Here is a 56,919-nt window from a genome sequence, read left to right as displayed (position 1 = left end):
GGAGTGCCGGCGTCGGCTCATATCCGGTGGGCTACGCTGTGCGGCTATGAATGCCGGGGCGGCCTTGCGCCACACACGGATCGGTGACCCGGGCCTCTTCTGAGCGCCGTACGGGCCGGTTTGGGCCCGCTGTTTGATCGAGGCTCTTGCGCTGCTGCGCGGGCTCCGCCTCCCTCGTGTTGATCACAGGCTCTGCACATCAACCACGACGGGAGCATTCATGCCCACCAAGACGCTGCGGATACCCACCACGGACGGCCAGGCCGACGCCTTCGCTGCCTTCCCCGACCACGACGAACGGTACCCAGGGGTACTGATGTACGCGGACGGCTTCGGCATCCGGCCCGTGCTGCGGGAGATGGCCCGCGAACTGGCCGGGCACGGCTACTACGTGCTCGTCCCCAACTCCTTCTACCGGCACGGCCCGGCCCCGGTGATCGAACTTCCCGAGCACATCGGAGAAGAGGCCCGGCCCGGGGTCTTTGCCCAGCTGATGCCCTTGATCGAGGCGCACACCGTCGAACGTGTCCTGAGCGACGCCGACGCCTACCTCGGGTTCCTCACCACTCAGCCCGAGGTCGGCGCCGGACCGGTCGCGGTGACCGGCTACTGCATAGGCGGCCTCTACGCGATGCGCACCGCCGCGGTCCACCCCGACCAGGTGGCGGCCGTCGCCGCGTTCCACGCCCCCGTGGGTGTCGATGGGGCCGGTCTCTTTTCCAAGCTCACCGCCCAGGTTCACCTCGGCCACGCCGAAGGCGACATGACATCCGAGGCCCTCGGCGAGCTCAACCAGGCCCTGGATGCGGCAGGTGTCGGCTACACCTCAGAGATCTACCCCGGCACCATCCACGGCTTCACCATGTCCGACACCGACGCTTTCAGCGCCTCCGGGCTGAAGCGCCACTGGGATCACCTGCTCCCCCTTCTGGACCGCACCCTGGCCAACAGCTGAGGCTCCAGCCCGGAAACCAAGCCTGAGACAGCCGCGACCAGCACACGGCATGGCGGGCCACACCGATGTCTCCATGTCCGTGGCCCGCCTCTACCGCGAACGAGACCTCCGCAAAAGCCAGAGCTGCAGTGCGACAGGACAGCGACTCAGCGGGCGTAAGCGCGCTGACGCAGTGCCGACTGCGAATCCTCGGCACAGCGGATACCGGATGCCGAAGTGCCGACGGTCACCCGCCCCCGGTCGGGACCGGGCCGGTGGCCGACTGTCCCCAGGCGCTCGGGTGCGACGACTTCCCTGGGCGGCCTCGCGTGCGTGTTCCGTGTGCTGTTTCCCGGGCGGCTGGGTGGGGCACCGGTCCGCGGGAACGTCTGCGCCGATCGGCTCCGGGAGCATCGGCGCAGGTCACGAGGGGTGTCCAGAGGAAAATCGCCACCCTGGTCACAGTGACCGCGCCGGCGGAACCGTTTCGCCGGGTGCCCGTGTCCTCCTTCGCGGGAGGTGGTTCCACACGGCGGAGCCGCCTGTGAAGGGGGATGCCATGGGAGAGATACGCGAGGGGGCACGGTTAGCGGCTTGGGGCGTCGCCGGAGTCGTCGGGCTGGCGGTGCTGTACCTGATCGGGGCGTTCGCCTTCGGCGGCGCGGCGTGGATCACCGCCCCGTTCCGCGGTGAGGTGAGTCAGCGTGAGAACACCGTCGGTTCGGGCGAGTTCCGGCAGACCACCTACGAGGAGTTCTTCGACCTGTGCGAGGCCGTGCAGAACGCCGAAGGGACGATCCAGGCGCTCCAGGAGGAGCGGAAGACCGCTTCGGAGACCCGCACGGCGCAGATCGACCAGTCGATCACCGCGCTGAAGGCCACCCGGATCGAGTCGGTCAACGACTACAACTCGAAGGCCGCCCAGGAGCACCGCGCGCCCTTCCGCGACAAGGATCTGCCGTACCGGCTGGATGCCGGCGCCAAGCGCACGACGTGCACCAACTGATCCCCGTCTCACCCGGGAAGAGGGCAGCACAGCATGAAGAAGTTCGCACGCATGGCCCTGGCCGCCGTCGTCGCGCTCGTCGTGGGCCTGGCCCTGACGTCCTGCACCAGCGACACCAGCCAGGACAAGGAGAACAAGGTCAAGCAGGACAACTACGACCACCTCGTGGCCCAGCAGCCGGCGGGCCGCATGGAGTACTCGCCGACCCGCGAAGCGATCAACCAGTGGATCAAGACCTGGGGGAAGCGGGGCAAACTCTCGTACGTCTACATCCAGAACGCCAAGGGCGAGTACGGGTACTTCATCATGAAGGGCCTGCCGGTGCCGCGCTGCAAGATGCTCACCCCGACGGAGAAGGTGGAGTCCTCCTCGGAAGGCGTCGCGGTCCTCGCGCAGCCCGGCATGGACGGCACGTACACGTCGGGTTCCACCTGCAACGCCTACTACGGTTTCGACGCCACGACGGGCGCGTACATGGAGTTCACGGTCGGCACGAACCAGTCGTTCTTCCTGTTCGACCAGCCCATGACGATGCCGGAGTACGCCAGCGCCAAGCAGTTGGGGCCGAGTTCGGTGAAGGACGTCGAGAAGCGGCCCTGAGCGGTCGGGCGCCGGTGATCACGCGGGTGCGGCCGGGCCGCCGCCCGATGCGGGCGGCGGCCGCTCTCGCCGGAAGACCTTTCAGCTGGAGGTGGGGAAGGTGAAGCCGGCGGTGACCTGCTGGGCGGGCTGGGGCCAGCGGGTGGTGACGACCTTCGGGCGGGTGTAGAAGCGGATGCCCTCGGGGCCGTGGATGGGGGAGTCGCCGATGAGGGAGTCCTTCCAGCCGCCGAAGGAGTAGTACGACATGGGGACCGGCACCGGCACGTTGATGCCGATCATGCCGACCTTGATCCGGCGCTGGAAGCGGCGGGCGGCTTCGCCGGAGGCGGTGAACAGGGCGGTGCCGTTGCCGTAGGGGTTGGCGTTGATCACGTCGATGGCCTGGTCGAGGGTGTCGACGCGGACGACGGCGAGGACCGGGCCGAAGAGTTCCTCCTGGTAGGCCGCCATCTCGGTGGTGACGTGGTCGAGGAGGGACGGGCCCGTGAAGAAGCCCTCGGCGTACGCGGGGTCGTCGATCTTCAGGCCGCGGCCGTCGACGACGACGGTGGCGCCCTGGGCGGCGGCCGTGCCGACGGCGTTCTCGACCCGCTCCTGCGCGGCCTTGGTGACGAGCGGGCCCATGTCGGTGCCGGCGGCGTTGCCGGGGCCGACCTGCACCTCGTTGGCCTTGCGCTCCAGGACCGCGACCAGCGCGTCCGCCGCGTCACCCACGGCGACGGCCACCGACACGGCCATGCAGCGTTCGCCGGCGGAGCCGTAGGCGCCGGCGGTGATGTGGTCGGCGGCGAACTCCAGGTCGGCGTCGGGGAGGACCACGGCGTGGTTCTTGGCGCCGCCGAGGGCCTGGACCCGCTTGCCGTGTGAAGTCGCCTGCTCGTGCACGTACTTGGCGATCGGCGTGGAGCCGACGAAGGAGACGGCCTCGATGCCCGGGTGGGTGAGAAGGGCGTCGACGGCGTCCTTGCCGCCGTGCACGACGTTGAACACGCCGTCCGGCAGACCGGCCTTCTTGTAGAGCTCGGCCACGAAGTTGGCTGCGGAGGGGTCGCGCTCGGACGGCTTGAGGATGAACGTGTTGCCGGTGGCGATCGCGACCGGGTGCATCCACAGGGGGACCATCGCCGGGAAGTTGAAGGGGGTGATGCCGGCGACGACACCCAGCGGCTGGCGGAAGTTGTGGACGTCGATGCCGCGGGAGACCTGGTCGGAGAAGGAGCCCTTGAGGACGTCGCCGAGACCGCAGACGTACTCGACGACCTCGCGGCCGCGGGTGATCTCGCCGCGGGCGTCGTCGACGGTCTTGCCGTGCTCGGCGGAGATGATCCGGCCGAGCTCCTCCTCGTGCTCGACGAGCAGCTGGCGGAAGGCGAACATCACTTGGACGCGCTGGGTGAGGGAGGACTCGGACCAGGTCTCGAAGGCGGCGGCCGCGGCCTGCACGGCGGCGTCCACCTCCGCGGCGCCGCCGAGGACGACCCGGGCCTGCTCCGCGCCGGTGGCCGGGTTGAACACCGGTGCGGTGCTGCTGCCCGGGAGCGGCGAGCCGTTGATCCAGTGGGGGATTGTGGTCACGGGAGGCACGTCCTTACAGGTAGTGGCGCTGGGCCTGCTTGTGGGCGGCGTAGGTCTCGTACGCCGTGCGGGTGGAGTCGAGGGCGGAGGTCTGGCTGACGGGGACGTCCCACCAGCCGTGGCCGGGCGGGTTGGGGCCGTACAGGTCGGTCTCGACATGGACGACGGTGGTGCGGGTGGCGGCCTTCGCCTTCTCCATCGCGGAGCGGAACTCCTCGACGGAGGCGGCGTGCAGGACGTCCGCGCCGAGCGAGGAGGCGTTCGCGGCGAGGTCGACGGGGAGGACGTCGCCGTCGAGATGTCCCGAACCGCCGTTGCGGTAGCGGTACTTGGTGCCGAAGCGCTGTGAACCGAGCGCCTGGGACAGGGCGCCGATGGAGGCGAAGCCGTGGTTCTGGACGAGCACGATGACGACCTTCAGGCCCTCGGAGACCATGGTGACGATCTCCTGAGCCATCATCAGATACGAGCCGTCGCCGACGAGTACGACCACCTCGCGCGACGGGTCGGCCATCTTGGCGCCGACGCCCGCGGCCACCTCGTAGCCCATGCAGGAGTAGGCGTACTCCACGTGGTAGGCCTTCGGGTCGCGGGCCCGCCACAGCTGCTGGAGGTCGCCCGGCATGGAGCCGGCCGCGTTGATGACCACGGCACGGTCGTCCAGGACCTCGTTGAGCGCGCCGAGGATCTCGGTCTGGGCGGGCAGCGGGCCGTGACCGGGACGGAACGCCTCGTCATCGATCTCCCGGTTGCGGGCGACGAGTTCACGGGTGCGGCGGCGGTAGGCGGGTGAGACCTCCCAGCCGTCGAGGGCTCCGGCGAGGGCCTGGATGCCCAGTCGGGCATCGGCCACCAGCGGCTCCGCCGAGTGCTTGACGGCGTCCAGGCGGGCCACGTTGAGGTTGACGAAGGCGACGTCCGGGTTGCCGAAGACGGTGTGGCTGGCGGTGGTGAAGTCGGAGTAGCGGGTGCCGATACCGAGCACCACGTCGGCCCCCTTCGCCAGCTCGTTGGCCGCGTACGAACCCGTCGAGCCGATCCCGCCCACCGCGTACGGGTGGTCCCACGCCACCGCGCCCTTGCCGGCGTGGGTGTCGGCGACCGGGATGCCGGTGGCCTCGGCGAAGGCGCGCAGCGCGGTCTCGGCACCGGAGTAGACGGCACCGCCACCGGCGACGATCAGCGGCCTCTGCGCGCTTCGCAGCAGGCGTGCGGCTCGCTCGACGGCGGCGGGTTCCGGCACCGGGCGCCCCACGTGCCACACCCGCCGCCGGAAGAACTCGACCGGCCAGTCGTACGCCTCGGCCTGCACGTCCTGCGGCAGGGCCAGCGTCACCGCGCCGGTCTCGACCGGGTCGGTCAGCACCCGCATCGCCGCGAGGGCGGCCGGAATCAGCTGTTCGGGGCGGGAGACGCGGTCGAAGTACTTCGACACGGCGCGGAAGGCGTCGTTGACGGTGACGTCGCCGCCGCGGGTGTCCTCCAGCTGCTGGAGGACGGGGTCGGCGGCGCGGGTGGCGAACATGTCGGAGGGCAGGAGGAGGACGGGCAGACGGTTGGTGGTGGCCAGGGCCGCGCCGGTGATCATGTTCGTGGAGCCGGGGCCGGTGGAGGCGGTGCAGGCGAAGGCGGCCAGCCGGTCGCGCATCTTCGCGTAGGCGACGGAGGCGTGGACCATGCCCTGTTCGTTCCGCGCCAGGTAGTACGGCAGATCCGCCTCGCCCGTCGTCGCGGCCTGCAGCAGCGCCTGGCCGATGCCGGCGACGTTGCCGTGGCCGAAGATGCCCCACACACCGGGGATCAGGCGCTGCTCCTGGCCGTCGCGCTCGCTGTACTGGTGGGCGAGGAAGCGGACCAGGGCCTGTGCGGTGGTCAGTCGTACGGTCTTCATCGGTTCTCTCCGAAGGGCAGCCGGTCGTCCACGTCCTGGGCGTCCCAGGTGGCGCGGACCCAGCCGTGGGCGGGGTCGTCGCAGATCAGCCAGGCGCGGTCCTGACCGGGACCGGCCATGACGTTGAGGTAGTACAGGTCGTAGCCGGGCGCGGCGATCGAGGGGCCGTGCCAGCCGTGCGGGACCAGCACGGTGTCGCCGGAGCGGACCTCGGCGAGCACGTCGACCGGGCGGTCCTCGGTGCCGTACACCCGCTGCATGCCGAAGCCGGACTCGCCGCCCGAGACCTCGAAGTAGTAGATCTCCTCCAGCTCCGACTCCTCGCCGGGCCGGGCTTCGTCGTGCTTGTGCGGCGGGTAGGAGGACCAGTTGCCGCCGGGGGTGAGGACCTCGCAGACCAGCAGCTGCTCGGCGTCGAAGGTGCCCGGCAGGCAGTAGTTGTTGACCTGCCGCGAGCAGGCCCCGGCGCCGCGCAGCTCGACGGGGACGTCCTCCTTGCGCCCGTACCGAGCCGAGTGACCTCCCTGCTCGGTACGGGCGGAGGGCAGCGCGAATCGGCCTCCCGCCGCGCTGCGGATCACGGCCGCCGACTCACGGGGGAGGTAGGCGAAGTCGGTGGCCGAGGTGAACACGCCCGTCCGGCCGGCGAGTTCGAAGGTGCTGCCGTCCGTGGTGACGGTGCACGAGCCCGTCAGCGGCAGCACCAGGAACTCGGAGTCCCCGGTGGACAGGGCGTGTGTCTCGCCCGGCCGCAGGGTCAGGATCCTGAGGCCGGAGTATCCCCAGCCCGCCGACTCGGGCGTGACCAGGAGGTCGTAGGGGCCGTCGGCCGAAGTACCGGCCGGGAGATGGTACTTGCCGCTCACAGCAGGCTCACCGCCTTGTCGACGGCGCCGGCGACGTCGCCGCCCGCCGGGTAGAGCAGGGAGCGGCCGACGACCAGACCCTGCGCGGTGGGCTGCCTGAGGGCCCGGCCCCAGGAGGCGAAGGCGGCCGCGGGGTCGGTGACCTCGCCGCCCAGCAGCAGCGCGGGCAGGGTGGAGGCGGCGAGCACGCGCTCCATGTCCTGGACCACCGGCAGCTTCAGCCAGGTGTAGGCGCTGCGCCGGCCGAGACCCGACGCGATGGTGACCGACTTGATCACGGCGTCGGTGGAGAGGTCGTTGCGGATCCTGCCGTCCCGCCACTCGGACATGAACGGCTCGACCATGGCGATGAGCTGCCGGTCGTTGAGTTCGTCGACCGCGCGGGCGGTGTCCTGGAGAGCCGACGGGGTGGCGGGGTCGGAGAGGGCGATACGGGTGAGCATCTTGCCGCCGTCGAAGCCCATCGCGGCGATCGTCTCGGCGTCGTAGCCGGTGAACCGGTCGTCGATCTCGAAGACCGATCCGGCCAGTCCGGCGCGGTTCATGGAGCCGAAGACGCTCTTGCCGTCGAGGACGCCGAGCAGCAGGAGGTCTTCGAGGATGTCGGCGGTGGCGAGGACACCGGTCACGCCGGGGCGTTCCAGGGCGGTGCAGAGGCGGTCGAGGAGTTCGAAGCGGTCCGCCATGGCATGGGGGTCCGCGCCGACGCCGTTGGCGCCACGGGCGGGGTGGTCGGCGGCGATGATCATCGCCTTGCCGTGCTCGCCGAGGAGCGAGGTCGCCTTCACCCGGCGAGCCGCCGCGGTGGCGACGGCCTCGGGTTCGTGCACCCGGGCGGCCACGATCCGGCTCACGTTGTCGGACAGCACGTCGTCACACCTCTCGCTCGGAGTCGTCGGTCGTCCCGCGCAGCTTCGCCTCGACCTCGGCCTGGGTCGGCATGGCGTCCGAGCAGGACAGACGGCCCGCCACCAGGGCGCCGGCCGCGTTGGCGAAGGCCACCGTGCGCGGGGTGTCCCAGCCGGACAGCAGGCCGTGGCACAGGGCGCCGCCGAAGGCGTCACCGGCACCGAGCCCGTTGACCACGTCCACGGGCACGGGCGGGATCTCGGTGACCGAGCCGTCCCGGTCCATGGCCAGGACCCCCTTGGGGCCCTGCTTGACGACGGCCAGTTCCACCCCGGCCGCGAGCAGCGCCTCGGCCGCCGCGTGCGGGTCGCGTTCGCCGGTGGCGACCTCGCACTCGTCGAGGTTGCCGACCGCGACGGTGGTGTGCCGCAGGGCCTCCGTGTAGAAGGACCGGGCCGCGGCCGGGTCGGTCCAGAACATCGGCCGCCAGTCGAGATCGAAGACGGTGATCCCGGCTTTGGCCCGGTGCTGAAGGGCGGCCAGGGTCGCCGAGCGGCTCGGCTCCTCGCTGAGCCCGGTCCCGGTCATCCAGAACACGGCCGCCTCGCGCACCGCGTCCAGGTCCAGCTCTTCGGGCCGGATGTCCAGGTCGGGAGCCTTGGGGAGGCGGTAGAAGTACAGCGGGAAGTCGTCCGGGGGAAAGATCTCGCAGAACGTCACCGGTGTCGGCGCGATCTCCGACGTACCGACGAAGCGGGGGTCGACGTGGAAGCCGGACAGGGCCGTGCGGACGAAGTCGCCGAAGGGGTCCCGGCCGGTCTTCGTGATCACGGCCGCGCTGCGGCCGTACCGGGCCGCCGCGACCGCGACGTTGGTCGGGCTGCCGCCCAGGTACTTGCCGAACGAGGTGACCTCCGCCAGCCCCACTCCCGTCTGGAGCGGATACACGTCCACTCCGACCCGGCCCATGGTCAGCACGTCGTACGGCATCACGCTGGTTCCCTTCGCTCCGGACACCCCGGCCCTTCGAGCCAGTACGATGCCGTCCGTCAAATGTCATGTCAATAGGATGTCGTTATGACGTTCCCGACGTGCGGGTCATGTCCAGACGGCCGTGTACTCGCCGATCCGCTCCCGCATGAACAGGGAGGGCTCCGGCCGTGTCGCAGGGTCGGCACGGTCGCCGGTTCCTGTCGCCGAGGGGAGTGCCGGGCCCGTCGTCCGGCCGGGCCTGGCGGGCGCGCATCACGGTCGGGCAGGCGTGGCGCAGGTCGTGGTGGAGGACCGCAGGCCGGCGGCGCTCGCGCAGCGGGCGGGTGTTGTCGTGGGCGAGGTCGTGGGCGGAGAAGACCGCGCACCGTCTTTCACGGCGCGGGTGACGGGTGGCGGGAGCAGGTCACCGCGGCCCGGCCCGCGGGCAGGCCGGCTGGCCAGGTCGACGAGATCGCCGGCTTCGTCGTCTTCCTGCTGTCCGACCGCGGCGGGGCGGTGACCGGCTCGGTCATCGACTGGGTCCGGACCTTCTTCGGCGGCCCGGACCGAGCCGCCCTTCCGTCGCCAACCGCCCTGTGGCGCAAGGCGGGCACGGAAATGGGCCGGGGCGGATCGCCCCGGCCCTGGCCGGACGGCGGTCTCTGCGCGGCCGGCGGCTACGCGGCGTTCCGCAGTGCCGAACGCAGATGTTCGGCGCTGGCCCAGACGTCCTCGACCGGGCCCTTGTCCTGGGGTTCTTCGGTGAGGATGGTGTCCTGTTCCAGGACGTACCAGCCGTCGTAGCCGCGGGCGGTGAGGTGGGTGACGATCGCCTGGACGTCGACGTCGCCGGCGCCCAGCGGGCGGTACATGCCGGCGCGGACGGCGTCGGTGTAGGTGAGGCGGCCGGACTGGACCTTGGCGGCGAGGGAGGCGTCCACGTCCTTCATGTGGGTGTGGGCGATCCGCTCGGGGGCCTGCCGGGTCAGTTCGGCGGGGTCGGTGCCGCCGATGAGGAGGTGGCCGGTGTCGAGGCAGAGAGAGATCGACGAGTGCTCCAGGACCCGGCGGACCTCGTCGCCGTTCTCGATCATCGTGCCGACGTGCGGGTGCAGGACGGCGCGCACTCCGCGTTCGGCGGCCAGTGCGGTGAGCCGGTCGAGGTTGGAGAGGAGCAGTTTCCAGCCGTCGGCGTCGAGTTCGGGGCGGGAGTCGTAGCCGTCCTGGCCGGTGACGGCGGACAGGACGAGGACCTCGGCCTTGGAGGCGTCGTAGCCCGCCAGGAGCTGTTCGGCCTCGGGCAGCGGGTCGTGGCCGGGCGCGTGCAGCAGCAGCGGGGTGAAGCCGCCGACGGCGTGCAGGTCGTGGTCGGCGAGGACGCGGGCCATCGCCTCCGGGGCGGCGGGCAGGAAGCCGTCGGGGCCGAACTCGGTGGCGGCCAGGCCGACCTCGCGCATCTCCTTCAGTACCCGCTCGGGCGTCAACTGGTAGCCCCAGCCGGGCACTTCGCACACGCCCCAGGAGATGGGCGCGCCGGCGATCCGGTTCAGCTGTGGGGTGGTCATGCCGTGGCCTTTCGGTGGTTCCAGTGGGAGTGGGCGACCGCGGCCGTCGGGCGGCGGGTGAGAACGGCATCCGGGTGGAACGGGCGGCCCCGGCCGCGGTACGGCGCCGCGCCGCGGCTCCGGTGAGCGCCACCGTGCCCGCCGTCGAACCGCAGGACCGTCGAACGGGGACGTGACCTCGCGGGACCGCCCGGCTCCCGGGCCGTCTGCCACCGACCGCCGATCAGCAACTCCACGGGCGTCATCGCCCTCTCCGTTCGGGAAACCGTCAGAACGCGGCCGTGGCGGACGCGCCGATCGGTCTCGCACGGCCAACGGCCAGGCCGTTCGCGTGCTCGCAACGCTAGGTTCGCGGGGGGATTTGGTGAAGCCCTCGAATCCATCAATTTCCCGTCATCCGGACCATCATTTTCCCGTGCGTCCGGGCCTTCTATCTCCAACCTGCGTTGTTCCTAGAATGGTCGGGTGAACGACATCGACGCGATCGCGGCGTTGCAGGATCCGGTGCGCCGCCGGCTGTACGAGTACGTGGCGGCGCAGGGCCGCGAGGTCGGCCGCAACGAGGCCGCGGAGGCGACCGGGGTGGCGCGCACGCTCGCCGCGCACCACCTGGACAGGCTGGCCGAGGCCGGGCTGCTCGACGCCGGCAGCCGCCGCCTGACCGGGCGCTCGGGGCCGGGTGCGGGCCGGCCCGCCAAGGTGTACACGCGGTCGCGGGACGAGCGGAGCGTGTCACTGCCCGCCCGTGACTACCGCACTGCCGCCGAACTGCTCGCCGAAGTCGCCGAGCAGGCCGGGCTGGACGCCGGGCTCTGCGCGGCCGCGCGCCGCCGCGGCGAGGCCCTGCGCGGCTCGGCGGCGCCCTGCGGCGGTCTCGGCGAGGCCATGGAGATGCTCGCGGCCCGCGGTTACGAACCGCACCTGGAAGCCGCCGAAGCCGCCGAAGCCGCCGAAGCCGCCGAGGGGGCGACCGGGGCCGCCGCGCCCGTCGTCCGGATGCGCAACTGCCCCTTCCATGCCGTCGCCGAACGCTTCCCGCCGCTGGTCTGCGGCATGAACCTCGCGCTGCTGGAGGGGCTGCTCGGCACCGGCGGTCCCGTGCGGGCCCGGATGGACGCCCGGCCGGGCGAGTGCTGCGTGGTGCTGGAGTCTTCTAAAAACAACGAAGATTGACATAGAAGAACGGGCGTGCTGGTATGGGGTCATGACCGCATCCGGGTACGACGCCCACCTCGTCCAGTTAAATGTCGCCACACTCCGTTTCCCCCTCGACGACCCGCGCATGGCGCCGTTCGTCGAGATGCTCGACACGGTCAACGCCGCTGCCGACGACGCGCCCGGCTTCGTGTGGCGGCTCGTGGAGGAGGGGGCGGACGACGCCACCGCCCTGCGTCCGGCGGGCGAGGACGTCATCGTCAACCTGTCGGTGTGGGAGACCCAGGAGGCGCTGTGGGGCTTCACCTACCGCAGTGAGCACCTGGACGTGATGCGGCGGCGGCGCGAATGGTTCGAGCGGCACATCGAGGCGCATCTGGTGCTCTGGTGGGTCCCCGCCGGTCATCTCCCGACCACCGGCGAGGCCCTGGAACGGCTCGCGGACCTGCGCGCGCACGGACCGTCGGCACGCGCGTTCACCTTCGCCTCCTTCTACTCCGCCGACGAGGCCTCCGCCGACGGGGCCGCCCTCGGAGCGCACCCCGTCGGCCGTCACGGGTCATGACGCCTGGGCGGTCTCCGGCCGGCCGTCGGCGGGCAGGTGTGCCTGGGCGCCCGCGTCCGCGCCCGTGCCCGTGAGATCGGTGCGGCTGGTCTCGCCGAGCAGGGCCAGGCACACCACCGTCAGCAGGCAGAACCCGGCGATGATCGCCGAGATGAGCAGCGTCGCCCCGGAACCGGTGTCGGCCTGTACCTCGGTGAAGATCAGCGGGGCGAAGCCGGCCCCCAGCCCCGCGATCTGGTAGCCGAGGGAAGCGCCGGTGTAGCGGCTCCGGGTGGAGAAGAGCTCCGTGTACAGCGCGGCGAGCGGGCCGTACATCATCGGGTGGACCAGCGACTGCCCGAGCACCAGCGCCAGTACGAGCAGCCCGGTGCTGCCGGTGTCGACCAGCGGGAACAGCGCGAAGGCGTAGGCGCCCACGGCCACCGCGCCCGCCATGACCACCGGACGCCGGCCCCGCCGGTCGGACAGCGCCGACCAGCCGATGATGCCGGCCACCGCCAGCGTGGAGGACACCGTCAGGCTGTTGAGCACCGTCTGCCGGGGGAATCCGCCCTGCACCGCGTAGGAGATGAGGTACGTGGTCACCGTGCCCTGGAAGACGAACGCGGACAGGCCGACCCCGATGCCCAGCAGCAGCACCCGGGGGTGATGGCGCAGCACGTCCCACAGGGGGAGCGGCCGGCGTGGTGCCGACGCCCGCGTCTTCTGCTCCCGCTCCGCCCGGGCGAACACCGGTGTCTCGGTCACCCGCACCCGGATGAACAGGCCTATGGCCAGCAGCACCACGCTGAGCAGGAAGGGGATGCGCCAGCCCCAGGAGAGGAAGGCGTCCTCGCCGACCGCGGCGGACGTCGCCGACATGGCCACCGTGGAGACCGCCATGCCGAAGGGGGCCCCGGCGTTGGTGAAGCTCGCCCACAGCCCGCGCCGTCCGGTCGCGTGCTCGGCGGACAGGAGCACGGCACCGCCCCACTCGCCGCCCACCGCCACGCCCTGGACGATGCGCAGGAGCAGCAGGCAGACCGGCGCCAGTGTGCCGGCCTGGCCGTAGGTGGGCAGGACGCCGATGAGGAAGCTGGCGACACCCATGAGGGACATCGTCACCACGAGCATGCGCTTGCGGCCGAGCCGGTCCCCGAAGTGCCCGAAGACGATTCCGCCCAGTGGCCTGGCCAGGTAGCCGGTGGCGAAGGTGGTGAAGCTGGCGAGGGTGGCGGCCGTGGGGCCGAGGTCGGAGAAGAAGACGTGCGGGAAGACCACCGCCGCGGCGGTGGAGTACAGCAGGAAGTCGTAGTACTCGATGACGCTGCCCAGGAAGCTGGAGGTCACCGCCCGGCGCAGTTGCCCGGGTGCGTGTGTCGTCTGGTGGGGAGAAGCGGCCTGCATGTCGTGAGCTCCCTTGCCGGCGCTGAGGCGGATCAGCCCGAAGCGGATGTGACATCGGTGGCGGGTGACGGGAGTGCCCGTCGTGCGCGGGGGCTCGCAGCGCGGAGCGGCGAGGGACTGGTGTCGGCCTCCTGACGGCCGACCCCGGAATGTGGGGCATCTTTTTTGCCCGCGTCGAGATTCTGACCAACATAGGTCGGCTCGTCTACCCTCCGGGCACGACGTTCGAAGACGACGGCGAACGGACCGCACCCGCCCCGGCCGCCGGGGCCGCTCCGTTCCGGGCGTCGCCGGGGGAGCCCCGGGCGTCGCCGGAGGAGCCCCGAGCGTCGCCGGAGGAGCCCCGGGCGGGGAAGCGGCCGTCGGCGGTGAGATGGCGCCGGTGATCCGGGCGTGCCGGTTCCGGTATCGGTGGAACCGTGTTCCGTCAGGGCTGGGCCGCGGCGTTCAGGGCGTGGTCCATGAAGCGGCGGGAGGCCGGGGGCAGGGTGCGGGAGGCCGGCCAGGCGATGCCGATGTCCCGGACGGCCTGCACATCGGTGAGTCCGAGATAGCGGACGGGGAGGTCCGGGTTGGTCTCCGGATCCGTGGTGGCGTCCGGCGCGGCCGGGATCAGGGAGACGCCGAGACCGGACGCGACCAGGCCGCGCAGGGTCTCCACCTCCTCGCCCTCGAAACCGACGAGCGGGCTGAACCCGGCCTGGCGGCACAGGGTCTCGGTGACGCTGCGCAGGCCGTAGCCGGGCTTGAGCACGATGAACTGCTCGTCCGCGACCTCGGCCAGCCGGACGCGCCGGCGCTGTGCGAGGCGGTGGCGGGCCGGGACGGCGAGCCAGAGGGGCTCGACCAGGAGCCGGCGCCAGGTGATCAGCGGGTGGCCGGGGTCCCTGCCGGTGATGATCAGGTCCGCGGTGGCGTCCAGGAGGTGCTGGGCGAGGCCGTTCTCGTCCGCCTGGTGCAGTTCGAACCGCACGGCGGCGAAGCGCTGCCGGAACCCGGTGACCAGCCTCGGCACGAGCCAGGTGCCCAGGGTGTGCAGGAAGGCCAGCGAGACCACGCCCGCGTCGGGGTCGACGACCTCGGCGACGGCCCGCCGCCCCCGGTCGTAACTGTCGAGCACGGCGTCGACGTACTCCTTGAACACCCGCCCGGCCGGGGTGAGTCGCAGTACCCGGCCGACCCGCTGGAGGAGTTCCGCGCCGACCTCGCTCTCCAGCCGGTTCAGGGCCCGGGAGAGGGCGGGCTGGGTGATGTGGGCGGCGGCCGCGGCCTCCGTGACCGTCATGCCCTCGGCCACGGCCTGGAAGGAGCGGAGCACCTGGAGATCCATGCTCCCATTCTCGTACCGCATGGGACGGGCCGTATCAAGGCGCCGGGGACATGGACGACTCCCGGGGCGGTGGCCGCCCGCCCCGGGAGTCGCCCCGGGGGCGGCGAGCCGCCCGGCGTCCCGGCCGGTCAGACGGCCTTGACCGGCGGGTACACCGGCTGCCACATGGCGGCCCTGACCCGCTTCTCGACGGAGTCGTCGACGGTCGTGCCGGCCACCCCGTCGGCGGCCGCGGCACGGGCCACCGCCACCGCGACCGCCACCGAGGTCTCGCGCAGCTGGTCGGTGAGGGGCAGGATCGGCGCGCCGGGGCCGTCGGTGTCCGTCTGCCCGGCGACGGCGTGCGCGGCCGCGACCAGCATGCCGTCGGTGACCCGGGTGGCCCGGGCGACGATCGCGCCAAGGCCGAGGCCGGGGAAGACCAGCGCGTTGTTGGCCTGCCCGATCAGGTACCGGACCCCGTCCTGCTCGACCGGGCGGAACGGGCTGCCCGTGGCGATCAGGGCCCGGCCCTCGGTCCAGGCCAGCAGGTCCGCGGGGACCGCCTCGGCCAGGTCCGTCGGGTTGGACATCGGCAGGATGATCGGGCGCTCGGTGTGGGCGGCCATCGTGCGGACGATCTCCTCGGTGAAGGAGCCGCCCTGTCCGGAGGTGCCGATCAGGACCGTCGGCCGGACCCGCTCGACCACCTCGGCCAGCGCGATGCCGCCCACCTTCTCGTCCCGCCGCCAGTCGGCGACCTCGGCGGCCGGGCGGGCGTAGCGGACCTGGAAGTCGCGCAGGTCCTGCTGGTCCTCGGTGAGCAGGCCGTAGCGGTCGACGCCGAAGATGCGGGCGGTGGCCTCCTCGGCGGTCAGCCCGTCGGCGGCCATGGCGTCCCGCAGCTGGTCGGCGATGCCGATACCGGCGGTGCCCGCGCCGAAGATCACGACCCGGTGGTCGCGCAGCCGGATCCCGCTCGCCTTCACCCCGGAGAGCACGGCGGCGAGGTTGACGGCACCGGTGCCCTGGACGTCGTCGTTGAAGGTGAACTCGGTCGGGCGGTAACGCTCCAGGATGCGGCGGGCGTTGGCGGGCCCGAAGTCCTCCCAGTGCAGCAGGGCGGTCGGGAAGAGCCGGCGGGCGGTGGTGACGTAGGCGTCGATGAAGGCGTCGTACGTCTCCCGGTCCACGCGCGGGTGCCGGTTGCCGAGGTAGAGCGGGTTGTCGAGGAGTTCCTGCCGGTTGGTGCCGACGTCCAGCATCACCGCCAGGGTGCGGTTCGGGTCGATGCCCGCCGCGGCGGTGTAGACGGCGAGCTTGCCCACCGAGATGTCGATGCCGCCCACGCCCCAGTCGCCGATGCCGAGGATCGCCTCGCCGTCCGTGGCGACGATCAGGTCGACGTCGTCGGGGCCCAGACCGGAGGCCGTCAGCGCGCCCTCGATCTCCTCGGGGGCGTGCACCGACAGGTACACGCCGGCCGGGCGCCGGTACTCGTTGCTGTAGTGCTGGATCGCCTTGCCGACGGTGGGGGTGTAGACGATGGGCAGCATCTCGTCGAGGTGGTCGCAGAGCAGGCGGTAGAAGAGCACCTGGTTGCGGTCGTGCAGCGCGGTGAGGTTGACGTTCTTGGCCAGATCGGTCGGCTGCACCGCGTACTGCCGGTACGCCCGCTCGGCCTGCTGCTCCAGGGTCAGCACCGCCGGCGGCACCAGACCCACCAGACCCAGCGACCGCCGCTCCTCCGGGGTGAAGGCGGTGCCCCGGTTGAGGCGGGGCTGGGAGAGCACGGCACGGCCGCGGGCGGTGGTCTCGATGCGCCCCTCTTCGGCGTTCCACTGGGTCGTCATGATCGGCTCCTTGCCGTTTCCGTATCGCTTCCAGGATCGCGTCCGGGACGCTCCGGGTCGCTTCCGGGGGACTGGTGATGCCGGCAAGCCTCGGCCGTCTGACATGCATGCGTCCAATGCCTGGAACACGGGTGATCGATGAGCCTCGCGCATGGGTGGCGGATCACCTGGGTGTTTCACGGATTCCCGACGGCGGACCACGGCCCCTCTGTGGCGCGCATCGCAGTCGCCACCGGGTGGCGGGGCTCCTCGGTGGTCAGCCGCGGCGGGCGGTGGCGTAGGCGCGTTCGAGTTCCGCGACCGTGCTGAGGAAGTCGGCGCCCTTCAGCCGGTGCAGGGTCTCGGTGGCGAGGCGGTCGAGCGTGGTCCAGAGGTCGGCGAGCGGCTCGCGGAGCGCCTCGCCGTCGGCGGTGAGCGAGACGATGAAGGCCCGGCGGTCGTGCTCGGCGCGGGCCCGGGCGACCAGGCCGGCGTCCTCCATGCGGCGGATCGACCGCGAGACCGTGGAGTGGTCGAGTCCGACCGCCTGCTGCAACTCGGCCTGGGTCTGGCCGTCCCGGTCGAAGAGCCGCATCAGGATCAGTTCCTGGCCGGGGTGCAGGCCGAGCTTCAGGAGGAGTTCGGCGCCGTAACCGTGCAGTTCGCGGGAGAGCGCGAAGAGCGCGAAGCTGACCGGGGCGCGCCCGACGAGGCTGGGCCGGGGCATCACCGGGTCGGGCTTCGCGGCTGGCATGGCGCTCCTCTTCTGGCGGGCGACGGCGGGTGGTGGCGGGCGACGGTGGGCGGAAACTCGCCGCCCGGGTGCTTCCGGGGCTGGGAATACCTTAGTCGCAGCGGGTGTTGAAGGCCGGTTCTCCAGCGGACCCCCGGGGGTCTCCGCATGTCCGGGGCCGCACTGCGCCGGGAAACAAGTTGCTTGCTTAGGCAAGCTATTCGGGGCTACGGTAATCGCGTTGCGCCGGGCGGGAGCCGATGGGGCGGATCGCCCTGGCCTGCCCGGAACCGTTCCGAAAGGAATCGACATGTCATCCAGCTCCGCATCCGGAACCGACCGCCGTTCGTTCCTCGCCAGAGTCGCCGCGGCCACCGCAGTGCCGGCGGCCGCGGCCCTGGTCGCAGGGGGCACCGCGACGACGGCCTCGGCGGCCACCGTGCACGCCTCGGCCGCCGGATCCTCCGATGCCGGCCTGCCGGACTACGCGCCGGTGCCCGCGGGCTCCCTCGGCCCTGCGGTGAACAGCCAGGGCTACTACGTGGGCCGCGTCCAGCGCAATCTCTACTGGGTGACCGACGGCGACTACCAGGCCGCCTTCCTCACCACCCGGGACGGGGTCGTGCTGTTCGACGCCCCGCCGACCATCGGCCACAACCTGCAGCGCGCGGTGGACGAGATCGCCGCCGCCAACGGCACCAGCAACAAGGTCACCCACATCGTCCACTCGCACCACCACTCCGACCACGTCGGCGCGTCCGGGCTCTTCGGGCGCCATGTGGTCCGGATCGGGCACGAGGAGAACCGCCGGCTGCTGCTGCGCGACAACAACCCGAACAAGCCCGCTCCCGACATCACGTTCGCCGACCGCTACACCCTGCACGTCGGCGGCGAGCGGGTCGAACTCGCCTACCACGGCACCAACCACGCGCCGGACAACATCTACATCCGGTTCCCGCACCACGACACGCTGATGCTGGTCGACATCACCATCCCGGGCTGGGCCCCCTTCGGCGCGCTCAACTACAGCGAGGACATCCAGGGTTACCTCGCCGCCCCGGCCAAGGCGCTGTCGTACCCCTGGAAGCACCACATCGCCGGTCACATGGGGCGGCTCGGCACCCGGGCCGACGTCACCGTGCACCAGCAGTACATCGACGACCTGACCACGTCGATCAAGCAGGCCCTCGGGACCGTCGACTACGGCGTCTACGCGGCGAAGTACGGCAACAACATCTGGGCCGTCGTCAAGACCTGGCTCGACGAGGTCTGCCGGCAGGCGGCGGCCCCGGTCGCGGCCAAGTACACCGGCACGCTCGCCGCGGCCGACGTCTTCACCGAGAGCAGCGCCTTCTCGCTGGTGGAGTCCCTCCGGCTGGACCTGGGACTGGGCAGCGCCATCCACGACTGACAGGGTTTCGTGTCACTAGATTGTTGCTTACGCGAGCAATAAAGACGGCCGGTGCGGTACGTCGACGGCAGGGGCAGCCGCCGACGTACCGCACCGGCGCATGCGCCGCCCGCACCTTCCCCCGCCCCACCCTCACCATCGTCAGGAGCATTTGATGCCTGAAACCCCCACCACCCCCAGGGTCGCCGTCGTCGTGGGCGGGGCCGGGGCCATCGGCGGCGCCATCGTGCGCGAGCTGACCGGGCGCGGCCATGTCGTACGGGTCCTGGACCGCGCCGGCGACATCGTCTGCGACCTGGCCGACGCCGAGCACGTACGGGCGGGCGCGCGCCGCGTGCTGGCCGAGAACGGGCGGTGCGACGTGCTGGTGCACGCGGCCGCCGCCACCGACCTGATGGACGTGGAGACCGTCGACCTGGACGCCTGGCGCCGGGTCCAGGCCGTCAACGTCGAGTCCGCGGTGCTGCTCGCCCAGGCGTTCGTGCCGGGGATGCGGGAGCGCGGCTTCGGCCGGATCGTGCACATCGTCTCCGACACCTTCTGGAAGCCGCCGAGCCCGGACCTGCTGGCGTACGTGACCAGCAAGGGCGCGCTGATCGGCCTCACCCGGTCGCTCGCCGCCTCGCTCGGGCGGTACGGGATCGCGGTGACCGCAGTGGCGCCCGGGCTGACCCGGACCGCGTCCACCGCCTACCAGCCGGACGCCGCCTTCGAGGCCTCGCAGGCCGGGCAGGCGCTGCCCCGCGCGCTGACGCCCGAGGACGTGTCGGCGGCGGCCGGCTTCCTGGCGAGCGACGCCGCCGAGGCGCTGACCGGCCAGATCCTGACCGTGGATGGCGGCGGACTGTTCACGTGAGCCGTGGATCGCTTGACTTATGTGGCTAGCCAAGTAATTATGTGGCTAGCCACATTAATGCGTGGCCCACTCCGTATCACGATGGGAACGAACCATGAGCGAGACCCTTACCGCCGCCGACCTGGTGCGGCGCAGCCTCGACATCTTCCTCTCCAAGGACATGAAGGCCTGGGCGGACCAGTGCGACGAGAACGTCGTCGTCGAGTTCCCCTTCGCCCCCGAGGGCAGCCCCACCCGGCTGGAGGGCCGGGCGGCCGTCTACGAGTACCTGAAGGGCTACCCCGACCTCATCGACGTGCACCGGATCACGTCGGCGACCGTCCACGCCACCGAAGACCCCGATGTGGCCGTCGCCGACTGGAGCGTCACCGGCCGGGTGCTGGCCAACGGGAACCCGTACGACATGAGTTACGCGACGTTCGTGACGTTCAAGGACGGCAAGATCGTCAAGTACCGCGAGTACTGGAACCCGTTGGCGTTCATCAAGGCGCTGGGCGGCGAGAGCTTCTGAGCGTTCCGCTGGGGAGGGCCGCGTTGCGTCGTCGGCCGGGTGTGGCGCCGTCGTGGCTGGTCGCGCAGTTCCTCCCCCAGCCTTCGGCCGGGGGTACCCCCAGCGCCCCTTCGGGGCGCTGCCGCTAGGGCCTGTCTGACAATTCCCGTCGTCGCCCGGAGGGCGGCCTCGCGGCGTCAGGTGCGGCGAGAGTGCGTGCATGGCGTCGCGAGGCAGACAGGAATTGTCAGACAGGCCCTAGGCCGCCGGTCGGATCAGGCCCGACTCGTAGGCGAAGGTCACCGCCTGTACTCGGGCCCGGGCGCCGATTTTCGCGAGGACGTTGCTGACGTGGGTCTTCACGGTGGTCGGCGCGATGGACAGCCACTGCGCGATCTCGGCGTTGGTCCAGCCGGCGGCCACGGCGATCAGGACGTCGCGCTCGCGCTCGGTGAGGGTGCCGAGTCCCGAGGTACGGGGGAGGGGGCGGACGGTGTGCTGCTGGCGGACGGCGTCGATGAGCGCGCGGGTCAGACCGGGCGTGATGACGGCGTCGCCGGCGGCCACCACCCGGATGGCCGCGGTCAGTTCGGTCGGGTCGGCGTCGTCGAGCAGGAAGCCGCCGGCACCCGCCCGCAGGGCCGCCCAGGCGTCCGCCTCCTGCTCGGCCGCGGTCAGCACCAGGACCCGGGAGACGGCCGCCGCCTCGCCGGTGAAGCCGGGGGTGCGGGGCGGGGCGGGGCGGGCGATGCGCCGGATGGTGTCGATCGCGTCCGCCCGGGCGAGGTGGCTGTCCATCAGGACGACGTCGGGGCGGAGCGCGGCGCTCGCACGGATCGCCTCGTCCCCGTCCGCCGCCTCCCCGACGACCGTCAGGCCGGGCTCGGCCGCGAGGAGCATGCGCAGGGCGAGGCGCTGGAGGGATTGGTCGTTGACGACGAGTACGGAGACCATGCCTGTCTTCTCCATGCGAGGTCCGTTCCCTGAACGAAACAGTTTCGTTCACATGCTACGCCTGGAGTCGCCGCATCGGGAGAGGGGGGTCCGACTGCTCGGCGGCCGGTTCCGGGAGCGGCGGTCCGCCTACTTGGCGCGGACCAGTCCGGCGTCGTACGCCGTGATCACGGCCTGGATCCGGTCGCGCGCCCCGATCTTGGCGAGGACCCGGCCGACGTGCTTCTTGACGGTCGACTCGGTGAGGACGAGGCGCTCGGCGATCTCGGTGTTGTTCCAGCCCCGGCCGATGGCGACCAGGACCTCGCGCTCGCGGTCGGTCAGCGAGCGCAGCCGGGGGTCCTCGACGGCGGCCGCGGGCGCCAGCACCCGGTGGGCGTAGGCGTCCAGGAGGCGCCGGGTCAGCGAGGGGGCCACCACGGCGTCGCCGCTCGCCACCGCGTGGATGCCCGCGACCAGCTCCTCCGGACGGGTGTCCTTGAGCAGGAAGCCGCTGGCCCCGGCGCGCAGCCCGTCGTACGCGTACTCGTCGAGGTCGAAGGTGGTCACGATGAGGACGCGGGTGCGGCCGCCGGTGGCGACGATCCGCCGGGTCGCCTCCAGCCCGTCCATGCCGGGCATCCGGATGTCCATGAGGACGACGTCGGGCCGCAGTTCGGCGGCGAGCCGGACGGCCGCCGCGCCGTGTTCCGCCTCACCGACCGGCTCCAGACCGGGGGTGCCCTCCAGCAGCATCCGCACACCCATCCGCTGGAGCGGCTGGTCGTCGGCGATCAGTACGGTCGTCACAGCTGCTCTCCCGGAGCCGGCGCGGTGGGTGATGCGGTGGGTGGTGCGGGCGGGGCCGAGGGCACGTCGAGGACGACGTCGACCAGCCAGCCGGGACCGCCCCCGCACGGTCCGGCGACGACCGTGCCGCCGTACATCGCGGCCCGCTGCCGGATGCCGACCAGGCCGTGACCTGTCGTGTCGTCGGACGGTTCCGGCTCCGGTGCCGTGCCGGTGTCCGCGACCCGGACCCGCACCTCGCCCGGCGCGACGGCGACCGTCACCTCGGCGGACGCGCCGGGTCCCGCGTGCTTGAGGGTGTTGGTCAGCGACTCCTGGACGATCCGGTAGACGGTGAGCTGGACACCGTCGCCCAGCGCGTCGGGGTCGCCCACCGTCCGGTACGTCACCGGCAGCCCCGCCGCCCGGACCCGGGCCAGCAGCGGGTCCAGGTCCACGATGCCCGGCTGCGGCGCCAGCGGCCGCTCCTCGTCGGCGCCCTCGCGCAGCACGCCCAGGACCCGGCGCAGCTCGCTCATCGCCTGCCGGCCGGTGTCGCCGAGGATCCGCAGGGCCTCCGCGGACCGCTCGCCCCGGTTGCCGGCGAGGACCGCCGCGCCGTCGGCCACGCTGACCATCACGGAGAGGTTGTGGCCGACGATGTCGTGCATCTCCCTGGCGACCCGGGAACGCTCGGCGGCCGCGGTGAGCCGTACCCGCTGCTCCTGTTCGATCTCCAGCTGCCGGGCGCGGTCCTCCAGGGCCGCCAGATAGAGCCCCCGGATCCGGACGGTCAGGCCGACGGCGACCGCCGCGGTCAGCGAGCCCAGCAGGAAGAAGGTGCCGAGCAGCGGATGGTCGATCGGCGCCAGGACGTTGGCGCCCAGGGCCAGCGCGACGACGCTCAGCCCGACCGACCAGCCCAGCACGCGCAGGGAGCCGTTGCGGGCCAGGGTGTAGAGGGCGACGAGCGTGGCGGTGCCCGCCCGCAGCCAGAGCCCCGCCGACCACTCGACCAGGTTCACGGCGAGGATCGTGCAGTACACGACGGCCGGGGCCCGGCGGCGCCACCACAGCGGAAGGACCAGCGCGGCGACGAAGGCACACAGGACGCCGGTCGGCAGCGTGTCCGGGGCGGTCGTGTGCGCGAAGGGGGAGCTGTGGTCGACCATCAGCAGGTCGGGCAGGCTGACCAGCAGCATGAACAGCACCAGCGCGGTGTCGAGCAGCCACGGATGCCGCCGGTCCAGCTGCCGCCGGCGGCTGCGGTCGCGCAGCATCCGGCCCAGCAGCGGATGCGCCCAGGCGTGCGACCAGGCCGCGTCGGACCTGGGGGACGGCGCGCTCGCCGTCCCCCGGTCGGTGTCCCCGGCGGCTGCCGCGCGGTGCGGCGGACTCATGCCGGCCATTGTCCTCGGGTCCGGCGCCCTCCGGGCCGGGGGTGTCCGGTGCATCCGGCGCATCCGCTGCGTCCGCCCCGGCTCAGACGTCGGTCCTGGCCAGCCGGTACGCCGCCGCGGCCAGGGTCAGCGCCACCCAGCCGGCGAAGACGGCGATGCCCGCCCCGGGCGAGAGGGCGTCGGAGGACTGGTGCAGGGCGTACACCGCCTGGCCGGCGTTGCTCGGGAAGTAGGGGCTGAGGGTGTCGTACCAGGAGTCGGGCAGCAGCGAGGCCAGGCCGGGCAGGATCAGCAGGATGCCGACCAGGGAGGCGATGGCCCCGGCGGAGTTGCGCAGCAGCACGCCCAGGGCCACGCCGAAGACGGCGACCAGACCGAGGTAGAGGCCGGCTCCGGCCAGGCTGCGCAGCACCCCGTCGTCGCCGAGCGACAGGGAGATCTTCTCGCCGTCCAGACCGGGCGAGCCGAGACCGAACGCGGCCAGCGCACCGAGCGTGGTGAGGACCAGGGCGATCGGACCGAGCACGGCGGCCTTCGCCCACAGCACCGGGAGGCGCCGCGGGACGGCGGTGAGCGTGGAGCGGATCATGCCGGTGCTGTACTCGCCCGCCGACAGCAGCACCCCGAGCACGCCCACGGCCAGCGACGCGAAGGTCACACCGGTCAGGGCCAGGCTGACCGCGTCGCTCTCCCCGCTGCTCGCGCCGGGCGGGCCGCCCGCCGTGGCGCCCGCGCTGTAGGTGTAGCTGGCGATCGTCCCGAACAGCACCAGCAGGAACACGGCGACCGCGAGGGTGATCCAACTGGAGCGCAGCGACCAGAACTTGGCCCACTCCGAGCGCAGTACCCGGCGGCCGGTCACCTTGTACGGCGCCGGGCGGGCGAGGGCGATGCTGGTGACGGTCATCAGGCGGCCTTTCGTGCGGTGCCGGCCGGAGCGCTCTGGTACTCGACCACGTCCCGGGTGAGGTCCATGAACGCCGTCTCCAGGGAGACGGCCTGCGGGGTGAGTTCGTACACGGGTACGCCGTGCAGGGCGGCGACCGTCCCGATCTCCCGGGCGTCCCGGCCCGCGACCAGCAGCTCCTCGGCGGACGAGGAGGTGATCGTGACGTCGGGTCCGGCCAGCAGCGAGCGCAGCTTCGCGGGCTCGCCGGTGACGACCTTCACGCCACCGCCGCCCGCCTCCCGGGTGAAGTCCTCGACCGTGGTGTCCGCGAGCAGCCTGCCCCGACCGATGATCACCAGATGGTCGGCGATCAGCGCGGTCTCGCTCATCAGGTGCGAGGAGAGCATCACGGCCCGCCCCTCGTCGGCCAGTTGACGCAGCAGGTTGCGGACCCAGAGCACGCCCTCGGGGTCGAGGCCGTTGACCGGTTCGTCGAGCATCACGATCGCCGGGTCGCCCAGCAGCGCCGAGGCGATGCCGAGCCGCTGGCCCATGCCGAGCGAGAAGGCGCCGACCCGCTTGCCGGCCACGCTGGTCAGCCCGGCCAGCTCGATGACCTCGTCGACGCGGCTGCGCGGAATGCCGTGTGTGTACGCGAGCGCCAGGAGGTGGTTGGCCGCGCTGCGCCCCGGGTGGACGGACTTGGCCTCCAGGAGGCTGCCGATCTCGTGCAGGGGGGCGGGGTGCCCGGCGTAGGAACGGCCGTTGACGGTGACCGAGCCGTGGGTGGGGGCGTCCAGGCCGACGATCATCCGCATGGTCGTGGACTTGCCCGCGCCGTTGGGACCGAGGAAGCCGGTCACCTCACCGGGCTTCACGGTGAAACTCAGACGGTCGACGACGGTCTTGTCGCCGTAGCGCTTTGTCAGTTCGCGTGCTTCGATCATGGAGCTGGGCCTTCCTGCCTCGCACTCGGCCGCGGCCGGTCTCGTCGCGGTCTCCGTTGTCGAAGGTAGGAGCGGGCCGCCTCCGGACCCTGGGACCCCGGGGGAATCTTCGGCGGGCCGCTGGTACCGGGGTACCAGCGGCCGGTCATCCCCACGGGCGACGGGGAGACGGTGCGATGGGCAGACCGGCAATGGTGTGATCGTGAAGCCGGGCGCGGGCCGACCGGACTCTCACCCTCACTCCTGCGCGACCTGTTTGAGCGCGGCGAGGACGATCCGCTCGGCGACCGGGTTCGTGTCCACGCCCTTCGCGTCGGTCGCGTCGACCGAGTAGACGAGGGTCCGGCTCAGGTCCCGGGTCCCGGCGATGGCCGCGCTGTAGCCGTACCGGGAGCCCGACTTGACCCAGTACACCCGGCCCTCGTACGCGAAGCGCTGCAGCCCGGCGCTGTAGGTGGCCCCCTCGATGTTCGCCGGGACCGTGAACATCTCCTCCAGCTGCGGTCCCGGCGGCACGATCCGCCCCCGGAAGAGGGAGGTGAGCAGCCGTTCCAGGTCGGCGGTGGTGGAGATCATGTCCCCGGCGGCGAACCGGTCCGCCTGGTTCCACTCGGTGACGTCCAGGAACTCCGTCGTCCCGTCGGCCTTCGTCACCCTCTGGTAGCCGTGGTTGTGCGGGCCGCGGATGCGCGGGTCGGTGCCGGGGAAGTAGGTGTCCCGCATCCCGGCGGGGCGCAGCACCAGCCGCTCGGCCACCGAGGCGTACGACCGCCCGGTCACCTTCTCGATCAGCAGCCCGAGCACCGTGTAGTTGATGTTGAGGTAGTCCTGCCGGGTGCCCGGCGCGAACTCGGGGCCCTTCGCCACCGCCGACCGCACGACCTGCTGCGGGGTGAGCGTGTCGAAGCGGTGCGCGTACTGCGCCTCGAAGGAGTTGCCCCAGCCGTCGCCCTCCGGGATGCCGCTGGTGTGGTTCAGCAACTGCCGCACCGTGATGGGCCGGAAGGCCGGGGTGAACAGGTCCGGGAGGTACTGCTGGACCGGCCGGGCGAGGTCGATCCGCCCTTGCGCCGCCAGTCTCAGTACGGCCGCCGCGGTCACCACCTTCGTCGTGGAACCGGCGCGGAAGCGGGCGTCCGGGTCCGCCGCCCGGCCGCTCGCCAGGTCGTGCACGCCCGCGCTGCCGCGCCAGACGCCGTCGGTACCGCCCACCCGGACGAGCGCGGCGGTGGCGTCCGCGTCGGGCAGCCCGGCGATCGCGGCACGCAGTGCCTCGGCGTCCGGACCGGTGGCGTCCGGACCGGTGGCGGCCCGCGCGGCGGCGGGCGCCGGGGCGGCGGCGAGGGCGGGGGCGGCCAGCGGTCCGGCCGCGAGGGCCAGGACGAGGGAGGCGGCGAGGGCGGTACTCCGGGTGCGGACACGCATGCGTGAGCTCCTCAGGAGGTGATCGGTCAAGGGTCGCGGCCATCCTCCGGGGGTACCGCGCCGCCCGGATCGTCGGCGGGGAGGGCACGCGCCCCTGAGTTGTCACCCACCAACTGGCTCAAGAACTAGGGGAGTTACCAGGCAACACCCTTAGGGGGCACGGCTGCCCGGGAACTCGGCGGATGAAAAAGTGTTATCCCGGAACCCCGCACTCCGTCTCCGCACTGTGATCCCCGACATTGCCAAAGCCACCGCCCCGGCTGAGAAGGTGCGGTTATGAGGACGAACGTGCAGGTGTCGCGGCAGTGGCGGGCCACGGTCGCGGCCGCGCAGGAGGGCGACCGGCGTGCGCTGGACGAACTGGTCGCGGGCTGGCTGCCGTTGGTCTACAACGTGGTCGGCCGTGCCCTGAACGGCCACGCCGACGTCGACGACGTCGTCCAGGAGACCATGCTGCGGGCCGTCGACAACCTCGGCACCCTGCGCGACCCGGACAGCTTCCGGTCCTGGCTGGTGGCCATCGCCATGCGGCAGATCCGGGACCGGGCGCGCCGCAGACGGGACCGGAAACTGGACGAGGCGGTCCCGGACGGCGCCGCCGACTTCGCCGAACTCACCGTGCTGCGACTCCAGTTGGAGGGCCAGCGGCGGGAGGTCGCGGAGGCCGTGCGCTGGCTGGACGCCGAGGACCGGCAGCTGGTGTCGCTGTGGTGGCTGGAGGTGTCGGGCGAACTCACCCGGCGTGAACTGGCGGCGGCCGTCGGCATCAGCCGGCAGCATGCCGCCGTCCGCGTCCAGCGGATGAAGGAGCGGCTGGAGACCTCGCGCGGCATCGTGCGCGCCCTGGACGGGGCCTGCCCGGAACTGCGCGAGCTGACCGCCCGCTGGGACGGGCGGCCCGACTCCGTCTGGCGCAAGCGGCTGGCCCGGCACATCCGGGGTTGCGGCTACTGCGGAGACACCCGTGACTCCGTCGTACCGGCGGAACGGCTGCTGGTCGGGATCGCCCTGGTGCCGGTCCCGGTCGGCTTCACACTGTCGCTGCTGCTCGGCGGCAAGACGGCGGCCGCGGCCGGTTCCGTGTCCGCCGGCTGGTCGGCGAAGGTCCTGGGCGTGCTGACCAAACCGGCGGTGGCGGTGACCGCCGGGGCGACGATCGTGGCGGGCGGCGCCTATGTCGTCGTACAGACGCCGCACGACCCGGCACCGCGGACCGCGGTGTCGCCGACGGCGGCGGTCACGCGTGCGGTACCGCAGACGCCGGTCACCACGCCCTCGCCGTCCTCTTCCGCCCCGCCGTCCCCGTCCCCGTCGGCTTCGGCGACCGCGGCGGTCTACGGCTCGGTCGTCGACGCGGTCGACACGGCGCCGGATCCGGACACCAGGCCGGGTGCGCTGCCGCACCGGCCGGAGGGCGGGATCACCAGTACGGGTGGGGCGCACGCCGTCCTGAACCACCGCGGGGACGGTGTCACCCTCTCCGGCCAGGGCTATGTGCTGGTCCGCTGGCAGATCTCACCGCAGTACCGGGCCGGGAACCTGGTCATGCCGTCCTGGACCGGGCTGAAGGGGAAGATCTTCCATGTGGCGTCCGGGGGCGGGCGGCGGATGGACGACCGGGTGAGTACGACGGACACGTCCGCGACGGGGATGGGGAACTCGGCGGTCGGGTACGCGGTGCTGCCGTCGGGGGCGCAGCAGATGTGGCAGAACGAGTACTACTACGTCGACGGCAGCGTGACGTTCACGGTGAACGAGCGGGGGGCCGACTACGGGGTGAGCGTCTTCCCGTCGTCGTGGGACGCGGTGGAGAAGGATGTGCTGTACGGGCCCCCGGACGGGGCGGTCCGGTATGGGCTGGTGCGGGATGACGGGACGGATGCGGCGCCGGTTCCGCAGTATGTGACGCGGTCGGTGCCGGCTGATGCGGCGACGGTGGCGCAGAGGTCGCGGGTCTAGTGCGGCTGGGTGGGGGCTGGTCGCGCCCACGCGGCGGAGCCGCATGTCAAGTACAGCCCCGCGCCCCTTTCGGGGCGCGTTCAGCGGAGGGCGTTGAGTACGTCCACTCTGTTCGTGGTGATCGAATCGACGCCCATGTCCAGCAGGCGGCGCAGGGAGCGGCGGGTGTCCGGGGTCCAGCAGGAGACCAGGTAGCCGCTGTGGTGGATGTGTTCTACCAGTTCGGGGTCGAGCAGGCTGAAGCGGTAGTTGAGGTGGCGGGGGCGGATCGCGTCCAGGAGGGCGGGGCGGGCCGGGGCCACGGTCTTGCGGGTCAGGGCGATCTCGGCGGACGGGTCGGCGGCCCGGACCGCCAGCATCGCGACGGCGTCCCCCGTGTAGTAGACGCGCTCCGTCGCACCGCACTCCCGGGCCACGGCCACGATCCTTGCCACCGCCCGCTCGCTCGGGTCCCCGGGCAGGTCGAGCATCACCCGGCTGCCCTCCGTCGCCGCCAGCGCCTCGGCGAGGGTCGGGACACCGCCCGCGGCGCCCGCGGTGAGTCCGCGCACCTCGTCCGCCGACAGGGTGGGCAGCGGGCGGTCGTGCTCCCACAACCGCTTGAGCGTCTCGTCGTGCAGGAGGACGGGAACACCGTCACGGGTGAGCCGAACGTCGGTCTCCACCGCGTCCGCGCCCCGGCGGAGCGCGGAACGCAGGGAGTCGAGCGTGTTCTCGCGGAAGCGGTAGGGGTCGCCGCGGTGGGCCACGGCGGTCACGGTCTGCATGAGCCCATGGTGTCAGGGCTCCGCAGGGGTTCCGCAGGGGCTCGTCAGGGGGCGAGCCACGCCTTCGTGTACGCGTCGATCTCGGCCGAGACCGCCGCCTTGCCCGCCAGGTCCAGGAAGGACGCTTCCACCGCGTTCTTCGCGAGGTCGGCGATGCCGCGCTCGTCGAGCCCGAGGAGACGGGCGGCGACCGCGTACTCGCTGTTGAGGTCGGTGCCGAACATCGGCGGGTCGTCGGAGTTGACCGTGACCAGGACACCGGCGTCGACGAAGTCCCTGATCGGGTGCTCTTCGAGGGTGCGCACCGCGCGGGTGGCGATGTTGGAGGTCGGGCACACCTCCAGCGCGATCCGGTGTTCGGCGAGGTGGGCGAGGAGCTTCGGGTCCTGCGCGGAGCTGGTGCCGTGGCCGATGCGCTCGGCGTGCAGGTGGGTCAGCGCGTCCCAGACCGTGCCGGGGCCGGTGGTCTCGCCCGCGTGCGGGACGGAGTGCAGGCCGGCCGCGACGGCCCGGTCGAAGTAGGGCTTGAACTGCGGCCGGGGCACCCCGATCTCGGGGCCGCCGAGACCGAACGAGACCAGGCCCTCCGGGCGGAGCCGGTCGTCCGTCGCCAGCCGTGCCGTCTCCTCGGCGGCCTCCAGACCCGCCTCGCCGGGGATGTCGAAGCACCAGCGCAGCACCGTGCCGAACTCGGTCTCCGCCGCCTTCCGAGCGTCCTCGATGGCGTCCATGAAGGCCCGCTCGTCGATCCCGCGCCGGGTGGACGAGAACGGGGTGATCGTCAGCTCGGCGTAGCGCACCTGCTGGCGGGCGAGCTCGCGGGCCACCTCGTAGGTGAGCAGCCGCACGTCCTCGGGTGTGCGGATCAGGTCGACCACCGACAGATAGACCTCGATGAAGTGGGCGAAGTCCGTGAACGTGAAGTAGTCGGCCAGGGCCTCGGGGTCGGTCGGGACCTTGGAGTCGGGGTGCCGGGCGGCGAGTTCCGACACGATGCGGGGGGAGGCGGAGCCGACGTGGTGGACGTGCAGTTCGGCCTTGGGCAGTCCGGCGATGAAGGCGTGCACATCGCGCGGCGCGGCGGGTTCGGCGTGGCGGTCGGACAAGGGTTCCTCCCCGGAACGGCGCGGGCCGCCTACGGCGGGGTACGGCCGTGGGGCCCGGCGCGGTGATCGGCTGATCGGTGACTCGGGGTCATCGTAGGCCGGGCCGGAGTCCGGCCGGGGGCCGGGCCGTAGCATGGCGGCGGCATACGTGCAGGAGAGGGGACATCACACGATGGCTGACGAGGTGCCGCAGGCTCCGAAGGTACGGCTGGACAAGGGGGAGGACGTCGGGGAGGGGGCCGGGCCCGACGCGCCGGTGATACCGCCGTCGGTCCACGACCAGCGGACGGTCGCGGCGATACCGGGGCCGGACGCCTCCGCCGGCGCACCGCCGCAGGGCTGGGCCAGCCCCATCGCCGCGCCGTCCGACATGCGCCCGGCTCCGCCGGCGAACCCCTTCGCGGCGCCGGATCCCGCCGCACCGCCGCCCAACCCCTACGCTCCGCCCGCGCCGCAGCAGCCTCAGCAGCCGCAGAGCGCGGCGGTGCCTCCGCCGCCGATCGCCCCGAACGGGCCCGGTCAGGTTCCCTACGGCTACCCCGGTGGCCCTGTTTCCGCCCCGCCCGCGCCGGGATACGGCTATCCCGGCCAGCCGCTGCCGTCGTATCCGGCGGCCGGGCCCGGGGGGTACGGCGGCTGGCCCGGGATGCAGCCTGCGCCTGACAACGGTCTGGGGACGGCCGCCATGGTGACCGGGATCATCAGTGCGATCGGGTTCTGCCTGGCGCCGGTCGCGCTGGTGATGGGGGTGCTGGCCATCGTGTTCGGGTCGATCGGGCGGGCCCGGGTGAAGCGGGGCGTGGCGACGAACGGCGGGCAGGCGCTGGCCGGGATCATCTGCGGGTCGGCGGGGCTGGTGCTCGCCGCGGCGTTCATCACGCTGATCGTGGTGGCGGGGAGCCAGGGGAGCCAATAGCTCGGGCGGACCGGTGGGTGGTCGGGTGCGGCGCGGTGGGGGCTGGTCGCGCCCACGCGGGGGAGCCGCATATCGATACAGCCCCGCGCCCCTTTGCGTGGGACCAGTTCCGTCGGTCACAAGCCCCACCCCCTCGTCTTTCTACGCCCCCGCCATCCGCAACCGCTCCCGCGCCTCCATCAACGCGAACCCCAGCAGGTTCAGCCCCCTCCACCGCGTCGGATCCTCCGCTGCCGCGTCCGTCGCCGTCAGGCCGATCCCCCACACCCGGTCCACCGGGCTCGCCTCCACCAGGACCCGGTTGCCGGTCGCCAGCAGGAAGTCCCGCAGCCCGGCGTCGGCGGCGAACTTGTGCACGCTGCCCTCGGCCACGATGCCGAAGCGCTCCCGCTGCCATTTCGCCTCGTCGAAGCCCCGGACCAGGCGGCCCGCCTTCTTCGCCTCTGCGGGGTGCCCCGCCGCCAGGACCGCCCGCTCCGCCTCCGCGTCCCCGAAGAGCCTGGCCTTTCCCGCCATCATCCAGTGCTCGGCGGTCGCGTACTCCACACCGTCGACCACGAAGCGTGACGGCCACCACTGGCTCAGACAGCTCGCCGAGACCTGCCCGTCCGGCCTCGGCCGGTGTCCCCAGAAGTGCAGGTACCTGATCCTGGCCCCCGCCCGGACCGCCCTGATCAGGGCCTCCACAGAATCGATCTCCGCCATGCACGCCAGTCTGGCAGCCACCACTGACACTCCGTCCTGCCTTTTCCGCCCTGACTCGACACCTGGTCGACAGATTCCGTCGCGTAACCAAAAGGCAACAACGGAATCACTTGTTGGTCGCCCCTTGCTCTGTCAGGATCGGCAGTCAAATCGAGCTGGAGCTACGCCACCCGCCTCTCGGGACGGGGTGACGGCGGAGGAGAAGCGACATGGACAACCCGGGCACCGCCACCCCGGATACCTTCCCCGCGCAGGAACGGCTCGCGGACGGCGCGCAGTACATCGCGGGACGGTTCGCCAAGGGCACGTCGGGCCGTACGCACGCCGTCGTCGACCCGGCCACCGGCGCGGAGGTGTACACGTACGAGCTGGCCGGCCCGGAGGACGTCGACCGGGCCGTGGCCGCCGCGCGGGACGCGTTTCCGGGCTGGGCCGCCACCACCCCCGGTGACCGGTCGGACGCGCTGCACCGGTTCGCCGCCGTGCTCGCCGACCGCGCCGAGGAGTTCGCCCGCGCCGAGTCCCTCCAGTGCGGCAAGCCGCTGAAGCTCACGCGCGAGTTCGACGTGCCGGGGACCATCGACAACACCGCGTTCTTCGCGGGGGCCGCCCGGCATCTGCAGGGGCAGGCCGCCGCCGAGTACTCCGGTGACCACACGTCCTACATCCGCCGCGAGCCCATCGGTGTCGTCGGCTCCATCGCGCCCTGGAACTATCCGCTCCAGATGGCCGCGTGGAAGATCCTCCCGGCGATCGCCGCCGGCAACACCATCGTGCTCAAGCCGGCCGAGCTGACCCCGCTCACGTCGTTGCTCTTCGCCGAGGCCGCCACGCTCGCCGGGATCCCGGACGGTGTGATCAACATCGTCACCGGGACCGGGAAGGAGGCCGGTGAGCACCTCGTCGGGCACCCCGACGTGGCCATGACCTCCTTCACGGGGTCCACCGGCGTCGGCAAGCGGGTCGCCGAGGTCGCCACCGCGACCGTCAAGCGGCTGCACCTGGAGCTCGGCGGCAAGGCGCCCTTCGTGGTCTTCGACGACGCGGACCTGGAAGCGGCCGTTCACGGGGCCGTGGCCGGGGCGCTCATCAACACCGGGCAGGACTGCACCGCCGCCACGCGCGCGTACGTGCAGCGGCCGCTCTACGAGGCGTTCGTGGCGGGGACGGCCGCCCTGATGGAGACCGTGCGGCTCGGGGAACCGTTCGCTCCCGGTACCGACCTCGGGCCGCTGATCTCGCACGCCCAGCGGGACCGGGTCGCCGGGTTCGTGGAGCGGGCGCGCGGCTACGCGCGCGTGGTGACCGGCGGGGAGGCTCCCGGAGGGGAGCTGAAGAGCGGTGCGTACTACCGGCCGACCCTGGTCGCCGACGCGCCGCAGGACAGCGAGATCGTCCAGTCCGAGATCTTCGGGCCGGTGCTGGTCGTTCTGCCGTTCGACAGTGATGATGAGGGCATCCGGCTGGCCAACGACACCCCGTACGGTCTGGCCGCCTCCGCGTGGACCGGCGGTGTCTACCGGGCCAACCGTGCGACCCGCGAGATCAAGGCGGGGTGCGTGTGGGTCAACGACCACATTCCGATCATCAGCGAGATGCCGCACGGCGGCTACAAGGCGTCCGGCTTCGGCAAGGACATGTCGGCGTACTCGTTCGAGGAGTACACCCAGGTCAAGCACGTTATGTTCGACAATACGGCGGTGGCGCGGAAGGACTGGCACCGCACGATCTTCGGGGACCGATAGTCACAGCTCCGGCCGCTGACCCCGGCCATCTTCCCGAAAGGGCATCAAGCGTATGACGCAGTACGAGCCCGACCGCCTGACACCGGTCGAAGTGGCCGCCATGCGGCGCAGCCTCCGTAATGGCCGGGCCGCCATGACCCGTCGGTCGCTGCTGGGCGGCGCGCTCGCCGTGGGCGGTGCCGGGGCGCTGAGCGCATGCGGCATCCCCGCGGCCGGCAAGTCCCAGGGCGGGGTCTCCGCCGACGACCACTCGGCCATGGAGAAGGTCGTCAACTTCTCCAACTGGCCCGAGTACATCGACGTCGACGACAGCGGGAAGAACCATCCGACGCTGGACGCGTTCCGCAAGCGGACCGGCATCACGGTCAAGTACACCGAGGACATCAACGACAACGACGAGTTCTTCGGCAAGATCCAGCCGCAGCTCGCCGCCGGCCAGGACACCGGCCGTGACCTGATCGTCCTCACCGACTGGCTGGCCGCCCGCATGATCCGGCTCGGCTACGTCCAGAAACTGGACGCGTCGAACCTCCCGCACGCCTTCGCCAACCTGTCGGACCAGTTCCGCAGTCCCGACTGGGACCCGGGCCGCGCCTATTCGTACCCCTGGCAGGGCATCTCGACCGTCATCGCGTACAACAAGAAGGCGCTCGACGGCGTCGAGGTGAAGACGGTCTCCGACCTGCTCGACAACCCCAAGCTCAAGGGCCGTGTCGGCTTCCTGACCGAGATGCGCGACAGCATCGGCATGACCATGCTCGACATGGGCAAGGACCCGGCGAAGTTCACAAACGACGACTACGACGCCGTCATCGCCCGCCTCCAGAAGGCCGTCGACAAGGGCCAGATCCGCCGTTTCACCGGCAACGACTACACGTCCGACCTCTCCAAGGGCGACTTCGCCGCCTGTATCGCCTGGGCCGGCGACATCGTCCAGCTCCAGGCCGACAGTCCGGACGTCGGCTATGTCATCCCCGACAGCGGCTACATGACGTCGACCGACAACATGCTGATCCCCAACAAGGCGCGTCACAAGACGAACGCCGAGCGGCTCATGGACTTCTACTACGAGCTTGAGCCGGCCGCCGAACTCGCCGCCTACATCAACTACGTGAGTCCGGCCGCGGGCGTGCAGCCGTACCTTGCCAAGATCGACAAGTCGGCGGCCAGCAACCCGCTGATCGTTCCCGACAAGGCCATGCAGGCCAGATCCCACGCCTTCCGCTCGCTGAGCTCGAAGGAAGAGACGGCCTACCAGCAGAAGTTCGCGAAGCTCACAGGGGCGTGACGAGAATGACGACAGACAACAGCGGCGACGTCCGCCTCACCGGCATCGGCAAGACCTACGACAACGGCTTCACCGCCGTACACCCGATGGACCTGACGGTGCCGCAGGGTTCCTTCTTCGCCCTCCTCGGTGCCTCCGGCTGCGGCAAGACCACCACCCTGCGGATGATCGCGGGGCTGGAGGAGCCGACCAGCGGCACCGTGCATCTCGGCGACCAGGACGTGACCCATCTGCCGCCGTACAAGAGGCCGGTGAACACGGTCTTCCAGTCGTACGCCCTCTTCCCGCACCTCGACATCTTCGAGAACGTCGCCTTCGGCCTGCGCCGGCGCGGCATCAAGAGCGTGAAGAAGCAGGTGGAGGACATGCTGGAGCTGGTGCAGCTGCAGGAGCAGGCGCGCAAGAAACCGCACCAGCTCTCCGGCGGCCAGCAGCAGCGTGTCGCCGTGGCCCGCGCGCTCATCAACCACCCGAAGGTGCTCCTCCTCGACGAGCCGCTCGGCGCCCTCGACCTCAAGCTGCGCCGTCAGATGCAGCTGGAGCTCAAGCGGATCCAGACCGAGGTCGGCATCACCTTCGTGCACGTCACGCACGACCAGGAGGAGGCCATGACCATGGCCGACACGGTCGCCGTGATGAACGCGGGGCGCGTGGAGCAGCTCGGTTCCCCGGCCGACCTCTACGAGAACCCGAACACCACCTTCGTCGCCAACTTCCTCGGCACCTCGAACCTCATCGAGGCCGAGGTCGACACGAAGAACGGCGACGACATCATCCTGAAGGCCGGCGGCGGGAAGCTGGTGCTGCCCGAGGCGCGATGTTCGGCGCCGACCACGACCGGCGGCAAGGTGCTGGTCGGGGTCCGGCCCGAGAAGATCTCCCTCACGCACGCGGACGACGCGGGCTCCATCCCCGAGGGCCGCAACCGCATCACCGGCAAGGTCGCCGACGCCAGCTTCATCGGCGTCTCCACTCAGTACGTCATCGACAGCCCGGTCTGCGACGAATTCGCGGTGTACGTGCAGAACATCGAGCGCGACGGGCGGCTGGTGCCCGGTGCCGACGTCGTCCTGCACTGGAGCCCGGCCCATACCTTCGGCCTCGACGCCGCGCAGTCCCTGCTTGCTGGGACAGTGGGCTCCGCCGGCACCGAGGAGGAGGCCGCCTGATGGCCACGCTCTCCGAGGCGCCCCCGCCGCTGGCGGCCGCCGAACCCGAGACGAAGAAGGCCCCGCGCAAGCGAGGCAAGTGGACCCCCTACTGGCTGCTGCTGCCCGGCATCCTCTGGCTGGTCGTCTTCTTCGCCCTGCCGATGATCTACCAGGGGTCCACGTCGATCCAGACGGGCTCCCTGGAAGAGGGCTACAAGGTCACCTGGCACTTCGTGACCTACTGGGACGCGCTGAGCGAGTACTGGCCGCAGTTCCTCAGGTCCGTCTTCTACGCGGCCGCCGCGACCGTGCTGTGCCTGCTGCTCGGCTACCCGCTGGCGTATCTCATCGCCTTCCGCGCCGGCCGCTGGCGGAACCTGATCATGATCCTGGTGATCGCGCCGTTCTTCACCAGCTTCCTGATCCGCACCCTGGCCTGGAAGACGATCCTCGCCGACAACGGCCCGGTCGTGCACGTCCTGAACTCGCTGCACATCCTGAGCGTCACCGACTTCCTCGGCTGGACGGCCGGCGACCGGGTGCTGGCCACGCCGCTCGCCGTCGTCTGCGGTCTGACGTACAACTTCCTGCCGTTCATGATCCTGCCGCTCTACACCTCGCTGGAGCGGATCGACGGACGGCTGCACGAGGCGGCCGGCGACCTGTACGCCAAGCCGTGGACGACGTTCCGGAAGGTCACCTTCCCGCTGTCGATGCCGGGCGTGGTCTCCGGCACGCTGCTGACCTTCATCCCGGCGGCCGGTGACTACGTCAACGCCGAACTCCTCGGCTCGACCGACACCCGCATGATCGGAAACGTGATCCAGACGCAGTTCCTGCGGATTCTCGACTACCCGACAGCGGCCGCGCTCTCCTTCATCCTCATGGCCGCGATCCTCGCCATGGTCACCATCTACATTCGCCGGTCCGGGACGGAGGACTTGGTCTAAATGCCCTTCGTCAACTGGCTCAAGAAACGTCTCGTCGTCATCGCGGGACTGCTGACCCTCGGATATCTCCTCCTTCCGAACGTCATCGTCACGGTGTTCTCCTTCAACAAACCGAAGGGGCGCTTCAACTACGAATGGCAGCAGTTCTCGCTCGACGCCTGGAAGCAGCCGTGCGGGGTCGCCGACATGTGCGGCTCGCTCTCCATCAGCCTCCGGATCGCCACCCTGGCGACGATCGGCGCCACCGTGCTCGGCACGATGATCGCCTTCGCGCTGGTCCGCTACCGGTTCCGGGCCCGCGGCGCCGTGAACTCGCTGATCTTCCTGCCGATGGCGATGCCCGAGGTCGTCATGGCGGCCTCGCTGCTCACCCTGTTCCTCAACATGGGCGCCCAGCTGGGCTTCTACACCATCCTCATCGCCCACATCATGTTCTGCCTCAGCTTCGTCGTCACCGCGGTCAAGGCGCGCGTGATGTCGATGGACCCGCGCCTGGAGGAGGCGGCCCGGGACCTCTACGCCGGACCGGTGCAGACGTTCGTCAGGGTCACCCTCCCCATCGCGGCCCCCGGAATCGCGGCGGGCGCACTGCTCTCCTTCGCCCTCTCCTTCGACGATTTCATCATCACCAATTTCAACGCGGGCTCCACCGTCACCTTCCCCATGTTCGTCTGGGGTTCGGCACAGCGCGGCACGCCCGTCCAGATCAATGTCATCGGTACGGCCATGTTCCTGGTCGCCGTACTGTTCGTCCTGGCCTCGATGCTCATCAACAACCGCCGCAACAGGCAAAAGGCATAACCGCATAACCCCTAATTGACTCTGTAGGGAGTTGAAATCATGGCCCCGAGCGCCATGAGCCGTCAGGCAGATTGGACCAAGTCTCTCTCCGAAGCACAGCCGGTCCCGTACTGGCTGGAAGACCCCGGCAAGCCCCACCCCGAGCCCGCGCTGACCGGCGCCGACACCTGCGACCTGCTGGTCGTCGGCGGCGGCTACAGCGGACTGTGGACCGCGCTCAACGCCAAGGAGCGCGATCCCGGGCGCGATGTGGTCCTGCTGGAAGGCCACGAGGTGGGCTGGGCCGCCTCGGGCCGCAACGGCGGCTTCTGCGCCGCGTCCCTCACCCACGGGCTGCCCAACGGCCTCGCCCGCTGGCCCGAGGAGATCCACCGCCTTGAGGAGCTGGGCCGGCGCAACCTCGACGAGATCGAGGCCGCCGTCGCCCGGCACGGCATCGACTGCGAGTTCGAGCGCACCGGCGAGATCGATGTCGCGACCGAGACCTACCAGGCGTGGGAACTGCGCGACTGGCACAAGGAGCTGGAGCAGCGGGGCCTCGCGGACGACCTGGAGTTCCTCGACGCCGACGCGGTGCGCGCACAGGTGAACTCGCCGACCTTCGAGGCGGGCCTGTGGGACCGCCGGGGCGTGGCCATGCTCAACCCGGCCAAGCTCGCCTGGGGCCTCAAGCAGGCCTGCCTCGCGCTGGGCGTGCGGGTGTACGAGCACACTCCCGCCCTCGCCCTGAAGGCCTACGGCGCCGGCATGGCCGTACGCACCCCGTACGGGGCGGTCCGCGCCCGGCAGGTCGCGCTCGCCACCAACATCTTCCCGAGCCTGGTCAAGCGGGTCCGCGCCTACACCGTCCCGGTCTACGACTACGCCCTGATGACCGAGCCGCTCACCGCCGAGCAGCTCGGCGCGATCGGCTGGAAGAACCGGCAGGGCCTCGGCGACTCCGCCAACCAGTTCCACTACTTCCGGCTGTCCGCCGACAACCGCATCCTGTGGGGCGGCTACGACGCCATCCACCACTACGGCGGCCGGGTGCGCCGCGAGTACGACGACCGCCCGGAGACCTACGCCAAGCTCGCCGAGCACTTCTTCACCTGCTTCCCGCAGCTGGAGGGCGCCCGCTTCACGCACGCCTGGGGCGGCGCGATCGACACCTGCTCCCGCTTCTCGGCGTTCTTCGGCACCGCGCACCAGGGGAAGGTGGCGTACGCGGCGGGCTACACCGGCCTCGGCGTCGGTGCCACCCGCTTCGGCGCCGACGTGATGCTGGACCTGCTGTCGGGGGAGGAGACCGAGCGCACCCGCCTGGAGATGGTCCGCAAGAAGCCGCTGCCGTTCCCGCCCGAGCCGTTCGCCTGGACGGGCATCGCCCTCACCAAGTGGTCCCTGGCCCGCGCCGACGCCCACGGCGGCCGCCGCAACCTGTGGCTCAGGGCGATGGACCGGCTGGGTCTCGGCTTCGACAGCTGATCCGGTTTGGCGTGTGATCCAGCTCACTTCGGTACGGTGCTGAAACCCGCGTAATGCCCCCGGAAGACCTCCCTCTCTCCCCGTGACGCGACGCCCGCGTCGACGAGTGAGATGGGGAGGTCTTCTGATGACTGGGGCGGAGACGGCGGTCGAATGGCTGGCATCCGTCGCACCGGATCCCGAGGCCTGCCGCTGGGAATGGGAGCGCAACCCGCTGGGGATCGCGCTGCTGCCCGCCGGCAGGGCCTGGGACGTACTGATCCTGCCGGGCGAGCTCGGCTATCCGACCCTCGACGTGCTCACCCGCGTCCTCGACCAACCGGGGCCCGTCCTGGTCGACTTCGGGGACAGCCGGGTGGGCTTCTTCGTGCCGCCCGGCACGGCCGCCCGGTGGCTCGGCACGGGGATCCGCACGGCGGGGGCCGGAACCTGGATCGTCGTGCCGTATCCCGGGCGGTCGACGCAGGGGGTGCGGTGGCTGGTGGCGCCGGACGGGTCGGGGACGCTGACGGATCCGGGGCTGCTGGAGCTGGCGATGCACGAGGCTGCCGCCGGCTTGGCCGATGACTAGGTGCCGTTCGCGCATCGGTTGTCGGTCGGCTGCGGGTTCGTCGTGGCTGGTCGCGCAGTTCCCCGCGCCCCTGGCGGGGCGCTGTGCTGAGGGCGGTCACAAGGGACCGTAGGTCTTGACAAGCGAATTGGTCTGGACCAAATTGAGCGCGCACCCCACCTCCAATTCCCCCACCACCGGAGGCACTTGTGGTTCGCGCGAGACCTGTTCTCACCATGCTCACGGCCCTGCTGTTGGCCGTACCCGGTATCACCGCGCTCTCGTCGGCCGCCCGTGCGGCCGACGCGGACCTCGCCGTCAACGGCGGATTCGAATCCGGCCTCTCCGGCTGGACCTGCACGGCGGGCAGCGGTACGACGGTCAACTCACCCGTGCACAGCGGGGCTTCCGCGCTGCAGGCGACCCCGGCCGGCAGTGACAACGCCCAGTGCGCGCAGACCGTGACCGTCAAGCCGAGCTCGCAGTACACCCTGTCCGGCTACGTCCGCGGCTCCTACGTCTACCTCGGCGCGAGCGGCACCGGCACCACCGACGTCTCCACCTGGACCCAGTCCGCCCCCGACTGGCAGAAACTCACGACCACCTTCACCACCGGCGCCTCGACGTCCAAGGTCACGATCTACACCCACGGCTGGTACGGCACCGGCGCCTACTACGCCGACGACGTGTCGCTGGTCGGACCGGGCGCCTCCGCGGGCCAGCCGCCGGCCGCGCCCACCGGCCTCACCGCCGGCACGGTCACCTCCTCCAGCGTGGCCCTCTCCTGGATGGCGGCCACCGGCGCCACGAGCTACGCGGTCTACCGGGACGGGACCAAGGTCCAGACGGCCACCGGTACTTCGGCCACCGTGACCGGGCTGTCCCCGTCGACGGCGTACAGCTTCCAGGTCACCGCCGTGAACGACGCCGGCGAGTCCGCGAAGTCGGCCGCGGTGACGGCCACCACGACCGCCGGTTCCTCCGGCGGCTCCACCGGCCTGCCCACGCACGCCCTCGTGGGCTACCTCCACTCCTCCTTCGCCAACGGCTCCGGCTACACCCGGCTCGCCGACGTCCCCGACAGCTGGGACGTCATCGACCTGGCCTTCGGCGAACCGACCTCGGCCACCTCCGGGGACATCCGCTTCAACCGCTGCCCGGTCACCGAGTGCGCGAACGTCGAATCCGACGCCGACTTCAAGGCGGCGATCAAGGCCAAGCAGGCGGCCGGCAAGAAGGTGCTGATATCGATCGGCGGTGCCAACGGCCAGGTGCAGTTGACCACCGCGGCCGCGCGGGACACCTTCGTCTCCTCCGTCTCGAACATCATCGACACCTACGGCCTCGACGGTCTCGACATCGACTTCGAGGGCCACTCGCTCTCCCTGGACGCGAGCGACACGGACTTCAAGAACCCGACGACCCCGGTGATCGTCAACCTCATCTCCGCGCTGAAGACGCTGAAGGCCAAGTACGGGTCGAAGTTCGTGCTGTCGATGGCGCCCGAGACCTTCTTCGTGCAGATGGGCTACCAGTTCTACGGCACCGGCAAGTTCGGCGGCCAGGACCCGCGCTGCGGCGCGTACCTCCCGGTCATCTACGCCCTCCGCGACGACCTGACCCTGCTGCACGTCCAGGACTACAACTCGGGCTCGATCATGGGCCTGGACAACCAGTACCACTCCATGGGCGGCGCCGACTTCCACATCGCCATGACCGACATGCTGCTCACCGGCTTCCCGGTGGCGGGCGACGCCAACAACGTCTTCCCGCCCCTGCGCCCCGACCAGATCGCCATCGGCATGCCGGCGTCGACCAACGCGGGCAACGGCTACGTGGCCCCGTCCGAGGTCACCAAGGCCCTGGACTGCCTGACGAAGAAGACGAACTGCGGCTCGTACGCCACCCACGGCACCTGGCCGTCCCTGCGCGGCCTGATGACCTGGTCGATCAACTGGGACCGGTTCTCGAACTGGGAGTTCCAGAAGAACTTCGACGCGTACTTCGGGTGAGCAGCAGCCCCAGTGACGTCAGCAGGACGGTGGCCAGGCACCAGCTGGCCACCACGTCCAGCGGCCAGTGATAGCCGCGGCGGACCAGGCCGTAGGAGACGCCGAGGACCAGGGCCGCGCAGCCGGCGACGGTGGTCCGGCGGGCGGCGGCGGACGTGAGCCAGGGGAGGAGGAGCAGGGTCGCCGAGCCGTACGCGATCGCCGCCGTCGCCGTGTGGCCGGAGGGGAAGTAGCCGACCGCCGGGGGCACCGCCGGGGTCCCCGGACGGGCGGTCCAGTCCTTGAGCGGCACGATGATCGCCGGGACCAGGGCCATCAGGACGGCGGCGGCCGCGGGCGGCAGCCACCAGCGGTCTGTACCGGTGGCACGGCCGCGCCGGGCGGCGTAACCGATGACGAGCACCAGGACCGGGACCGCGACCTGCGCGTTCCCGAGGTCGGAGAGGAGCTCGGAGAACCGGTCCGGGTGGACGAGTGCGCTGCTCAGGCGGCTGTCCATGCGGAGCAGCGGGCCATGGGCCACGACCTGCCAGGTGATCAGCGCGAAGAGGAGGGCCGGCAGGCCCAGAAGCGCCAGGAGTCCCACGAGGGGAAAGCGAAGGAAGGAGGTCGGCCGCCCCGGAACAGGGGGGGTGGTTCCGAGGCGGCCGTCCGGATCGGAACGCCGCGCGCCCCGGGGGGTTTGGGGCGGGCGACCGTCCGATCGGTGAGGAGATCCGGAGCCGGAGGCCCCGGTTGTGTGCGCGAGGGCACGACCAGGTCGAAGCTGGGGAGGCCCCGGCCTGAAATCGCCCACAGTCCCCTGTGGGCGGGGTGTATCTCTCATCTGGGTAGAACCTACGGCAGGGGCCGGTGCGGCGACAGGCGGAATCGCGTCCCGTCATCCACCTCGCACACCTTCTTCACACGGCCTGACGGGGGCCGCCCCAGCCCCGCACATCACGCCAGGTGGGAGGGTTGGGGCGGTGGTGACACACGGGTTCGAGAACCTTTGTGCGGGCTGAGAGAAGTCTGTGGCTCAGATCCGCGCGAAGGCCTGCTCGATGATGTCCAGGCCCTCGTTGAGGAGGTCCTCGCCGATGACGAGCGGGGGCAGGAAACGGAGCACGTTGCCGTAGGTGCCACAGGTCAGGACCAGCAGTCCCTCCTGGTGGCAGGCCTTGGTGAGGGCCGCGGTGGCCTCCGGGTTCGGCTCCTTGGTGGTGCGGTCCTTGACCAGCTCGATGGCGATCATCGCGCCCCGGCCGCGGACGTCACCGATGACGTCGAACTTCTCGGCCATGGCGGCGAGCCGGGGCTTCATGATCGACTCGATGGCCTTCGCCTTGGCGTTGAGGTCGAGCTCCTTCATGGTCTCGATGGCCCCGAGCGCACCGGCGCAGGCGACCGGGTTGCCGCCGTAGGTGCCACCGAGCCCGCCGGCATGCGCGGCGTCCATGATCTCGGCACGGCCGGTCACGGCGGCGAGCGGGAGACCACCCGCGATGCCCTTGGCGGTGGTGATCAGGTCCGGGACGATCCCCTCGTCCTCGCACGCGAACCACTGACCCGTACGGCAGAACCCGGACTGGATCTCGTCCGCGACGAAGACGATGCCGTTGTCCGCGGCGAACTGGCGGATCGCCGGCAGGAAGCCCTTGGCCGGCTCGATGAAGCCGCCCTCGCCGAGCACCGGCTCGATGATGATCGCGGCGACGTTGTCGGCGCCGACCTGCTTGCTGATCTGGTCGATGGCCTGGGCGGCGGCCTCCGGTCCTGCGTTCTCCGGGCCGGTGAGCCAGCGGTAGGCGTACGCGACCGGAACGCGGTAGACCTCGGGGGCGAACGGACCGAAGCCGTGCTTGTACGGCATGTTCTTGGCGGTGAGCGCCATGGTGAGGTTGGTCCGGCCGTGGTACCCGTGGTCGAACACGACGACGGCCTGGCGCCTGGTGTAGGCACGCGCGATCTTCACGGCGTTCTCGACGGCCTCGGCACCCGAGTTGAACAGCGCGGACTTCTTGGCGTGGTCACCCGGGGTGAGCTCCGCGAGGGCCTCGGCGACCTCCACGTAGCCCTCGTACGGGGTGACCATGAAACAGGTGTGGGTGAAGTCGGCCAGCTGGGCGCTCGCCCGGCGTACGACGGCCTCGGCGGAGGCGCCGACGGAGGTCACGGCGATGCCGGAACCGAAGTCGATGAGGCGGTTGCCGTCGACGTCCTCGATGATGCCGCCGCCCGCGCGCGCGGTGAAGACGGGCAGCACCGAGCCCACACCCTGCGCCACCGCGGCCAGGCGGCGGGACTGCAGTTCCTGCGACTTCGGGCCGGGGATGGCGGTGACGACGCGACGCTCCTGCGGAAGTGCGGTCATGGGGGCTCCCTGATGAGTGGTGCGAACCGATGCGTGCCGGGCGCGTCCCGTCCGGTTGCTCCGGTGGTGCGTTTTCGGACGCTTTCCTTCTTTCTTCGCAGGCTAGGGCCGGGTGTGGGAGGTGGGGATGCTCCATGTGGGCGTTGTCGGGGAGTGCCGTTGTCCTTGATGGACATAGTGCGGGCGGGGTGCCGCTGCCCGGCCGGACGGCTCCTCGGCCGCGTAAGCGGTGAACTCCCCTTGTGGGGGCATTAGATTGGCCGCTGACGGTGGACGCAATGGCTGGTCAGGGAGCGAGAGCGATGGACAGCGACGGGACGTGGGACACGCGGCGTACGCATGCGAATCCTGTGCCGCGTCCGGCGGGGCCACAGGACGCGGAAGCGGTGCCGACCGAGGCGCCCGCGCTGCCGCCACGGCCGACGGCACCGCCGACGGTGCCCCCGCTGCCGGACGGCTCGGCCTTTCTGACCTGGCTGCGCACCCCACGCCCGGAGACGGCACCGGGGGTGTGGCGGTTCGGGTACCGGGCGCGTCCGGCGGAGGAGCCGGTGCGCACGCCGGCCCAGCAGCTGCTGGGCGGAGCGCTGCTCGCCTTCCTCTGCGGCTGGCTCCTGTGCTCCCTGCTGTGGAACGGGTACCTGGGCGACTTCTGGCAGTGGCCCTGGTACGTGCTGGCCCCGAAATCGTGGACGCACGGTACCGGCGGCCTGATCGGGGGGGTGTCCTCCTGGATCTACATCGGCCTCGTCTTCGGTGCCATCTTCCTGGTCCTCGGGAAAATCGGTCACTGGTCCGAACTCTGGCAGCGCTTCGGTCCGCCTGCCTGGGTATCGGCCGTTCCCACCCCTGAGCGGCCGCCCGCCCCCGAGCAGGACCCCGCCGAATTCCTGTATCTCCGCCAGGCCGGGGCCGACGCCGCCGCCGACCGGCTTGCCGGTGAGGCGCGGAGCGGGCTGATGCGGGACGTGGACCACGCCCGGATCGCCCGCGCCTGGCAGGGCGTACGGAGCGGCCGGCACAGCATGGCCACCTTCACCGCCGCCGTGGTCAAGGACGGCGCCGCCGCCTGCCTGCACCCCTCCGGCGAACGCGACCTGCCCGCCCGGCACGCCCGGCACGACCTGGTCACCGGCCAGGTGCGGCTCGGCACGACGGCCGACGACCCGCGCAACCCCTACCAGTACCGGGGCACCGGCCTCGCCCTCGGCCCCGAACTGCTCGGCACCTCGCTGCTCGCCGTCGGCCCGGCCGGCTCCGGCAAGACCGGCTCCCTGGTCCGCCCGCTCGCCGAGTCGCTCTGCCTGCACGCGCTCGCCGGCCGCGCCTCCGTGGTCGTCGTCGGCGCGGCAGGCGCCGGCCTCGGACCCGCCGACGCCTACGACGTCGTCGTCCGCATCGCCCACCCCGAGTCCGTCTACGACCTCGACCTGTACGGCGGCACCACCGACCCCGACGAGGCCGCCGCCATACTCGCCGAGGCCCTCGCCGGCGACCTCGCCGACCCGCACCCCGGCAGCGACAGCCGCCGCTCCACCACCGTCCTCGCCCAGCTGCTCGGCCCGTTCAGGGCGGTCCACGGCCGCTTCCCCTCCGTCCCCGAACTCCGCCAGCTCCTCGACGGCGCCACGGGCCCGCTCGCCGCGCTCCGCGAGGCGCTGACGTCGACCGGCCACGAGTCGCTGCTGCGCGAGCTCGACGCGCGGGAACGCCAGATGGGGCACCCGGGGGACGTCGGCGCGGTCCTGGCCGACCGCATCGCCCTCCTCGACCGCCCGGCCTTCGCGGGCTTCTTCGACACCTCCGGCCAGTCCCGCCCCTTCTCCCTCAAGGCCCTCGACCACCCGGTCCGGGTCCGCATCGACCTGCCCGAGCGCGGCCACGCGGACGCCTCCCGCATCCTGGCCCGCCTGGTGCTCGCCCAGTTCACGGCGAGCGTGACGGTACGGGACGACCGCTCGCTCTTCTCCTGCCTGCTCCTGGACGACGCGACGGGCGTGGTGACACCGGAGGCGGTCCGCGCCATCCAGCGGCTGCGCTCGGCCAACGCGGGCGTGGCGCTGACCCTGCGCACCCTGGACGACGTACCCCGCCCGCTCCGCGGTCCCCTGCTCGGCGCCACCGGCTGCCGGATGGCCTTCGCCGGACTCACCCCCTGGGACGGCCAGGACTTCGCGGAGGTCTGGGGCAAGGAGTGGACCGAGACCCGGGACGTCACCGACCGCCAGATCATCGCGGAGACCCCGGCGGGCAAGGCGCTGCACGTCGTACGCCGGGTGATCACCGGCAAGGCGCCCACCGCGCGGGCGGTCACCGTCCGGCAGGTGGAGCGGGAGCGCTGGTCGGCGTCCGAGCTGGCGCACGGGGTGCCGGCGGGGTACGCGGTCCTCTCGCTGACGACCGTCAAGGGCGAGCACGCGCCGCCGCTGCTGGTGGACCTGAGGGGCGACGGCCGGCTCTGAACGCGGGGGTACACGCGACCGTACAGTGAGGCAGAATCGACAGAGGCCGTTCATACGGGACGGCCAAAGACCACTGCCCTCGCTCGCGACGCTCATGTCGCTCGCGATGCCCGCCACGTTCACGACCGAAGAGAAGATCTGACGGCCCCATGCCACCGACGCTCGCCTCGCTCGTCCACCACTCCGCGCTCAAACTGACCGTGCGCGCGGGCGAGGACCGCCTCGACGTGCCCGTGCGCTGGGCCCATGTCAGCGAACTCGCCGATCCCGTGCCGTACATGGAGGGCGGGGAACTGCTTCTGATCACCGCGCTGAAGCTGGACGCGGAGGATCCGGAGGCGATGCGGAAGTATGTGAAACGCCTGGTGGGAGCAGGTGTGGTGGGCCTCGGCTTCGCCGTCGGGGTCAATTACGACGAGATCCCCAAGGCCCTCGTCGACGCGGCGGAACAGGAGGGGCTGCCGCTCCTGGAGGTACCGCGCCGCACGCCCTTCCTCGCCATCAGCAAGGCGGTCTCCGCGGCGATCGCGGCCGACCAGTACCGGGCGGTGACGGCGGGCTTCGCCGCCCAGCGCGAACTGACCAGGCAGGCCCTGAACGCCGGCCCCGAGGGGGTGCTGTCCGCGCTCGCGGCGCAGGTGGACGGCTGGGCGGCGCTGTACGACGCGTCCGGCGCGGTCGTCGCGACCGCGCCGGAGTGGGCGGGGCGCCGGGCGGCCCGCCTGACGGCGGAGGTCGAACGGCTCCGGGAACGCCCGGCACCGGCGTCCTCGGTGGTCGGCGGCCCCGACAACGAGGACCGGGTGGAACTGCACTCGCTCGGCACCGGACGCCGCCCGCGCGCGGCCCTGGCGGTCGGCACGGCGTCGGCACTCGGCACGGCGGAGCGCTACGCCGTCCACTCGGCCATCGCGCTCCTCACCCTCACGACGGAACGCTCCCGCTCGCTCCACGCGGCCGAGCAGCGGGTCGGGGCGGCGGTGCTGCGCATGCTGCTCGCCGGGCAGCCGGACCATGCCCGCGGGGTCGCCGGGGACCTGTACGGCGGGCTGCTCGACGCCCCGTTCCGCATGATCGTCGCGGATGGCGGGGGCGAGTTGCTGGCCGGCCTCACCGAGGCGGTGGAGTCGGCCGCGGCCCGCTCCGGGGAGGCGGTGCTGGTGGTGCCCGAAGGGGAGCGGCTGGTGGTGCTGGCCGCGGACGGGGGTGCGGCGGTGGCGGCGGGCGTGGAGTACGCGGCGGCGCGCGAGGCGGCCCGGGCGGTGCCGGAGCAGGGGGCCGCGGAGGACGGCGACGAACCGGTCATCGGGCTGTCGGCCCCGTCCGGCCCGATCGCGGCGGCGGCCGCCTACAAGCAGGCCGAACAGGCGCTGTCCGTGGCCCGGCGCAGGGGCCGGATCCTGGTCGAGCACGAACAGCTGGCAGCGGGCTCGGTCCTGCCCCTGCTGGCCGACGACGCGGTGAAGGCGTTCGCCGACGGTCTGCTGAGGGCGCTGTACGAGCACGACGCGACCGGCAGGGGCGACCTGGTGGCGTCCCTGCGGGCATGGCTCTCCCGGCACGGCCAGTGGGACGCGGCGGCGGCCGACCTGGGCGTTCACCGCCACACCCTCCGCTACCGGATGCGCAGGGTGGAGGAGATCCTGGGCCGCTCCCTGGACGACCCGGACGTACGGATGGAGCTGTGGCTGGCACTGAAGGCGACGTCGACGGACTGAGCGTTTCCCGCCCGCCACCATGCCAAACCGGCGCACCCCCCACCCCCACCACTACACCCCGGCCAAACACGCCCCCGCCCCCGCGGACCTACCGTGGAGGCGAACAGCCCTGTACACACCACCCTCAACGCGGAAAGGCCGGGACTCGCACATGACCTCCACCCACGCCTTCTGGCTCGCCGGCCGCCAGGTCACCGGCGAGGACACCTTCGACGTCACCAACCCGTGGGACGCCCGTCTCGTCGGCAAGGTCAGCGTGCCCACCGACGCCCAGGTCGAGGAAGCCGTCGCCGCCGCGTACTCCGTACGGGACGAGTTCGCCGCCACCCCGGCCCACATACGCGCCGCCGCCCTCGACCACGTCAGCCGCCGCCTCGCCGAGCGCACCGAGGAGATAGCCCGGCTGATCTCCGCCGAGAACGGCAAGCCGATCAAGTGGGCGCGAGGGGAGGTCGGGCGTGCCGTGTCCGTGTTCCGGTTCGCCGCCGAAGAGGCCCGCCGCTTCAACAGCGGCGAGGCCCAGCGCCTCGACACCGACCTCGGCGGTCAGGGCCGCCTCGCGCTGACCCGCCGCTTCCCGAAGGGCGTCGTCCTCGGCATCGCGCCGTTCAACTTCCCCCTCAACCTGTGCGCCCACAAGATCGCCCCGGCGATCGCGGCCGGCGTGCCGATCATCCTGAAGCCGGCCCCCGCGACCCCGCTCTCCGGCCTGATCATCGGCGACCTGCTCGCCGAGACGACCGGTCTCCCGGCCGGCTCCTGGTCGGTCCTCCCGGTCGCCAACGACAAGATGGCCGCCCTCGTCCAGGACGAGCGCCTCCCGGTCATCTCGTTCACCGGTTCCGAGAAGGTCGGCTACTCGATCATGGACTCGGTGCCCCGCAAGCACTGCACCCTGGAGCTCGGCGGCAACGGCGCGGCCGTCGTCCTCGGCGACTACGCCTCCGACGCCGACCTCGACTGGGCCGCGACCCGCATCGCGACCTTCTCCAACTACCAGGGCGGCCAGTCCTGCATCTCGGTGCAGCGGGTCATCGTCGACGCCGCCGTCTACGACCGTCTCCTCCCGCGCATCGTCGCCGCCGTCGAGGCCCAGGTCACCGGTGACCCGGCCGACGACAGGACCGACGTCGGCCCGCTGGTCAGCGAGGCGGCGGCCGAGCGGGTCGAGGCATGGGTGAAGGAGGCCGTCGAGGACGGCGCCACCCTGGTCACCGGCGGCGACCGCGACGGCGCCAGCTACGCGCCGACCGTCCTCACCGACGTCCCGGCCGAGGCCACGATCTCCTGCGAGGAGGTCTTCGGACCCGTCCTCACCGTGCAGAAGGTGAACGGCGAGGACGAGGCCTTCGCCGCCGTCAACGCCTCCAAGTACGGCCTCCAGGCGGGCGTGTTCACCCATGACCTCCAGCTCGCCTTCCGCGCCCACCGCGCCCTTGAGGTCGGTGGCGTCGTGATCGGCGACGTCCCCTCCTACCGCGCCGACCAGATGCCGTACGGCGGCGTGAAGCAGTCCGGCGTCGGCCGCGAGGGCGTCAGGTTCGCGATGGACGACTACACCTACGAGCGCGTCCTGGTCCTCACCGGCCTCGCCCTCTGACCTGCCACGGACGGGCCCGAGAGCGACGAGACGGCCGCAGCCCGCTGTGCGGGGGCTGCGGCCGTTCGCGTACCCGCTGCCGGTGCCTGCCGTCCGATCGGGTGGCTAATGGGAACCATTTTCATGTATCGTCGTCCGTGACGCTCGCTCGTCGTCCCCTCGAAGGGGCCCGGCACCGATGCCTTCCGGTGCCGGGCCCCTTCTCTGTGTCGGCCGCTCCGGACCCTCAACCGGAGAAGCCGACGTGCGCGAGCCGCAGTGGGCCGCGCAGCGCGATGCGGACGTCGTGGACGCCCTCGGCGACGACGCCGGCGGTGAGCGAGGTGTACGTGTAGGGATCCGGCGTCGGCTCGGCGAGCGTCAGCGCGGCCAGCGGCGGGCCGCCGTCCAGGGAGAGTTCCAGCGTGCCGGTGCCCGACACCCGCACGGTGACCTCCGTGACCCCCGTGCCGAAGTCGCAGTCCCGGTAGACGAGTTCACCCGGACCGTCGCCCCCGGGGGTGACCGCGTCGCCCTCCGTCCTCGTACGGTCCACGATCGCGATGCCCGACTGCTCGTCGAAGCCGGCCGCCGCCAGGCCGTGCTCGGCGGCGGGCCGGGGTACCGCCGGCTCGCCGTCCAGGACCACGGTCGTACGGAGCCGGATGTCCTCGCTGGACGCGCCGGCCAGCACGTCGTACGCGCCGGCCTCCAGGCGCCGTCCGTCGCGTGCCACGTCCCAGAACTCGAAGGCGGAGAGCGGGACCTCGAAGGCCAGGCCGGTCCGCTCGCCGGGGCGCAGGGTGAGCCTGCGGTGGGCGAGCAGTTCGCGGCGCGGGCGTACCGACGAGGGCTCGACGGCCCGGGTGTAGAGCTGGGCCACCTCGTCCGCGGTCACATCGCCCGTGTTGGCGACCGTGAAGGAGACCCGGAGCGATCCGTCCGCCACCTCGGTCGCCAGGTCCGCGTAGGAGAAGGACGCGTAGGACAGGCCGTGGCCGAACGGGAAGAGCGGGGTGCCCTCGAAGTAGAGGTAGGTCTGGCGGGCGCCGAGCACGTCGTAGTCGAGCAGGCCGGGAAGGTCGGTGTCGGCCGCGTACCAGGTCTGCGGGAGGCGGCCGGCGGGGGAGACGTCGCCGGCCAGCACGCGGGCGAGCGCGGTGCCGGCCGCCTGGCCGCCGTGGGCCGTCCAGAGCACGGCGGGCAGCCGGGCCACGTCCACCGCGTACGGGTACGACGACACCAGCGCCAGCACCGTGTGCGGGTTCGCCGCGCGGGCGGCCCGCAGGAGGCGCTCCTGGTGCGGGGGCAGGGCCAGGGTCGTACGGTCCTCGGTCTCGCGGCCGTTGATGTGCGGGTCGTTGCCCGCGACCACCAGGACCGCGTCGGCCGCGGCGGCCACCCTGGCGACGGCGTCCGTTCCGCGTTCGACGATGATCAATTCGAAGATCGAGGCGTTTTCGGCGGCAACCTTCACCCCGTCGGCGGCGACAGAGACGTGGCGACCCGTGCCGAGGTGCCGGAGGAGGTGACCGTTCTCGTGGGGTTCCAGGCGGAATGTCTCCTGGACGACCCAGCCGCCGGGCTGGTCCGCGGCGGCGCGGACGAAGCCGTCCTCGGCGACGGAGAGATAGCGGCCGTCCGGGGCGCGCAGGGTGAGGACGTCCTCGCCCCAGTCGACCAGCGCGAACTCGGTGCCGGTGCGGTCGGTGGTGAGCGGCGGGAGGTCGGTGCGGCCCGCGAGCAGCGCCGGGTCCAGGGCGCCCTCCTCGCCGCGCACCTCGTCGGCGGCCTCGGGGGCGGTCCGCACGCGCAGGAAGGTGCCGTCCGCGAGCCGCAGCCTGACCCGGTCCACACCCTCCGCGAACTCCACGCGCTCCGCGCCGAACCGCTCGTACAGGCCCTCCAGCGGAGTGGACCGGTGGAGCAGGGTGCCGCTGTACCAGTCGAGTTTGCACTCGTCGGCGAGCAGGCCGACCACGGCGATCCGGGCGTCGGGCGCGAGCGGCAGCAGGTCGCCGTCGTTCTTGAGCAGGACGACCGCCTGCTCGGCCGCCTCCTGGGCGAGGGCGCGGTGGGCCGGGGTGTCGAACGCGGCGGACTCGGCGGGGCTCGGGTGCGGGTCGCCGTCCGGGCCGTCGTGCGGGCCGTCGTGCGGGCCGTCGTGCGGGCCGCCGTCCGGGCCGTCGTGCGGGTCGAACTCGCCGAGGCGGAAACGGACCGAGAGCTGGCGGCGGACGGCCGTGTCGACGTCGGCCTCGGTCAGCAGGCCTTGCGCGAGAGCGCCCTGGATCCGGGCGACGATGACCGAGCCGTCCGTGCCGTGGTCGGTGAAGCTGTCGACACCGGCGAGGAGGGCGGCCGCCGTGGCCTCCTCGTGCGTGGCGAAGTAGTGCTCGTGGTCGACCAGGTTGCTGGGCGCGCCGGCGTCCGAGCAGACCAGCAGCTCCTCGCCGGTCCAGGTGCGCAGCTGCTCGCGCAGGTACGGGGAGACGTGGTTGGGGCGGCCGTTGACCAGGTTGTACGCGGGCATCACCCCGGCCACCGCACCGGCCTCCACGGTCTCCTTGAAAGCGCGCAGGTCGTACTCGTGCAGCACCCGCGGGCGGACCGAGGAGGAGGAGGTCGCCCGGTCCGTCTCGTTGTTGTGGGCCAGCCAGTGCTTCAGGACGGGGGCCGTGCGCCAGTACACCGGGTGGTCGCCGCGCAGGCCGCGGGTGTAGGCGGTGGCGATGGCGGAGGTGAGCTTCGGGTCCTCGGAGTAGCCCTCCTCGTTGCGGCCCCAGAGCGGGTGGCGCAGCAGGTTGACCGTCGGGGCCCAGACGTTGAGGCCGACCCGGTCGTCACGGGCGTGCATCGCCCGGACCTCCTTGGACACGGCCTCCCCGACCCGTCGGACGAGATCGGTGTTCCAGGTCGCGCCGAGCCCCACCGCCTGCGGGAACACCGTCGCCGGGCCCATCCAGGCGACCCCGTGCAGGGCCTCCTGGCCGGTGCGGAAGGCTGCGATGCCCAGGCGCTGCACGGCGGGCGCGAACTGGTGCAGGAAGGAGACCTTCTCGTCCAGGGTGAGCCGCGCCAGCAGATCGTCGATGCGCTTCGCGAACGGCAGGTGCGGATCGCGGAAAGGCGGCGCGGGCGGCGTTTTTGCGGTCACGTGCGGTTCCCCTTGCGATGGAGCGGCGAGGCCTTTCGAAGCGCTTCGATGCTCATTCGACGCAGGGGTGGGTGTCAAGGGATGGTCGGCGATATTTCAAGTGGCGCATACGGACAGGTCACCCCTTGTGCCTCGGAGGAATCTTGGAAGCGACCCTTGTGTACCCCCGGGTGTTCACTTAACCTCGCAGCAACATCGAAGCGCTTCGACTAGTCGACGACCGGTCGGTCGAACGGCCGGTCGGTCGATCGGCCGGTCAACCGGTCAGCCGGTTCCTGCCGGGGACGCATGACATCGGTCGGAGGATCGCTTCCGCTCAGCCAGTTCCACTCAAGACACCGCAGCCGACGGCCACCGCCGGGTGTCCTGGTGCGCCATGAAGGGTTGACGCAATGACGCCGAACGCCGCTTCCGCCCCCTCCGGGCCGAGCCGGAGAAGTTTCCTCGCCTCCACGGCAGTCGCCACCGCAGCGGTGTCGGGCGGCCTGCCGCTGCTCGCCGCCTGCGGGGCATCGGACAGCGGGTCGGGAGGAGGCTCCTCCTCGGGCAAGGACGCGAAGAAGCTGCTGCCGTCCTACGTCGCCAACAACGTGGTGACCCCGGACATCCCGTCGAAGAACGGCTCGTCGATCGGTTTCACCAGCAAGCTCGACCTGGCCACCCTGAAGACCTCCGTCCCGAAGAAGCTCGGCAAGGGCGGCAAGGTCACCGTCATGTCGCCGTTCTGGGGGTCCCCGCCCAAGCAGGACAACCCGTACTACAACGCGATGAACGACATGATCGGCGTCGACGTCGAGTGGCAGAACCAGGACGGCAACACCTACGACCAGAAGCTCGGCGCGGTCCTCGCCTCCAGCGACGTCCCGGACGTCGTGGTCATCCCGAACTGGAACATGGGCGGGAAGATACCCACCGCCATCATCAGCAAGTTCGCCGACCTCGGCCCGTACCTGTCGGGCGACAAGGTCAAGGACTACCCGAACCTCGCCGCCATCCCGACCGACGCCTGGCGGCGCTGCATCTTCGGCGGCAAGCTGCGCGGACTGCCGATGCCGTCCTCGTACGTGACCAACATCGTGCCCCTCTACCGCAAGGACATCTTCGACAAGGAGGGCTACGAGGTCCCGCGTTCGGCGGCCGAGTTCCTCTCCCTGGCCAAGGAGATCACCAACGCCAAGGCCAAGCGCTGGGCGTGCATGGACATGAAGTGGACCGCCTGGCAGATGTTCAGCGTGCTCTCCGGCAGCGAGAAGCCGCTCGGCTGGAACCTCGTCGACGGCAAGCTGATCAACCGCATCGAGACCGACGAGTACCTCGAAGCGCTGGAGTGGACCCGCAAGCTCTTCGCCGCCGGGGTCGTGCACCCCGACGCCAAGCTGGGCAAGAACGCCCCCGACCCCGGACCCAAGTTCGCGGCCGGCGAGTTCCTCATCTACGCCCAGGACATCAGCCAGTGGTGGAGCCGCACCGCCGAACAGGCCACCCAGAACCCGGACTTCAAGATCTGGGGCATGGACGTCTACGGACACGACGGCGGAAACCCGCAGGTCTGGGCCGAACAGCCGGCCGGCATCTTCGCCTTCGTCAACAAGAAGGCCTCGGAGTCCGTCATCCACGATGTGCTGGCCGTCGCCAACACCACCGCCGCGCCGTACGGCACCAAGGAGTACATGGCCACCAACTACGGCGTCGAGGGCACCCACTACACCGTCAAGAACGGCGTGCCCACCAAGACCACCCGGGGCAACAACGAGGTCATCAACGCCTACGTCATGATCGCGAGCCCCGCCGCCACCATCGCCCACCCCGACTTCCCCGACGTCGCCAAGGCCCAGGTGGAGTGGCAGCAGCGGATGGGCTCCTTCACCAGGAAGTCCAGCTTCTTCGGCCAGATGATCACCGAGCCGTCCCGCTACACCAACCTCATGGACGACTTCGAGACGCTGGAAGACGACATCACCCGCGGCCGCAAGAAGATCAGCGACATGCAGCAGGCCGTCGCCGAGTGGAAGACCAAGGGCGGCGACAAGCTGCGCGACTGGTACCAGAAGCTGCTCGACGACAACGGTTCGGCGAGCTGACCGGGCACTGAGGCAAGGAGAACGGCCGTGTCCCACAGCACGGTGCCTCGCAGCAGGGCCGAGGCAGACGACGACGGTACGGGGAAGACCCCGGTGGCGTCCGGCGGCGCCACCGGAACCGGGAAGAAGGGGAACACCGGGAAGCTGAGCCTGCGCCTCAGATTCAGACGCGACCGCGCCCTGATCCTGATGACACTGCCGGCGGTCCTGCTGCTCCTGGTCTTCAACTATCTGCCGATCCTCGGCAACATCGTCGCCTTCCAGGACTACGACCCGTACGTCAGCGACAACGGCATCGTCTCCATGCTGCACAGCGCGTGGGTGGGCATCGAGAACTTCCAGCAGATCTTCGCCGACTCCGCGTTCTGGAACGCGGTGAAGAACACCCTGGTGCTGTTCTTCCTGCAACTCGTGCTGTTCTTCCCGATCCCGATCGCCCTCGCGCTGCTCATCAACAGCGTGGTCCGGCCCCGGGTGCGGGCGCTCGCCCAGGCGGTCCTGTACCTCCCGCACTTCTTCTCGTGGGTGCTGGTCATCTCCGTCTTCCAGCAGATCTTCGGCGGCGCGGGCCTGTTGTCGCAGCTGCTGCGGCAGCACGGCTACGACGGTCTCGACATCATGACCGACCCGTCGACCTTCAAGTTCCTGGTCACGGCGGAGGGCGTCTGGAAGGACGCGGGCTGGGGCATCATCGTCTTCCTGGCGGCGCTGGCGTCGGTGAGCCCGGATCTCTACGAGGCCGCGGCGATGGACGGTGCGGGCCGCTGGCGCCGCATCTGGCACGTCACGCTGCCGGCCCTGCGCCCGGTGATCGCCCTGCTGCTGGTGCTGCGCGTCGGCGATGCCCTGACCGTCGGCTTCGAACAGATCCTCCTCCAACGCGACGCCGTCGGACCGGGAGCCTCGGAGGTCCTCGACACCTTCGTCTGGTGGAACGGCGTCCGCAACCAGGACTTCGGCTACGCGGCCGCCGCAGGCCTCATCAAGGGCGTGGTCAGCCTCGGCCTGGTCCTCGCCGCGAACAAGGTGGCCCATCTCATGGGCGAGCAGGGGGTGTACAAGAAATGACCGCCGTCATCGACGAACCGCCTACGCGGGAGCGGCCGCCGTCCCGGTGGGCCGCACCGCCCCGCCCCGTGTGGGAGGAGGAACCGAGCAGGGCCGGCGTCGCCGGCAAGGGCCTGGTCCTGGCCCTGGCCTGCCTCGGTGTCCTCTTCCCGCTCTGGATCGTGGTCGTCACCAGCCTGTCCTCCCGCAGGACCATCGACGAGGCCGGCGGGCTGGTGATGGTCCCCAAGGGCATCACCTTCGTCGCCTACCGGGAGCTCCTCAGCGGCGGCCAGGTCACCCGGGCCACCGTCATCAGCGTCCTGATCACCCTCGTCGGCACGGTGTTCTCGATGACCGTGTCGGTCCTGTGCGCCTACGGCCTCTCGCGCATCGGGTCGCTCGGCCACCGCTGGTTCCTGATGCTGCTGATGGCGACGATGTTCTTCAGCGCCGGCCTGATCCCGACCTACCTGCTGGTCCAGTCCCTGGGCCTGACCGACAGCTATCTCGCCCTGATCCTCCCGAGCGCGGTGAGCGTCTTCAACATCCTCGTCCTGCGCGGGTTCTTCATGGGCATCTCGCCGGAACTGACCGACAGCGCGCGCATCGACGGCGCCGGCGACTTCCGGATCCTGTGGCAGATCGTCATGCCGCTGTCCCGGGCGGTCCTCGCGGTCATCACCCTCTTCTACGCGGTCGGGTACTGGAGCGCGTGGTTCAA

Annotated in this window: 47 protein-coding genes (2 of these 47 running past the window's edge); 25 read left to right on the top strand and 22 right to left on the bottom strand. The window is 71.3% G+C overall.

The features are described 5' to 3' along the window. The 4 genes from SSP29_RS59515 to SSP29_RS00545 all read left to right on the top strand — a co-directional run. Positions 1-50, top strand: partial view of a DUF6308 family protein gene (locus SSP29_RS59515; RefSeq protein WP_245882992.1) — the 3' portion only. It extends 187 nt beyond the left edge of the window; the window shows 50 of its 237 coding nt (coding positions 188-237); its start codon lies beyond the left edge, outside the window; the stop codon is at positions 48-50. 170 nt (positions 51-220) lie between these two features. Further along, a complete protein-coding gene (locus SSP29_RS00555) occupies positions 221-955 on the top strand; it encodes a dienelactone hydrolase family protein (RefSeq protein ID WP_089098465.1) in 735 nt (244 codons plus the stop codon). A gap of 538 nt (positions 956-1,493) precedes the next feature. After that, the gene (locus SSP29_RS00550) at positions 1,494-1,940 is read left to right on the top strand and encodes a hypothetical protein (RefSeq protein WP_089098464.1); all 447 of its coding nucleotides are present in this window, start codon (positions 1,494-1,496) and stop codon (positions 1,938-1,940) included. A 33-nt stretch (positions 1,941-1,973) separates the two neighbouring features. Then, positions 1,974-2,540 (top strand): hypothetical protein, encoded by a 567-nt coding sequence (locus SSP29_RS00545; protein ID WP_089098463.1) that lies wholly within the window; start codon positions 1,974-1,976, stop codon positions 2,538-2,540. Positions 2,541-2,621: 81 nt separating this feature from the next. On the opposite strand, the gene SSP29_RS00540 is transcribed toward SSP29_RS00545, so the two are convergent. The 6 genes from SSP29_RS00540 to SSP29_RS00510 all read right to left on the bottom strand — a co-directional run bounded on the left by SSP29_RS00540 (position 2,622) and on the right by SSP29_RS00510 (position 10,261). Further along, positions 2,622-4,118, bottom strand: coding sequence for a CoA-acylating methylmalonate-semialdehyde dehydrogenase (locus SSP29_RS00540; RefSeq protein WP_089098462.1), 1,497 nt, complete (start codon positions 4,116-4,118; stop codon positions 2,622-2,624). Positions 4,119-4,131: 13 nt separating this feature from the next. Then, entirely contained in the window at positions 4,132-6,009 is a 1,878-nt protein-coding gene (gene iolD, locus SSP29_RS00535; protein ID WP_089098461.1) for a 3D-(3,5/4)-trihydroxycyclohexane-1,2-dione acylhydrolase (decyclizing), read from the bottom strand. Next, positions 6,006-6,875 carry a 5-deoxy-glucuronate isomerase gene (gene iolB, locus SSP29_RS54790; protein WP_089098460.1) on the bottom strand — a complete coding sequence of 290 codons (870 nt, stop codon included), beginning with the start codon at positions 6,873-6,875 and terminating at the stop codon, positions 6,006-6,008. Before iolB ends, iolD begins: the two co-directional genes overlap by 4 nt. Further along, a complete protein-coding gene (locus SSP29_RS54785; RefSeq protein WP_089098459.1) occupies positions 6,872-7,744 on the bottom strand; it encodes a Cgl0159 family (beta/alpha)8-fold protein in 873 nt (290 codons plus the stop codon). The genes iolB and SSP29_RS54785 overlap by 4 nt, the downstream gene beginning before the upstream one ends. A gap of 4 nt (positions 7,745-7,748) precedes the next feature. Further along, the gene (iolC, locus tag SSP29_RS00520) at positions 7,749-8,714 is read right to left on the bottom strand and encodes a 5-dehydro-2-deoxygluconokinase (protein ID WP_089098458.1); all 966 of its coding nucleotides are present in this window, start codon (positions 8,712-8,714) and stop codon (positions 7,749-7,751) included. Between the two features lie 659 nt (positions 8,715-9,373). Then, a complete protein-coding gene (locus SSP29_RS00510) occupies positions 9,374-10,261 on the bottom strand; it encodes a sugar phosphate isomerase/epimerase family protein (protein WP_089098457.1) in 888 nt (295 codons plus the stop codon). A gap of 465 nt (positions 10,262-10,726) precedes the next feature. On the opposite strand from SSP29_RS00510, the gene SSP29_RS00500 reads away from it, so the two are divergent. Both SSP29_RS00500 and SSP29_RS00495 read left to right on the top strand, forming a co-directional pair. After that, complete coding sequence (locus SSP29_RS00500) at positions 10,727-11,434, top strand: helix-turn-helix transcriptional regulator (protein WP_089098455.1); 708 nt, start codon at positions 10,727-10,729, stop codon at positions 11,432-11,434. A gap of 31 nt (positions 11,435-11,465) precedes the next feature. After that, a complete protein-coding gene (locus SSP29_RS00495; protein ID WP_089098454.1) occupies positions 11,466-11,981 on the top strand; it encodes a DUF3291 domain-containing protein in 516 nt (171 codons plus the stop codon). Here the strand turns inward: SSP29_RS00495 and SSP29_RS00490 are convergent. The 4 genes from SSP29_RS00490 to SSP29_RS58300 form a co-directional block, all read right to left on the bottom strand. After that, complete coding sequence (locus SSP29_RS00490) at positions 11,976-13,367, bottom strand: MFS transporter (RefSeq protein WP_089098453.1); 1,392 nt, start codon at positions 13,365-13,367, stop codon at positions 11,976-11,978. The genes SSP29_RS00495 and SSP29_RS00490 overlap by 6 nt on opposite strands. 427 nt (positions 13,368-13,794) lie before the next feature. Continuing rightward, a complete protein-coding gene (locus SSP29_RS00485; RefSeq protein ID WP_089098452.1) occupies positions 13,795-14,697 on the bottom strand; it encodes a LysR family transcriptional regulator in 903 nt (300 codons plus the stop codon). A gap of 128 nt (positions 14,698-14,825) precedes the next feature. Then, positions 14,826-16,529 carry an NAD-dependent malic enzyme gene (locus SSP29_RS00480; RefSeq protein WP_089098451.1) on the bottom strand — a complete coding sequence of 568 codons (1,704 nt, stop codon included), beginning with the start codon at positions 16,527-16,529 and terminating at the stop codon, positions 14,826-14,828. Between the two features lie 256 nt (positions 16,530-16,785). After that, positions 16,786-17,262: a MarR family winged helix-turn-helix transcriptional regulator gene (locus tag SSP29_RS58300; protein WP_167449832.1), complete on the bottom strand. Its 477-nt coding sequence runs from the start codon at positions 17,260-17,262 to the stop codon at positions 16,786-16,788. A 289-nt stretch (positions 17,263-17,551) separates the two neighbouring features. On the opposite strand from SSP29_RS58300, the gene SSP29_RS00470 reads away from it, so the two are divergent. The 3 genes from SSP29_RS00470 to SSP29_RS00460 all read left to right on the top strand — a co-directional run bounded on the left by SSP29_RS00470 (position 17,552) and on the right by SSP29_RS00460 (position 20,019). Continuing rightward, positions 17,552-18,652 (top strand): MBL fold metallo-hydrolase, encoded by a 1,101-nt coding sequence (locus tag SSP29_RS00470; protein ID WP_089098449.1) that lies wholly within the window; start codon positions 17,552-17,554, stop codon positions 18,650-18,652. 154 nt (positions 18,653-18,806) lie between these two features. Beyond that, the gene (locus tag SSP29_RS00465) at positions 18,807-19,508 is read left to right on the top strand and encodes an SDR family NAD(P)-dependent oxidoreductase (RefSeq protein WP_089098448.1); all 702 of its coding nucleotides are present in this window, start codon (positions 18,807-18,809) and stop codon (positions 19,506-19,508) included. Positions 19,509-19,602: 94 nt separating this feature from the next. Then, the gene (locus SSP29_RS00460) at positions 19,603-20,019 is read left to right on the top strand and encodes a nuclear transport factor 2 family protein (RefSeq protein ID WP_089098447.1); all 417 of its coding nucleotides are present in this window, start codon (positions 19,603-19,605) and stop codon (positions 20,017-20,019) included. A 237-nt stretch (positions 20,020-20,256) separates the two neighbouring features. On the opposite strand, the gene SSP29_RS00455 is transcribed toward SSP29_RS00460, so the two are convergent. From SSP29_RS00455 to SSP29_RS00430, 6 genes are all read right to left on the bottom strand, one after another. Next, complete coding sequence (locus SSP29_RS00455) at positions 20,257-20,952, bottom strand: LuxR C-terminal-related transcriptional regulator (RefSeq protein ID WP_089099732.1); 696 nt, start codon at positions 20,950-20,952, stop codon at positions 20,257-20,259. A gap of 129 nt (positions 20,953-21,081) precedes the next feature. Next, positions 21,082-21,741 carry a response regulator gene (locus tag SSP29_RS00450; RefSeq protein WP_089098446.1) on the bottom strand — a complete coding sequence of 220 codons (660 nt, stop codon included), beginning with the start codon at positions 21,739-21,741 and terminating at the stop codon, positions 21,082-21,084. After that, on the bottom strand, positions 21,738-23,120 hold the full coding sequence (locus SSP29_RS00445; RefSeq protein ID WP_089099731.1) for a sensor histidine kinase: 1,383 nt from the start codon (positions 23,118-23,120) through the stop codon (positions 21,738-21,740). The genes SSP29_RS00450 and SSP29_RS00445 overlap by 4 nt, the downstream gene beginning before the upstream one ends. A gap of 82 nt (positions 23,121-23,202) precedes the next feature. Continuing rightward, complete coding sequence (locus SSP29_RS00440; protein ID WP_089098445.1) at positions 23,203-24,027, bottom strand: ABC transporter permease; 825 nt, start codon at positions 24,025-24,027, stop codon at positions 23,203-23,205. Next, on the bottom strand, positions 24,027-24,956 hold the full coding sequence (locus tag SSP29_RS00435; protein ID WP_089098444.1) for an ABC transporter ATP-binding protein: 930 nt from the start codon (positions 24,954-24,956) through the stop codon (positions 24,027-24,029). Before SSP29_RS00435 ends, SSP29_RS00440 begins: the two co-directional genes overlap by 1 nt. A 237-nt stretch (positions 24,957-25,193) precedes the next feature. Beyond that, on the bottom strand, positions 25,194-26,381 hold the full coding sequence (locus SSP29_RS00430; protein ID WP_089098443.1) for a serine hydrolase domain-containing protein: 1,188 nt from the start codon (positions 26,379-26,381) through the stop codon (positions 25,194-25,196). 276 nt (positions 26,382-26,657) lie between these two features. Here SSP29_RS00430 and SSP29_RS00425 point away from each other — a divergent pair, with 276 nt between their 5' ends. Then, positions 26,658-28,340, top strand: coding sequence for an RNA polymerase sigma factor (locus tag SSP29_RS00425; protein ID WP_089098442.1), 1,683 nt, complete (start codon positions 26,658-26,660; stop codon positions 28,338-28,340). Between the two features lie 80 nt (positions 28,341-28,420). Here SSP29_RS00425 and SSP29_RS00420 read toward each other — a convergent pair whose 3' ends face one another. Both SSP29_RS00420 and SSP29_RS00415 read right to left on the bottom strand, forming a co-directional pair. Continuing rightward, positions 28,421-29,107, bottom strand: a complete 687-nt coding sequence (locus SSP29_RS00420; RefSeq protein WP_089098441.1) for a glycerophosphodiester phosphodiesterase — start codon at positions 29,105-29,107, stop codon at positions 28,421-28,423. Between the two features lie 44 nt (positions 29,108-29,151). After that, positions 29,152-30,348 (bottom strand): adenosine deaminase, encoded by a 1,197-nt coding sequence (locus SSP29_RS00415; protein ID WP_089098440.1) that lies wholly within the window; start codon positions 30,346-30,348, stop codon positions 29,152-29,154. Between the two features lie 37 nt (positions 30,349-30,385). Between SSP29_RS00415 and SSP29_RS59500 the strand changes: the two genes are divergently transcribed. Beyond that, the gene (locus SSP29_RS59500) at positions 30,386-31,129 is read left to right on the top strand and encodes a DUF4190 domain-containing protein (RefSeq protein WP_150133302.1); all 744 of its coding nucleotides are present in this window, start codon (positions 30,386-30,388) and stop codon (positions 31,127-31,129) included. Positions 31,130-31,270: 141 nt separating this feature from the next. On the opposite strand, the gene ybiA is transcribed toward SSP29_RS59500, so the two are convergent. After that, complete coding sequence (gene ybiA / locus SSP29_RS00405; protein ID WP_089099729.1) at positions 31,271-31,834, bottom strand: riboflavin biosynthesis intermediates N-glycosidase; 564 nt, start codon at positions 31,832-31,834, stop codon at positions 31,271-31,273. Between the two features lie 209 nt (positions 31,835-32,043). Between ybiA and SSP29_RS00400 the strand changes: the two genes are divergently transcribed. The 8 genes from SSP29_RS00400 (at position 32,044) to SSP29_RS00365 (ending at position 41,798) form a co-directional block, all read left to right on the top strand. Continuing rightward, a complete protein-coding gene (locus SSP29_RS00400; protein ID WP_089098439.1) occupies positions 32,044-33,579 on the top strand; it encodes a gamma-aminobutyraldehyde dehydrogenase in 1,536 nt (511 codons plus the stop codon). A 52-nt stretch (positions 33,580-33,631) separates the two neighbouring features. Beyond that, positions 33,632-34,867, top strand: coding sequence for a polyamine ABC transporter substrate-binding protein (locus SSP29_RS00395; protein WP_089098438.1), 1,236 nt, complete (start codon positions 33,632-33,634; stop codon positions 34,865-34,867). 5 nt (positions 34,868-34,872) lie between these two features. Then, positions 34,873-36,036: an ABC transporter ATP-binding protein gene (locus tag SSP29_RS00390; protein ID WP_150133301.1), complete on the top strand. Its 1,164-nt coding sequence runs from the start codon at positions 34,873-34,875 to the stop codon at positions 36,034-36,036. After that, on the top strand, positions 36,036-36,968 hold the full coding sequence (locus SSP29_RS00385) for an ABC transporter permease (RefSeq protein WP_089098436.1): 933 nt from the start codon (positions 36,036-36,038) through the stop codon (positions 36,966-36,968). Before SSP29_RS00390 ends, SSP29_RS00385 begins: the two co-directional genes overlap by 1 nt. Next, positions 36,969-37,769 (top strand): ABC transporter permease, encoded by an 801-nt coding sequence (locus tag SSP29_RS00380; RefSeq protein ID WP_089098435.1) that lies wholly within the window; start codon positions 36,969-36,971, stop codon positions 37,767-37,769. Positions 37,770-37,808: 39 nt separating this feature from the next. Further along, on the top strand, positions 37,809-39,236 hold the full coding sequence (locus SSP29_RS00375; protein ID WP_089098434.1) for an NAD(P)/FAD-dependent oxidoreductase: 1,428 nt from the start codon (positions 37,809-37,811) through the stop codon (positions 39,234-39,236). Between the two features lie 127 nt (positions 39,237-39,363). Continuing rightward, the gene (locus SSP29_RS00370; RefSeq protein ID WP_089098433.1) at positions 39,364-39,807 is read left to right on the top strand and encodes a hypothetical protein; all 444 of its coding nucleotides are present in this window, start codon (positions 39,364-39,366) and stop codon (positions 39,805-39,807) included. Positions 39,808-40,022: 215 nt separating this feature from the next. Then, complete coding sequence (locus SSP29_RS00365) at positions 40,023-41,798, top strand: chitinase (RefSeq protein ID WP_089098432.1); 1,776 nt, start codon at positions 40,023-40,025, stop codon at positions 41,796-41,798. Here the strand turns inward: SSP29_RS00365 and SSP29_RS00360 are convergent. After that, positions 41,737-42,594, bottom strand: coding sequence for a phosphatase PAP2 family protein (locus tag SSP29_RS00360; RefSeq protein WP_245882991.1), 858 nt, complete (start codon positions 42,592-42,594; stop codon positions 41,737-41,739). The genes SSP29_RS00365 and SSP29_RS00360 overlap by 62 nt on opposite strands. Before the next feature lie 222 nt (positions 42,595-42,816). Further along, positions 42,817-44,151 (bottom strand): 4-aminobutyrate--2-oxoglutarate transaminase, encoded by a 1,335-nt coding sequence (gabT, locus tag SSP29_RS00355; RefSeq protein WP_089098431.1) that lies wholly within the window; start codon positions 44,149-44,151, stop codon positions 42,817-42,819. A 302-nt stretch (positions 44,152-44,453) separates the two neighbouring features. Here gabT and SSP29_RS00350 point away from each other — a divergent pair, with 302 nt between their 5' ends. The 3 genes from SSP29_RS00350 (at position 44,454) to SSP29_RS00340 (ending at position 49,931) form a co-directional block, all read left to right on the top strand. Continuing rightward, positions 44,454-46,613 (top strand): ATP-binding protein, encoded by a 2,160-nt coding sequence (locus tag SSP29_RS00350; RefSeq protein WP_089098430.1) that lies wholly within the window; start codon positions 44,454-44,456, stop codon positions 46,611-46,613. A gap of 149 nt (positions 46,614-46,762) precedes the next feature. Continuing rightward, positions 46,763-48,331: a PucR family transcriptional regulator gene (locus SSP29_RS00345; protein WP_089098429.1), complete on the top strand. Its 1,569-nt coding sequence runs from the start codon at positions 46,763-46,765 to the stop codon at positions 48,329-48,331. 151 nt (positions 48,332-48,482) lie between these two features. Continuing rightward, complete coding sequence (locus SSP29_RS00340) at positions 48,483-49,931, top strand: aldehyde dehydrogenase family protein (RefSeq protein WP_089098428.1); 1,449 nt, start codon at positions 48,483-48,485, stop codon at positions 49,929-49,931. 226 nt (positions 49,932-50,157) lie between these two features. Here the strand turns inward: SSP29_RS00340 and SSP29_RS00335 are convergent, their stop codons facing one another. Beyond that, positions 50,158-53,067 (bottom strand): glycoside hydrolase family 3 protein, encoded by a 2,910-nt coding sequence (locus tag SSP29_RS00335; protein ID WP_089098427.1) that lies wholly within the window; start codon positions 53,065-53,067, stop codon positions 50,158-50,160. Positions 53,068-53,459: 392 nt separating this feature from the next. Between SSP29_RS00335 and SSP29_RS00325 the strand changes: the two genes are divergently transcribed. The 3 genes in view from SSP29_RS00325 to SSP29_RS00315 are tightly spaced (at most 27 nt apart) and all read left to right on the top strand, a layout consistent with a single transcriptional unit that may run on beyond the window. After that, complete coding sequence (locus SSP29_RS00325) at positions 53,460-55,148, top strand: extracellular solute-binding protein (RefSeq protein WP_089098426.1); 1,689 nt, start codon at positions 53,460-53,462, stop codon at positions 55,146-55,148. Positions 55,149-55,175: 27 nt separating this feature from the next. Beyond that, complete coding sequence (locus tag SSP29_RS00320; RefSeq protein ID WP_089098425.1) at positions 55,176-56,216, top strand: ABC transporter permease; 1,041 nt, start codon at positions 55,176-55,178, stop codon at positions 56,214-56,216. Further along, positions 56,213-56,919 carry the 5' portion of a carbohydrate ABC transporter permease gene (locus SSP29_RS00315; RefSeq protein ID WP_089098424.1) on the top strand. The gene runs 238 nt beyond the window's last position, so the window shows 707 of its 945 coding nt (coding positions 1-707); its start codon is at positions 56,213-56,215; its stop codon lies off the right edge, out of view. The genes SSP29_RS00320 and SSP29_RS00315 overlap by 4 nt, the downstream gene beginning before the upstream one ends.

It is taken from the genome of Streptomyces hyaluromycini, from assembly GCF_002217755.1.
In the GTDB taxonomy this organism is placed as follows: domain Bacteria; phylum Actinomycetota; class Actinomycetes; order Streptomycetales; family Streptomycetaceae; genus Streptomyces; species Streptomyces hyaluromycini.
Note: the sequence above shows the minus strand (reverse complement) of the source record. Positions and strands in the feature narration are given on the sequence as shown.

Excerpts from the sequence above, each read along its gene's own strand:
- SSP29_RS00555 (WP_089098465.1), top strand. The coding sequence starts at position 221 with ATGCCCACCAAGACGCTGCGGATACCCACCACGGACGGCCAGGCCGAC.
- SSP29_RS00550 (WP_089098464.1), top strand. The coding sequence starts at position 1,494 with ATGGGAGAGATACGCGAGGGGGCACGGTTAGCGGCTTGGGGCGTCGCC.
- SSP29_RS00545 (WP_089098463.1), top strand. The coding sequence starts at position 1,974 with ATGAAGAAGTTCGCACGCATGGCCCTGGCCGCCGTCGTCGCGCTCGTC.
- iolD (WP_089098461.1), bottom strand. The coding sequence starts at position 6,009 with ATGAAGACCGTACGACTGACCACCGCACAGGCCCTGGTCCGCTTCCTC.
- iolC (WP_089098458.1), bottom strand. The coding sequence starts at position 8,714 with ATGCCGTACGACGTGCTGACCATGGGCCGGGTCGGAGTGGACGTGTAT.
- SSP29_RS00510 (WP_089098457.1), bottom strand. The coding sequence starts at position 10,261 with ATGACCACCCCACAGCTGAACCGGATCGCCGGCGCGCCCATCTCCTGG.
- SSP29_RS00495 (WP_089098454.1), top strand. The coding sequence starts at position 11,466 with ATGACCGCATCCGGGTACGACGCCCACCTCGTCCAGTTAAATGTCGCC.
- SSP29_RS00490 (WP_089098453.1), bottom strand. The coding sequence starts at position 13,367 with ATGCAGGCCGCTTCTCCCCACCAGACGACACACGCACCCGGGCAACTG.
- SSP29_RS00485 (WP_089098452.1), bottom strand. The coding sequence starts at position 14,697 with ATGGATCTCCAGGTGCTCCGCTCCTTCCAGGCCGTGGCCGAGGGCATG.
- SSP29_RS00480 (WP_089098451.1), bottom strand. The coding sequence starts at position 16,529 with ATGACGACCCAGTGGAACGCCGAAGAGGGGCGCATCGAGACCACCGCC.
- SSP29_RS58300 (WP_167449832.1), bottom strand. The coding sequence starts at position 17,262 with ATGCCAGCCGCGAAGCCCGACCCGGTGATGCCCCGGCCCAGCCTCGTC.
- SSP29_RS00470 (WP_089098449.1), top strand. The coding sequence starts at position 17,552 with ATGTCATCCAGCTCCGCATCCGGAACCGACCGCCGTTCGTTCCTCGCC.
- SSP29_RS00465 (WP_089098448.1), top strand. The coding sequence starts at position 18,807 with ATGCCTGAAACCCCCACCACCCCCAGGGTCGCCGTCGTCGTGGGCGGG.
- SSP29_RS00460 (WP_089098447.1), top strand. The coding sequence starts at position 19,603 with ATGAGCGAGACCCTTACCGCCGCCGACCTGGTGCGGCGCAGCCTCGAC.
- SSP29_RS00455 (WP_089099732.1), bottom strand. The coding sequence starts at position 20,952 with ATGGTCTCCGTACTCGTCGTCAACGACCAATCCCTCCAGCGCCTCGCC.
- SSP29_RS00445 (WP_089099731.1), bottom strand. The coding sequence starts at position 23,120 with ATGAGTCCGCCGCACCGCGCGGCAGCCGCCGGGGACACCGACCGGGGG.
- SSP29_RS00440 (WP_089098445.1), bottom strand. The coding sequence starts at position 24,027 with ATGACCGTCACCAGCATCGCCCTCGCCCGCCCGGCGCCGTACAAGGTG.
- SSP29_RS00435 (WP_089098444.1), bottom strand. The coding sequence starts at position 24,956 with ATGATCGAAGCACGCGAACTGACAAAGCGCTACGGCGACAAGACCGTC.
- SSP29_RS00430 (WP_089098443.1), bottom strand. The coding sequence starts at position 26,381 with ATGCGTGTCCGCACCCGGAGTACCGCCCTCGCCGCCTCCCTCGTCCTG.
- SSP29_RS00425 (WP_089098442.1), top strand. The coding sequence starts at position 26,658 with ATGAGGACGAACGTGCAGGTGTCGCGGCAGTGGCGGGCCACGGTCGCG.
- SSP29_RS00420 (WP_089098441.1), bottom strand. The coding sequence starts at position 29,107 with ATGCAGACCGTGACCGCCGTGGCCCACCGCGGCGACCCCTACCGCTTC.
- SSP29_RS00415 (WP_089098440.1), bottom strand. The coding sequence starts at position 30,348 with ATGCTACGGCCCGGCCCCCGGCCGGACTCCGGCCCGGCCTACGATGAC.
- SSP29_RS59500 (WP_150133302.1), top strand. The coding sequence starts at position 30,386 with ATGGCTGACGAGGTGCCGCAGGCTCCGAAGGTACGGCTGGACAAGGGG.
- ybiA (WP_089099729.1), bottom strand. The coding sequence starts at position 31,834 with ATGGCGGAGATCGATTCTGTGGAGGCCCTGATCAGGGCGGTCCGGGCG.
- SSP29_RS00400 (WP_089098439.1), top strand. The coding sequence starts at position 32,044 with ATGGACAACCCGGGCACCGCCACCCCGGATACCTTCCCCGCGCAGGAA.
- SSP29_RS00395 (WP_089098438.1), top strand. The coding sequence starts at position 33,632 with ATGACGCAGTACGAGCCCGACCGCCTGACACCGGTCGAAGTGGCCGCC.
- SSP29_RS00390 (WP_150133301.1), top strand. The coding sequence starts at position 34,873 with ATGACGACAGACAACAGCGGCGACGTCCGCCTCACCGGCATCGGCAAG.
- SSP29_RS00385 (WP_089098436.1), top strand. The coding sequence starts at position 36,036 with ATGGCCACGCTCTCCGAGGCGCCCCCGCCGCTGGCGGCCGCCGAACCC.
- SSP29_RS00380 (WP_089098435.1), top strand. The coding sequence starts at position 36,969 with ATGCCCTTCGTCAACTGGCTCAAGAAACGTCTCGTCGTCATCGCGGGA.
- SSP29_RS00375 (WP_089098434.1), top strand. The coding sequence starts at position 37,809 with ATGGCCCCGAGCGCCATGAGCCGTCAGGCAGATTGGACCAAGTCTCTC.
- SSP29_RS00370 (WP_089098433.1), top strand. The coding sequence starts at position 39,364 with ATGACTGGGGCGGAGACGGCGGTCGAATGGCTGGCATCCGTCGCACCG.
- SSP29_RS00365 (WP_089098432.1), top strand. The coding sequence starts at position 40,023 with ATGCTCACGGCCCTGCTGTTGGCCGTACCCGGTATCACCGCGCTCTCG.
- gabT (WP_089098431.1), bottom strand. The coding sequence starts at position 44,151 with ATGACCGCACTTCCGCAGGAGCGTCGCGTCGTCACCGCCATCCCCGGC.
- SSP29_RS00350 (WP_089098430.1), top strand. The coding sequence starts at position 44,454 with ATGGACAGCGACGGGACGTGGGACACGCGGCGTACGCATGCGAATCCT.
- SSP29_RS00345 (WP_089098429.1), top strand. The coding sequence starts at position 46,763 with ATGCCACCGACGCTCGCCTCGCTCGTCCACCACTCCGCGCTCAAACTG.
- SSP29_RS00340 (WP_089098428.1), top strand. The coding sequence starts at position 48,483 with ATGACCTCCACCCACGCCTTCTGGCTCGCCGGCCGCCAGGTCACCGGC.
- SSP29_RS00325 (WP_089098426.1), top strand. The coding sequence starts at position 53,460 with ATGACGCCGAACGCCGCTTCCGCCCCCTCCGGGCCGAGCCGGAGAAGT.